This window comes from Nocardia sp. CA-128927 (assembly GCF_050955855.1).
In the GTDB taxonomy this organism is placed as follows: Bacteria; Actinomycetota; Actinomycetes; order Mycobacteriales; family Mycobacteriaceae; genus Nocardia.
In genome coordinates this window covers 6,871,532-6,928,874 of sequence record NZ_CP192087.1, presented here as the reverse complement: position 1 = coordinate 6,928,874, position 57,343 = coordinate 6,871,532, and the positions used below count along the sequence as shown (strand labels likewise).

The window sequence follows — 57,343 nt, the reverse complement described above, 5'->3', positions numbered from 1 at the left end:
CGGCGAGTTGCTGTGCGGGAAATCAGAGGGTGTGCGGCTGTTGCTGCGAGTCAGCCCTCCGCGAGGTAGCGCTCGACCGTTTCGACCTTCGAGGTCATGCCGTCGGTGACTCCGGGGCGGATGTCAGCCTTGAGGACCAGGCTGCAGCGCGGGGCGGCGGCGAGGACGGCGTCGGTGGCCTGTTTGACGACGGGCATCACCTCGTCCCATTCGCCCTCGATGGTGGTGAACATGGCATCGGTGCGGTTCGGCAGTCCGCTGGCGCGCACGATGCGGACGGCTTCGGCGACGGCGCGGCCGACGTCGACGCCGGTGCCGAGGGGAGTCACGGAGAAGGCGATGATCATGTGTTCAATACTGCCGCCTGCCCACATGTGATCGAGTGAATCGCGCGCCGACGCGCACGCGCGGAGCCGGGCCGATTACCCTCTATCGGGTGGCGATATCCAAGGTCGAGCGGCTGATGAATCTGGTCATCGCGCTGCTGTCGACCCGGCAGTTCCTGACCGCGGAGCGGATCCGGGACAGCGTCGCGGGATACGAGGATTCGGCCAGCGACGAAGCGTTCAGCCGAATGTTCGAGCGGGACAAGAACGAGCTGCGTGACCTGGGCATACCCCTGGAGATCGGGCCGGTCGGCCGGTACTCGTCGGTGGAGGGATACCGGATCAACCGGGACGCCTACGAGCTGCCCGAGATCGACCTGACCGACGAGGAAGCCGCCGCGGTCGCGGTCGCCGTGCAGATGTGGGAATCGCCGGAACTGGCCGCCGCCGCGGATGGCGCACTGCTCAAACTGCGCGCCGCGGGCATCCACGTGGAGACCGACGCCGCCGTGGCCTCGGTGCCCGCCGTGCCCGCGCGGACCCGCGGTTCGGAGCCGGTGCTCGGCAAGCTGCTCGCCGCGATCGACGCGGGTCAGGCGGTGCGGTTCGAGCATCGTGGCGCGATCAATGCCCCGTATCTGATGCGTGATGTGGAGCCGTGGGGTGTGGTGACCCGGCACGGGCGCTGGTATCTCGTCGGGCACGATCGGGCTCGGGACGCGGTACGCAGCTTCCGGTTGTCCAGGATCGGCGACGACGTGACCGCCTACGGGCCGGAGAACGCCGTCAGCAAACCGGACGGTATCGATCTGCGCAAGATCGTTGACACGGTCACCAGTTCGGCACCTGTCAGCGGCACGGCAACAGTGTGGGTCGCCGACGGACGCGGGCGAGAGCTGCGCCGGATCGGCCAGGTGACCGGCGAACGCACCATCGGCGGCCGGGTCGGCGCCGTGGTCGAGCTCCCGGTTCGCTCCCGCGACTGGATCGCCCGCCTGATCACCGGCCTCGGCCCGGACGCGGTCGTGCTCGCGCCGGAAGAGCTGCGCACGGATGTGGTCGCCCGGCTGCGCTCGGTCTTCGATCGCACGGAGGTCACGGCGTGAGCTCTAGGCTTTCCGTTCGACTTTCACGGCTGCTGAACATGATCCCGTACTTCATCGCCCACCCCGGCATCAGCGCCGCGGAAGCCGCCGCCGATCTCGGCGTGACCACCAAGCAGCTGATGAGCGACCTGAACCAGCTGTGGATGTGCGGTCTGCCCGGTTACGGCCCCGGCGACCTGATCGACCTGTCGTTCTCCGAGGAGAGCGTCGAGGTCACCTTCTCCGCCGGCATCGACCGCCCGCTGCGCCTCACCTCCACCGAGGCGACCGCGCTGCTGGTGGCGCTGCGCTCGATCGTGGACATGCCGGGCATGGTCGACCCGACCGCGGCGCACGCGGCCATCGCGAAGATCGAATCGGCCATCGTCGGCGGTTCCGGCGCCGAACTCGACGGCGCCCGTACTCCGCCGACCGAGGCCCCCGCCGTCGCCACGGTGCGTTCGGCACTGGCCAGGCACCGTGCGTTGCGCTTGGTCTACTACTCGGCGAGCCGCGACGTCGTCACCGAACGGGTGGTCGATCCGATCCGAATTGTCTTGGTGGACAACAACAGTTACCTGCAAGCCTGGTGCCGCCAGGCCGAAGGTGTCCGCCTCTTCCGGTTCGACCGGATCGAGGCCGCCACCGAACTCGACGAACCGGCCAGGCCGCCGAGCCACGCCACTGAGGAGTCCGCGGCACTCGACCTGTTCCAGGACGATCCCGCGGTTCCGTTGGCGCGCTTGCGAATTCACGGCGACTATGCCTGGGTGCTCGATCAGTACCCGATGCATCGAGTCGCGGTGAACGCCGATGGCAGCCTGGAGGCGACCATGCGGTTCGCCACCCTGGACTGGATGGCACGCCTGCTGCTCGGCTTCGGCGCGGGCGTCACGGTCCTCGGCCCGCCGGAATTGGTCGCCGCGGTGCGCGAGCGCTCCAACGCCGCACTGGCCGCCTACGCCGAAGCCGGATTCGAGGCCGCGGGATGATCACTTACCCTTCGTCGGAAGCCGGGCCCGCGTGACGAGCCGGGTGATGGTGGTCGGTGCGGGCAGCATCGGCCTGTTCGTCGGCGGCAAACTGGCCGTGGCGGGGGCCGACGTCACGTTCGTCGGCAGGCGGCGGATGCTCGACGAGATCACCGCGTCCGGCATCCGGCTCACCGACCTCGACGGCGGCGACGACTCGCTGCCCGCCGACCGCTTCCACGTGGCCACCGAGCCGGACGACGTCGGCTCGGCCGATCTGGTGCTGATCGCGATGAAATCGGCGGCGACCGCGGAGGCGGTGCGTGACCTCACCGGCAAGATCCGACCGGGCACGGTGGTGCTGAGCCTGCAGAACGGCATCGGCAACGACACCGTGATCCGGGAGATCCTGCCCAACTGTGTGGTGCTGGCCGGAATGGTGATGTTCAACGTGGTGCACCACGAGGGCGGCCGGTTTCATCGCGGCACCCAGGGCGTTGTCGCCGTGCAGGACGATCCCGGGCTGGCGCCGTTCCTCGGCGTCTTCGAGCAGGCCGGTCTCGCGCTGCGCCGCTACCCTGACCTGCGCCCCGTGCAGTGGGCCAAACTGCTGCTGAACCTGAACAACCCGATCAACGCCCTCTCCGGGCGACCGCTGCGCGAGCAACTCGCCGACCGCAACTATCGCCGCTGCCTGTCGCTGGCTCAGCGGGAGGCGCTCACGGTGATGAACCGAGCGCGGATCGCCCCCGCCCGTCTGACGCCGCTGCCGCCCGCGGTGATGGCGACGCTGTTGACCGTCCCCGACGGCGTTTTCCGGCGCGTTTTCGGCCGGGTACTCGCCGTCGACCCGATGGCCCGCTCGTCCATGGCGGACGACCTCGAACTCGGCCGCAAAACCGAAATCTCTTGGCTCTGTGGCGAAATCGTCGGTCTCGGCGCGATGGTCGGCCTGCCGACGCCGGTGAACCAGCGGCTGATCGAACTGATCGTCGCCGCCGAGCAGGGCGACCGGCGCACCTGGACCGGTGCGGAACTGCTCGAACAACTGCGAGCCGCGCACGCGAGCGGCCGTTGAACGAACAACTCGGACGGCTCGGCTGAACGCCAGGCCAACACGGCCTCGTGCCTTCGCACACACGAGCGCCCCAGTGGCCGGACGGTGCGTTCGCGCACGTCACCCTCCGGTAGCATCAGAACCATCACCAGTCTTGGGAGGTAACAATCATGGGCAGTCTGAGCATCTGGCACTGGCTGATCATTGCGGTCGTTTTCGTGATGTTCTTCGGTGCCAAGCGGATGCCCGACGCGGCCCGCAGCCTGGGTCGGTCGCTGCGCATCTTCAAGAGCGAGGTCAGTCAGATGCAGAACGAGGGCAAGGAGTCCGACAGCGCGTCGGCCGCTCCGGTACAGCAGCCCGCGCAGCAACTGCCTGCCGCACAGCCGGTGACCCCGTCGGTCACCCAGCAGCCCCAGCCGCAGGCCGCGCCGAAGACGCTCTGAGCGCAATGCTCGTCCCGGAGTGAGCAGCGACTCACTCCGGCAATAGTGCGGTCGCCTCGCGGCGCCGCACTAGCAAGCGCTTCCAGTTGCCGAGCTTCCGACCCAGGGGCAATCACCAGCCATGCGAATCCCGTTCGATCCCCGGCAGAGCAAGCGCCGGACCAACCCCGACGGCACCATGTCGTTGGTCGAGCATCTACAGGAACTGCGCTATCGGTTGCTGGTCTCGATCGCCGCGGTCATCGTCACCACCGTGCTGGGGTTCATCTGGTACGAGTACGGGTTCCTCGGCGTCGAGAGCCTCGGTGACATCCTGCGCGGGCCCTACTGTTCGCTGCCGGACTCCGCGCGCGCCGCGATCAGCCCGGACGGTTCGTGCAAGCTGCTGGCCACCGCGCCGTTCGAGCAGTTCACCCTGCGCCTGAAGGTCGGTATGACCGCGGGCATCGTGCTCGCCGCGCCGGTGTGGCTCTACCAGTTGTGGGCGTTCATTACACCCGGCCTGTACGCGAAGGAACGCAAGTACGCGGTCGGGTTCGTGTCGACCGGGACCGTGCTGTTCGCGACCGGCGCCGCACTGGCGTATGTGGTTGTCGCCCATGCGTTGAGCTTCCTGCTCTCGATCGGCAACAACGTCCAGATCACCGCGCTGAGCGGTTCGCAGTACTTCGGCTTCATCATCCAGCTGCTGGTCATCTTCGGCGTCAGCTTCGAAACCCCGCTGCTGATCATCGGATTGAACCTCATCGGGGTGCTGACCTACGCGCGGCTCAAGGCCTGGCGGCGCGGAATCACCTTCGGGCTCTTCGTCTTCGCGGCCATTGTGACCCCGCAGGATCCGTTCTCCATGCTCGCGTTGGCGATTGCCCTGACGGTGCTGTTCGAGGTCGCGATCCAGTTCTCCCGGTTGAACGACATCCGCAGGGCCCGCAGGGAAGAGGCGAGCCTGGCCGCGCTGTCCGACGAAGAGGCGTCCGCGGTGACCGGCCCCGAGCCGATCGACCCGGCCGACTCGCTGGTGACACCCCCGGATAAAACTGGGCGCTCGATGTCGGACTACTCCGATACCCTCTGACGGTGACACATCACCGGTCGCATACGGGCGAGCTAGCGAAGTTCTCCACCGAGCTGAAGTTCAGCCTGGATCCTTTCCAGCGCACCGCCTGTGCGGCACTCGAAGAGGGGCACAGCGTCCTGGTTTGCGCGCCGACCGGTGCCGGTAAGACGGTTGTCGGCGAATTCGCTGTGCATCTGGCGCTTGCCGCGGGCGGTAAGTGCTTCTACACCACGCCGATCAAGGCGCTGTCGAACCAGAAGTTCGCCGATCTGACCGAGCGTTATGGGCGTGACAGCGTCGGGCTGCTCACCGGCGACCAGTCGATCAACCCCGGTGCCTCCGTTGTTGTGATGACCACCGAGGTGTTGCGCAACATGCTGTACGCGTCGTCGGACGCGTTGCGCGGACTGTCGTTCGTGGTGATGGACGAGGTGCACTACCTCGCCGACCGGTTCCGCGGCGCGGTGTGGGAGGAAGTGATCCTGCATCTGCCGCAGGACGTGAAGCTGGTCAGCCTGTCGGCGACGGTCAGCAATGCCGAGGAGTTCGGCGCCTGGATGGAGACCGTGCGCGGCGATACCGCGGTGGTGGTGGACGAGACGCGACCGGTGCCGCTGTGGCAGCACGTCATGGTGGGTCGGCGGATGTTCGACCTGTTCGACACCGATTCCACGGACCAGAAGGTGCTGGTCGACGAGGATCTGGTGCGCTTCATCCGGCAGCGCGAGGCGGCCGATCGGGCGAACAGCTGGGACCGTCCGCGCAATGGGCGCGGGGGTCCGCGTCGCGACTTCCGGCCGTTGCCGCGTCCGGAGGTGCTGGCCAAGCTGGACGAAGAGGGTCTGCTGCCCGCGATCACCTTCATCTTCAGTCGCGCGGGTTGTGACGGTGCGCTGGCCCAGTGCCTGCGTGCGCGGCTCGATCTGAGTCGCGAGGACGATCGCGAACAGGTCGACGCCATCATCGAGAAGCACACCGGTGATCTGCCGAAGGCGGATCTGGAGGTGCTCGGCTACTGGGAGTGGCGCGAGGCGGTGCATCGCGGGCTGGCCGCGCACCACGCGGGCATGCTGCCCGCCTTCCGGCATACCGTCGAGGAACTGTTCGTCAAGGGTCTGGTGCGGGCCGTATTCGCCACGGAGACACTGGCTCTCGGCATCAACATGCCCGCCCGCACGGTGGTGCTGGAGCGGCTGGTCAAGTACAACGGTGAGTCGCACGCCGAACTCACCCCTGGCGAATACACCCAGTTGACCGGTCGCGCCGGACGACGCGGCATCGACGTCGAGGGTCACGCGGTGGTGCTGTGGCAGCCCGAGGTCGACACCAGCGCGGTTGCCGGTCTGGCCTCCACCAGGACCTATCCGCTGCGCAGTTCGTTCAAGCCTGGCTACAACATGTCGATCAACCTGATCGACCGGATGGGTTCCGACGAATCGCGTGCGCTGCTGGAGCGTTCGTTCGCGCAGTTCCAGGCGGACCGCTCGGTGGTCGGGCTGGTGCGCGGCATCGAACGCAACGAGTCCCAGCTGCGCAAGCTGCGCGATCAGCTCGGCGGCCGGGATGGCGACTTCCTGGAATACATCTCGCTGCGCGAACGGATCAAGCAGCGGGAACGGCAGATCGAACAGCAGGGGCGTTCCGACCGGCGCGGGGTGGCGGTTGCCGCGTTGACCGCGTTGCGGCGCGGTGACGTGGTGGCGATCCCGTCCGGACGACGTGCCGGTCTCGCGGTCATCCTGGAACCCGATGCGACGCCGGGAGATCCGCGTCCGCTGGTGCTCACCGAGGACAAGTGGGCTGGACGGGTGTCGGTGGCCGACTTCCCCGTGCCCGCAGAGACATTGGGGCACATGCGGTTGCCGCGGCGGGTCGATCACCGCACCGCGCAGACCCGGCGCGATCTGGCCTCGGCGCTGCGCAGCACCGGAATCTCGGCGCCGGGCCGGCCGCGGCGCGGCAAGCGTGCCTCGGCGGCCGACGATCGGGAACTGTCCACTTTGCGCCGCACCCTGCGTTCGCATCCGGCGCACACCCGCGCCGATCGGGAACAGATGGCGCGCATCGGCGAGCGCTACAACCGGCTGGCCCGGGAAACCGAGACCATGCGCCAGAAGGTTGCCGCCACCACGAACTCGCTGGCCCGCACCTTCGATCGGATCGTCGGGCTGCTGGAAGAGCGCGGGTTCGTGCACGAGTCCGAGGTGACCGCCGACGGGCGCAGGCTCGCGCGGATCTACTCCGAGAGCGACCTGCTGGTCGCCGAATGCCTGCGGCAGGGGCTGTGGCGCGGGCTCGGACCGGCCGAATTGGCCGGTGTCGTCTCGATTCTCGTGTTCGAATCCCGCCAGGACGGTGGATATCTCGGCGTGACGGGTCCGACCGCGCCGATCCGGCGGGCGATCGGCGAGACCATCCGCGTGTGGAGCGAACTGCGCACCGACGAGGCACGGCACAAGCTGCCGCCCACCCGGGAACCGGATCTGGGTTTCGTCACCGGCGTGCACAAGTGGGCGCGCGGCGACGGGTTGGCCGAGTCGTTGCTCGCCAGCGGTGACCAGGCCGCGCCGCTGTCCGCGGGCGATTTCGTGCGCTGGTGCAGGCAGGTGATCGACCTGCTCGATCAGATCCACGGCAGCGCCGACGATCCGGAGGTCGCGTCGACCGCCGCGAAGGCGGTGCGGGCGATCCGGCGGGGTGTCGTCGCGGTGGACGCCGCGTAGCGGATTCGATTGTGATTTGATTTCTTTCGCGTACCGACCGTGGCGGAGGACTCGAGTTATCCGACCGTTCCCACGCGGGGGGCTACCGTGTGTACAACGATGCGAGTGGAGGCAACCAGATGAGCGGCCCGTTTGGACCCAGCGAACCCGGGGAGGGACGCAACGATCCCACCCAGCAGTGGGGTGGACAGCAGGCACCCGGCGGGACCCCTCAGTGGGGTGGTCAACCGCAGACGCCTGCCTCGGCACAGCCGACCCAGCAGTGGGGTGGTGAGCAGCAGCCGCCGCAGCAGCCGTGGGGTCAGCCGCCGCAGCAGCCCGCCCAGCAGCCGTGGGGCCAGCAGCCCAGTCCGCAGTGGGGTCAGCCCGGTCAGCAGAGCCAGCCGCAGTGGGGCCAGGCCCAGCCGCAGGATTGGCAGCAGGGCCAGCCCCCGCAGCAGCAGTGGGGCCAGCAGCAACCGCAGTGGGGCGGCCAGCAGCCAGCCCCGCAGTCCGGCGGCAAGGGGAAAGGCCTGGTCATCGGCCTGGTTGTGCTCGGTGTCGTCGTCATCGGCGCCATCATCGCCCTCGTGCTCCTGCTGACCTCCAAGGACAAGCTGGACCAGTCCGCCGTCCAGGACGGCGTGAAGAAGGTCCTCACCGACTCCTACGGCATCCAAGACGTCAGCGACGTCTCCTGCCCCTCCGGCCAGGAAGTCAAGGTCGACGCCACCTTCGACTGCAGCCTCAAGGTCAGCGGCGAAGGCAAGAAGGTGACCATCAAGATCACCAAAGACGACGGAACCTACGAGGTAGGTCGCCCGAACTAGCCCTCACTCGCCCTCAACCTCCCCGGTCGGCCCGCTTCGGTGGGCCGACCGTTGGTTTCTCCGCGTACGCCCGCGGACGGTGCCGCTCGTGGACGAGTTTCTCGAGATCCGCACTCGGAATAGGGCCCTAAAGGCAGTGCGGATCCCGAGAAAGACATCCCAGGAGCTTGAATGTCAAGCAGCGGACTGCTGAGCTGGGTCGGGCCAGGCTGTGGTCTCGTTGTAGAGGGTTCCGGTTTTGAGGCAGCCGTGCAGGATCCCGACGAGTCGGTTGGCGAGCTGGCGTAGCGCGGCGTAGTGACCGACACCGCGGGCTCGCTGACGGTCGTAGTAGTCGCGGGCGCCCCGGGACCACATCAGCGCGGATTGCGCCTGGGTGGTGAGGGCGTCGATGAGCCGGTCGTTGTGTACGAACCGGGCCAGGGCGACCTTCTTCTTGCCCGACGCGCGGGTGATCGGGGAGGTGCCCGCGTAGTTCTTGCGGGCTTTGGCGCTGCGGTAGCGGTCGGGGTCGTCACCGAACTCTGCGAGCACCCGGGCACCGAGGACCTGTCCCAAACCGGGCTGGGACGCGATGATCTCAGCGGCCGGGTGCTGCCCAAAATGCGCCTCGACCTGCCCCTGCAACGTCTTGATCTGGGTGTTGAGGACAGTCAGGACCGCCAGCAGCGCCTGGACCGAGGCTGCGTAGGCCTGCGCCACGACCTCGGGCTGGCCGAGCTGCTCGCTGCGCAGTGCGGCCGCAATAGCGGTGGCTTTGTCGGCGACGTTGCGGCGGCGCGCCCGCTTCAACGCGGCACTGATCTGGGGGATCGTGAGCCGGGCCGCCGCAGCTGGGGTGGGTGCTTTGGCGAGCAGTTCCAGGGTGTCGGCGGCGTCGAGGTCGTCGAACGCGGCCAGCGCGGCGGGGAAGTAGTCACGCAGAGCGTGACGCAACCGCTGGGTGTGGCGAGTTCGGTCCCAGATCATCGTCTTGTGAGCACGGGCCACCACCTTCACGGCCTCGGCTCGCGCGGAATCCCCAGCGACAGGTCGCAATTCGTGGGAATGGGTGCGGACCATATCCGCCAGCACGTGAGCGTCACCAGCGTCGCTTTTGGCACCCGAGACTCCCAGCCGGTCCCGAAACCTGGCCGCCTGCAATGGATTCACCGCCAGTACCGTGTATCCGGCGGCGACCAGCGCCCCGACCCAGGGACCGCGGTCGGTCTCGATCCCGACCAGGACCTCGACCTCGTCGGCGTCGTCGACCAGGCCGCCGAGGATCGCGTGCAGTCTCGCCATTCCGGCGACGCCCTCGGGCACGCGCGTTTTGGCCAGGCGGCGCCCGGCGGTGTCCATCACCTCCACGTCGTGGTGGTCTTCAGCCCAGTCATCTCCTACGAACAGTCGCAACAATCCTCCAATTGCTAATGCCGATCACCGTCGAGCAGCCAGCAGGAGAACCATCAGCGACCTAATCAAGCAGTGCTCACGCCCATTCGGGCGGGCACGACATCCCAGCAGCGATCAACTCTCCCGGCCTACCGGCAGGGGCACGGTCTTTCTCCAGGACTCGAAGTCCAGGGTGCGAAAGTGCTCACCTACCGGCCGGCTACTACCAGGAGTGTGCCGGATAGCTCACTCCCAGAACTGATTAGGGTGCGGCTGTTGGCGACAGCGGTGTTGTTCCGGGCTGACGGCACGTGGTGCGGCGGCGGGGCTTCTGCTGTCTAGCCGGTTCGGGTGGCGAGGGCCTTGATCAGGCGGGTGATCGGGCTTTCGGCGTTGTAGGCGGTGGCCAGTTCGCGGAGGCGGTCGGGGTCGGCGGGGGTGGTGGAGAGGGTGTCGGGGCGGGAGAGGTCGACGTCGGCGTCGCAGACGACGCGGACCACCGGGGCTGCTGCCTTCAAATACTCTTCTGCCGCACGGAGTTTGGCGCGGATGCCCTGGGCGAGGTCGGCGTCGGGGTCGTCGACGGCGGCGACAAGTGCTTCCAGCGAACCGAATCGGGTGATCAGCAGCGATGCGGACTTCTCGCCGATGCCCGCGACGCCGGGCAGGCCGTCGGAGGCGTCGCCGCGCAGGGTAGCGAGGTCGGCGTAGGCGCGGCCCGCATTCTCCAGCGGCACACCGTATTTGGTGGAAACCTCGGCCGGGCCGAACAGCTCGGCCTTGGCCAGTCCGCGTCCCGCGTAGAGCACTCGCACCGGAGGCTTGGGGGTGTCGCGGACGAGTTGCAGCAGGTCGCGGTCGCCGCTGACGACCACCACGTCGTCGGTGGTCTCGCGAGTGGCCAGCGTGCCGAGCACGTCGTCGGCTTCCAGCCCCTCCGCGCCGCCGGTCGCGATTCCGGCCGCCGCGAGTACCTCGAGGATCATGTCGACCTGCGGGGTCAGCGTGTCCGGCACCGTCTCGGCGCCCGGCCCCGCGTCCGCGGAGGTATCGAGCCGGTGCGCCTTGTACGACGGCACCAGGTCGACGCGGAACGTCGGCCGCCAGTTCAGGTCGAGGCACACCACCAACCGGCTCGGCGCGTGCTTGGTGATCAGCGACGCGACCATATCGGTGAACCCGCGCAACGCATTGACCGATCGCCCGTCCGGCGCCGTGATCTTCTCGGGAATCGCGTGAAAAGCACGGAACCACAGGCTCGCCCCATCCAGGAGCAACAGCGGTCCACCGGAATGCGCAGCAGAAGTCACGCGCTGAGGCTACCTCCCACCCCCGACAATCCCTCGATGATCCAGCACCGACGTGGCAGCTGACCTGAGCTCGGCATCGCGAGCCCCTCCTCGCACAGCCTGTTGTGCCTCCACACAGCTTTCAACCGGTCGAGGGCTGTGTGGGGTCGTGACGGCGTGTGCGAAGACGGTGCGGGTGGGGGAAGCGGAGGCGGGAGCTCGGGTTCGTTTGGGCGGGTCGGACAGGTAACGTCGGATGAATGAGCTCGCATACGGATTCCAGGTTCGCGGCGGACATTTACGGGGAGCGGTTGGAACGGGCGGTGCAGCTGATGCGGGCCGCCCATCTGGACGCCCTGTTGATCACTCCGGGCCCGGATCTGCGCTATCTGATCGGGTCAGCCGCCGAGTCCTTCGAACGGTTGACCTGCCTGGTTATCCCCGCCGACGGCGCGACGCCGTCGGTCGTCATCCCGAAGCTGGAGCTGGCTTCGTTGGAGGGTTCCGCGGCCGGTGAACTCGGCTTGCAGGTCCTGGACTGGGTCGACGGCGTCGATCCGTACGGCGTGGTGAAGTCCGCGCTGCACGTCGGCTCGCGCGTGGCCGTCGCCGACGCGATGCCCGCCCTGCACCTGATCCCGCTGGCCGAGTCGTTCACCGGCCTGCCCGCCTCCGCCACCCCCGTGCTGCGCGAGCTGCGCATGATCAAGGACGCCGCCGAGATCGACGCGCTGCGCCGGGCCGGCGCGGCGATCGACCGGGTGCACGCGCGGATGGGCGAGTTCCTCCAGGTCGGTCGCACCGAGGCCGAGGTCGGTGCGGACATCGCGGCCGCCATCGTCGAGGAGGGCCACACCGAGGCCGCGTTCGTCATCGTCGGCAGCGGCCCGCACGGCGCCGACCCGCACCACCACGACTCCGAGCGACGGATCGAATCCGGCGATATCGTCGTCATCGACATCGGCGGCCCGGTCAACCCCGGCTACTACTCGGACTCGACCCGCACCTACGCGCTCGGCGAGCCCGACCCGAAGCGGGCGGCCCGCTTCGCGGTGCTGGAGCAGGCCCAGGCCGCGGCGGTGGCCGCCGTCCGCCCCGGCGTCACCGCCGAGTCCGTCGACGCCGCCGCTCGAAATGTGTTGAAGGAGGCCGGTTTAGGCGAGGCCTTCGTGCACCGCACCGGCCACGGCATCGGCCTGTCCGTCCACGAAGAGCCCTACATCGTCGAAGGCAACGACCTGGTCCTGCAACAGGGCATGGCGTTCAGCATCGAGCCCGGCATCTACTTCCGCGGCGACTGGGGCGCCCGCATCGAAGACATCGTCGTAGTCACCGAAGACGGCTGCGAATCCATGAACCAGCGCCCCCACGGGCTGACGGTCCTGTAACCGACCAAACCCTGACAGCTGCACCGCTTGCCGGGATCTGCACTCGTTCTGGAGCCCAGAATGGATGTGGATCCCAAAGCGGTGCGGCTGCACCCGTATTCGGGCCGAACAGTCGCCGGGTGCGCCGCCATTGCGACTCCAGGGCGCTGTCTATTTCACCAGTCGCACGGGCTGATGGCGCTGTAGAGTCCGGCGGCGTAGCACGGCAGGGTTCGGCAGCGGTGCTACTGCGGGTCAGGGGTGCTGGCGTCGACCGGCGGGGTGACCAGGGTGGAGCTGGACAGGACGCGGTTGACCTGGATCGCGATGACCACGCGGGTCGGGTTTTCGCGGGGGACTCGGTAGCGGCCTGCGTAGCGATGTTCCGCCTCGGCGACGGAATCCGGGTCGTCGAGCACGGTTGCGGGGCCCTCGAGGGTGAGCCATCGGCGGCCCTCGACCTGGCTCACGGCCGCGTATCCGCCGCGGCGCACGTTGCGCACCTTCGCCGATCCGCCGTCGGTGATCACCCTGGCAATCCCGGCCTCCGGGTCCCAGGTGAATCCCACCGCGACGACGTGCGGTGTTCCGTTGGCCCGCAACGTGGTCAACGTGGCGAGGTGCCGTTCGGTCACGAATTCGAGCGCTGCGGGGGAAAGCTCCACGGTCTTGGTCGGCATCCCCCGACGGTAGCGGTTGCCCGGTTCGCTGCTCGTGGGGGCTCGGAGACAGCGTGATCGACGGCGGATCATCGAGGTCGCTGACGCGAAAGGGCTCACCGATGTCCCGTTGGTCGTGGGGTGGAGGGGGTGGGCGGGGGTGGAATGTCAGACTTAGCGCATGGGATTGCGAGGGATTGCGGAGGGGACGGTGCTGCTGCTCGGCGGGCGCAGCGAGATCGGGCTCGAGGTGGCGCGGCGGCTGGCGCCGGGGCAGGTGGTGATTCTCGCGGCGCGGCGCAGCGGTGACCTGGCCGAGCAGGTCACGGCACTGACGGAGGGTGGGGCCTCGGCCGTGCACTGCGTGGAGTTCGATGCCGACGACACGGCGAATCATCCGGCCTTCTTCGAGAAGATCGCGGCCGAGTACGGGCAGATCGGGGTGGCGATCCTCGCGTTCGGCGTGCTCGGCGATCAGGCGCGGGCCGAACAGGATCCGGCGCACGCGCTCGCCGTGGTGCACACCGACTACGTTGCTCAGGTCAGTGTGCTCACCACGCTCGCGAATCTGCTTCGCGCGCAAGGCGAAGGACAGCTCGTCGTGTTCAGTTCGATCGCAGGCGTGCGGGTCCGCCGGGCCAACTATGTGTACGGATCGGCTAAGGCAGGCCTCGACGGCTTCGCCAGTGGACTCGCGGATGCGTTGCACGGCACCGGCGTTCACCTCCTGCTGGTGCGTTCCGGCTTCGTTATCGGCCGAATGACCGAGGGCATGGACCCGGCGCCGTTCTCCAGCACTCCCGACCAGGTTGCCGCCGCAGTGGTCAAAGGACTGCACAAACGTGCGGGAACCGTCGCGACGCCCGTCATCCTTCGGCCCATCTTCTTCGCGATGCATCTACTGCCCCAAGCGATCTGGCGCCGGATGCCGCTGTGAGCGGTTGGCAGGGCGACACGATCCGGGTGGCGACGCTATGTCACGGTGTACTCGGTCTCGCGCAACGCGCTACTGCAGGCCGCGTGCGCGCTGATGGGCAGCGTGCTGCCGCAGGCGGCGCCCGCCCTGACGTTCAGAGCGTTGCAGGCCGCGGACGCCCTGCCGATTGCCGCATGGTGCACGTGCTGTCAGGTGAACGCGGATGACGGTTGTGTGGTCTGGCCCGCCGGTTGTCGTGGCCGGGATCGGAGCAGACGGGTGGGATGGGCTCGGGCGTTCGGCGCGGGAGACTATTGCGAAAGCCGAGGTGCTGTTCGGGTCTGCGCGGCAGCTTGCCCTTGTGCCGGAACGGGATTCGGTGGGGGAGCGGGTGGTGTGGCCGTCGCCGTTGGTGCCTGCGCTGGCTGGATTGTTCGAACGGTATGCCGGGGCGCGGGTGTGTGTGCTGGCCAGCGGGGATCCGATGTTCTATGGGATCGGGGTGACGTTGGCGCGGTTGTTGGGAGCGCAGGCGCTTCGGGTTCTGCCGCAGCCGTCGTCGGCGTCGTTGGCGTGTGCGCGGTTGGGGTGGGGGTTGGCGGAGACGCCGGTGGTCAGTGTGGTTGGGCGTCCATTGGAGACAGTGCTCCCGGAGTTGGTCGACGGCCGACGCGTGCTGGTGCTCAGTGCAGATGAGCAAACGCCGAGATGTCTTGCGGAGTTGTTGGGACGCAATGGGTTCGGAGATTCTGCGCTGACCGTGCTGGAGCAGTTGGGTGGTTCGGCGGAGCATATCGAGACCGGAATCGCGAAGCAGTGGCAGCGACCCGCCGGGGACCCACTGAACATCGTGGCGATCGAATGCACCGCGGACCCTGAGCGCATCCGAGCAACACGATCACCCGGCCTACCGGACGAACTCTTCAGCGGCGATGGACAACTCACCAAGAACGAGGTGCGCGCCCTGACGCTGTCCGCCCTGGCCCCCGCCCCCGGCGAACTGCTGTGGGACATCGGCGGCGGATCGGGCAGCATCGCGATCGAATGGTGCCGCACCCATCCCAGCTGCCGCGCAATCACTTTCGAGCGAGTCGAGCATCGACGGCAACAGATCACCGACAACGCCGTAGCTTTGGGCGTCCCACAGGTCGTCGTGCACGGCGAGGCCCGCACGGAACTAGCGCGGGACGACGCCGAATTCGCCGCTCCGGACGCCATTTTCATCGGCGGCGGACTCACCGAGGATGGCCTGTTCGAGACATGCTGGGCGCAGCTGCGACAAGGTGGCAGGCTGGTCGCGAACGCGGTGACCGCGGAATCGGAATCGCTGCTGCTCGGCTGGGCGGCCGAGCGCGGCGGCACATTGCGGAAGTTTCAGATCTACCGTGCGGAGCCGCTGGGATCATTCACGACGTGGCGCCCACAACTGCCCGTCACGCAATTGTCAGTTGTGAAACTGCACAATGCATGACGGCAAAATGAGGTCCACGAATGAAATGACTCCATCCCAGCAGGTAGGGTCGGGGCCGAGATCCGGTCATGATCGGAAATCCGGTTCCTGATGGGGAGATAGATGAAATACAAGAAGTTCGCCGCCACCGCACTTTTGGCCATCGCCGCCACCGGCATCACCGCGGGCACCGCGTATGCCGCGCCCGCGCCCACACCGCCCGCGGTGCAGGATCAGACCGCCGCCGCCCCGAGCGTCAAGGGTCAGGACCAGGGCATCAGCTACGCGCTGCAGCTGGCCGACGCGGGCAAGTCGGTCGTCACCAACGTCACCGGCGGTGCGTTCAGCCTGGCCACCGACAAGCAGTCGGTCACCTTGAAGAATGCCGCGGGCGACACCGTCACCACCATTCCGCTCACGCAGACGGCCAAGGGTGAGCAGGTGGAGATCGCCGCCGCCATCGCCGACGACGCCACGCAGCTGACGCTGACCCCGAAGGTCGCGCCGACCGCGAACGCGCCGGTCGCCGCCGAGTTCATCGGCGCGCAGGACTGGTTCTTCGCCGAGCTGCAGCGCAGTTCGCTGGGCGCACTCGTCGGCGGATTGATCGGCGCCGCTATCGGCATCCTGTTCTTCGGTGTCGGGATCCTGCCCGGTGCCGTGCTCGGCGCGATCATCGGTCTTGCCGTCGCGGGCGGGCCGTCGCTGCTGAACGCGGGCATCGCCTACTTCAGCGGCCAACCCTGAAGACCCTGATTCTGGGCGGTACCCGGGAAGCCCGGGTACTCGCCGACATCGCTTCCGGCGAGCAAGGATTCGACATCGTCTCCTCGCTCGCCGGTCGCGTTCGTGACCCTCTGATGCCGGTCGGCGCGGTACGCGTCGGCGGCTTCGGTGGAGTCGACGGCCTGCGGGAATGGTTGGTGGCCAACGAAATCGACACTGTCGTGGATGCCACCCACCCGTTCGCGGGCATCATCAGCGCGAATGCCGCTGCCGCCGCGGCGGCGTTGCGCCTGCCGCTCGTCCATCTGCGGCGGCCGGGCTGGTCGGCACAGACCGGCGACCAGTGGATTCGGGTACCCGATCTTGCCGCCGCCGCGAAGACCGTTGCTGACCTCGGTGATCGCGTCTTCCTGACCATCGGCCGTCAGGGTGTCGGCGCGTTCGCGGGACTGACCCGCCCCTGGTTTCTGATCCGCGCCATCGATCCACCCGAGGGCGCGCTCCCGCCGCATCACGAATTACTGCTTGCCCGTGGGCCTTTCGCGGTCGATGACGAATCCCGGCTGTTGGCGGATCGGCGTATCGATGTGCTGGTGACCAAGGACAGCGGCGGCGACCAGACCGAGGCCAAGCTGACCGCCGCCCGTTCGGCGGGCCTGCCGGTGGTCATGGTCGGCCGGCCGCCTCTGCCCGAGGCTGCCGTCGTGATGGAAAACGTTGCGCAGGTGTGGGATTGGCTCCAGGAGTCAGCTGCCCAGTAGTTCGGGCAGGCGGTCGAACCAATCGAGCACCGCCCGTTCGTATCTGATGCCGAAATCCAGCGTCGCGCGGGCGTAGGACGGCAGGTCGGTGGGATCGTCGTCGAGGTACTTGCTGAGTCTCGCCTGGTGAATCTCCTTGTTGGCGGCGATGATTCGGTTGAGATGCGGGCGATCGAGGTGGTCGCCGAAGGAGAGCGTCAAGAGCAGTGGGAAGCGGATGTTTTCGCCGCCGGGGTCGCGGGCGATCCACTCCAGGAAGGCTTCCCGTCCTGCGTCGGTGATCAGATAAGGCGTGCGCTCACGGGCCCCCGGGGCGCCCTTTTCGACCAGGCCTGCCCCGTCCATCGTGGCGAGTTCCCGGTAGACCTGGCTTTGCGTGATCGTCCAGAAGTCGCCGATGCGGTCCTGGGCCTTGGCCACCAGATCCCAGCCCGACATGGGTCCTTCGTGTAGAAATCCGAGCAGCGACGCGGCCGTGGAGTTCAACGGCTTGCGGCTGGTCGCGGTGTTCGTCAACCGACTGCTCCCTTCGCTATCAACCTTCCATAGTGGAATGTTATACGAACGTGCGCCGGATCGGCGGTGTGCCCTACTTGCCGGCCAGCTGATCGAGCCGGGCCAGCACCAGCGCCATGCCCTCTTCCAACCGCGCCTGACCGAGGCGCAGTTCGACGAGGTCTTCTTCGATCTTCTCGGTGCGCTCCTCGATCCGGTCGATGCCGTCGAGCGCCTTTCTGGTGAGCGCCGCGAGTTCGCCGAGGACGTCGCCCTGCTCGTCGAGTGCTTGTTCGCCGGCGGTGGCTCGGGCCTCCAGGGCTCGGGCGCGCAGCGTCAGCTCCGACAGTGTCGCGGCCAAGATCCCTCCAATCGTCAGTGCGTCAGGAGATCTTACGCGTCCGCCGAGGTCGCGTCGCCTATGCCCGCGTACCGACGCGAGGTGTAAACGCGGACGCCCTGGTCGGTTTCCGTCGTCGCGGTGGTCGACGCGCCGATGATCAGCAGGGTGCGCATGTCGACCTCGGCCGGGTCGAGTTCGCCCAGCGGCACCACGCGGACGGACTCCGTCGGGCCGCCCACATCGCGGCCGAGCACCACGGGTGTGTCGGGCTTGCGATGCTCGAGCAGCAGGTCCCGCATGGCGCCGACCTGCCAGGTGCGCTGCGATGAAGCCGGGTTGTAGATGGCGATCGCCATGTCGGCGGCGGCCACCGCGGAAAGCCGTTGGGCGACAACCTCCCACGGTTTGAGGCGATCCGAGAGGGAGATCATCGCGTAGTCGTGTCCCAGCGGCGCGCCGACCCGGCTGGCCACCGCATTGGCCGCGGTGAGGCCGGGGAGCACCCGCACCGGTACGCCACGCCACTGTGGATCGGCAGCCTCCTCGAGCACCGCCGCCGCCATCGCGAACACTCCCGGATCGCCCGACGAGACCACCGCGACCCGAGCACCCCGCCTGGCCAAATCCAACGCCATGGCCGCGCGCTCCGACTCGACGCGGTTGTCGCTGGCATGCCTGCGCTGGCCGGGGCGCGACGGCACGCGATTGAGGTAGGTGGTGTAGCCGACCAGATCTGTTGCGTCAGCGAGCGCTTCGTGCACCTCGGTGGTCGTCCACTCGGCCGCACCGGGCCCCAGACCGACGACGACAACCTGACCTGCCCGGTCGGCAGTGCCGTTCTGTGAGGCGAAATGGTCCGCAGCTGAGCCGGATTCGTCGGCAGGTACCGCATCCGCGTGCGGTGCGGAGTCGCGATCGGCTCCCCGCTGGAGCACGGCGGCAATGGCATGCGCGACATCCGCGGTTCCGGAATCGCTCGCCCCGCCACGCTGTACGGGCGTCGCGGCGTCGTCTCGTGTGGGGTCGTAATTGAACTCTGCTGCAGGGAGATTCGTGCCCTGGACGGTCAGGGGTGCATTGGAACTCGCGCGCGGTGCGTGATCGTGGTCGGCACCGCGGGGTTCGCCTGTCTGCGTGGCGGGATCGGCGGATGTAGGGGAGCCCGCGGCGAGTCCCGGGCGGGTGTTGGTCGCGACATGCTGAGTCGCCGCATCCACTCGGGGGAGCGGGGTGGTCGGCGTCGGTCCCGGGACGAGGGTGATGGAGAAGTAGGGGACGTCCGCGTCGTCGACGTCGGCGGCGCGCAGCACGCGTTGACGGGTGCTGCTGGCGCGTTCGACGTAGTACGCGTCGGCAAGGCGGCCGGAGTCCGAAAGAGCTTGGCGTACACCAGGGTAGGTGCGGCCGAGCTTCATGATGGCGGCGGCTTCGGTATCGCGGAGTCGGCGGGTGAGTTCGTCGACGGGCATGGTTCCGGGCAGGATGGTCAGCACCTGCTCACCCTCGACCAGCGGGGTGCCGAGCGCCGCCGACGCCGCGCTCACCGAGGTGATGCCCGGAATGATCTCGGCCTCGAACCGGTCGGCCAACCGCCGGTGCATGTGCATGTAGGAGCTGTAGAACAGCGGGTCGCCCGCGGCGAGCAGTGCGACCGACCGCCCCGCCGCCAAGTGCCCGGCCAGCCGCAGCGCCGCCTGCTCGTAGAACTCATCGATCGCACCCTGGTAGCCGCCGGGATGATCGGTGGTCTCGGTGGTCACCGGATAGACGAGGTGCTCCTCCAGCTGCCCCGCCCGCATATACGGCGCGGCAATGCTTCTGGAGATGCTCCGCCCATGCCGCGCACTATGAAACGCGATCACATCGGCCTCGGCGATCACCCGTGCCGCCTTCACCGTGACCAGCTCGGGATCGCCCGGACCGAGCCCGACACCCCACAACTTGCCTGGCGCCGTTGGTGATTCGGCCTTCACCGATGCCACAGGATCTGCGCTCACCTGTCGTGTATCCGTGCCGTCCGTCATTCCTGTTCGCTCGCAATCGCATTCAGCGCGGACGCGGTGATGGCGCTGCCGCCGCGTCGGCCGCGGACGGTCAGGAACTCGATATCGCCGAAATCGACCAGGGCGTCCTTGGATTCGGCGGCGCCGATGAAGCCGACGGGGATACCGATGATGGCCGCGGGCCGAGGCGCGCCCGCATCGAGCATGTCGAGCAGATGGAACAGGGCGGTCGGCGCGTTTCCGATGGCGACAACGGCACCGTCGAGCCGATCGTGCCAGAGCTCGAGCGCCGCGGCGGAGCGCGTATTGCCCATGGCCGCTGCGAGTTCCGGCACGCTCGGATCGGTCAGAGTGCAGATCACCGCGTTGTCGGCGGGCAGCCGCTTGCGCGTGACACCGGACGCGACCATGTTCGCGTCACACAGAATCGGCGCCCCCGCCCGCAACGCGGCCCGCGCCGAAGCCACCACACCGGGCGAAAACGCCACGTCCCCGGCTAGATCCACCTGACCGCACCCGTGGATCATCCGCACCACCACCTGCGCCACGTCCGGCGGGAACCCACCGAGGTCCGCCTCGGCCCGGATCATCGCGAACGAGCGCCGATAGATCTCGGCCCCGTCGGTGAGGTAGCTGGCACGCACGTCGGACATGCGGTCCACCCTAAGAGGTGGGCTCTTGGCCAGGTCGGCGCGGGTAGCTGAGGCAACCGGCGTGGCGCGGCAACGGCTGGCCAGCCGTCGTACTCGGCGCGGCAGCCAAACGGTGTCAGGTGCGTGGGCGTTCGAGGATGCGGGACATCACGATGGAACTGCGGGTACGCCCGACCCGCGCGTTCTCACGAATCCGCTCGACGGTCACCTCGATCTCCGCCATGTCGGTCGCCATCACATGCACCAGGGCATCGGCCTCGCCCGCGATCGTCCACACGCCGACGACCTGCGGAATCGGTTCCAGACTGCGGCGCAATTCGGCGGGCGAGATGTTGTCGCGGTAGTACACCTCGACGTACGCCTCGGTCTTCCACCCCATCGCCGCCGGGTTCACCATCGCGGTGAAACCGGTGATCTGTTTACTCGCGACCATCCGATCGACGCGCCGTTTCACCGCGGGCGCGGTCAGTCCGACCGCACTGCCGATTTCCTGGAACGAGGCACGTGCGTGTCTGAGTAGGTGCTCCAGAATGTGCCGATCGATGTCGTCCACGTCACACCTGCTTCCTCGCTACACAATTATTCGATGTTCTAGGGCGGAAATGCGCAACGATTCGTTGTTCCTGGCGCAATAGTAGGCGAATTACGGTCGTGTGAGCCGCAAGATCGCGCCGACCTACCGGGAGACACGTTGACGTCTGTAGCCACCCTCCGCACCGAGTCCACCGCTCGTAAGCCGTTGCCGCGACGGTTCGTCATGTGCCGTCCGGACTACTTCGAGGTCACCTACTGCATCAACCCGTGGATGGATCCGGCCGCGCCGGTCGACCGCGCCCTCGCCGTGCTGCAGTGGGAAACGCTGCGCGCCACCTATGAGGAGTACGGGCACAAGGTCGACGTGGTACCCGGCGTGCCCGGCCTGCCCGACATGGTGTTCGCGGCCAACGGCGGCCTGATCGTCGGCGACCGCGCGATGTCGGCCAGGTTCACCCACCTGGAGCGGGCGGCCGAGGGCCCGGCCTATCACAACTGGTTCGCCCAGCACGGTCTCGCCGGACTGGTCGACGCCAAGGAGCTCAACGAGGGCGAGGGCGACTTCCTCCTGGTCGGCGACCGCTTGCTGGCGGGCATGGGCTTCCGTAGCTCGCTCGCCGCGCATCAGGAAGTGGCGCAGCACTTTTCGCGCGAGGTAGTGTCGCTGGAACTGGTCGACCCGCGCTTCTACCACCTCGACACCGTCCTGCTGCCCCTCGACGACACCACCGTCGCGTACTTCCCGCCCGCCTTCAGCGCGGCGAGCCAGGCGGTGCTCGCCGAGATGTTCCCCGACGCCATCGTCGCCACCGACGCCGACGCCGAGGTCCTCGGCTTGAACGGCGTCTGCGACGGTTTGAACGTCTTCCTGAGCAGCAAGGCCACCGCCCTGATCGAAGAGCTGCGCGCCCGCGGCTACAACCCCATCGGCATCGACATGTCCGAGCTGCTCAAGGCCGGCGGCAGCGTCAAGTGCTGCACGCTGGAAATCCACGAGTAGAGCTGCTCTCCCCAACGGGACTTGACGGCGGCGCTTCTCAGTCGATGCCGCCACCAAGTCCCGTTTGGCATTTAACGCTACTGCCGCACGGCTTCTGATTTCCCGCACACAGACTTGCCGCGCAAACACCCGTGCGTTTGTCAAAAGGCGTGCGGCTGTGGCGTCAGACCGTGAATCGGATCGTGCGTGGCGCAGCCGGATTCGGCGCGGCCATTACGTCGTCGAGGATCGGCGGTAGCCGGACTCGGTGGCGATGACGTCGGTGACCGCGCCGCGGGGGCGGCCGCAGCGGCGATCGCAGCCGGACCAGTGTTGACGACCGGCAACGGCAACCTCGTCTGCGTTGACCGGCGGGATATCTTGGCGCATAGGCGGATTCAGTTCTGCCGGAAGAACGCGACCCGATTCGACGGCGGCCGCCACATCGGCACGGACATCGGTGAGTGACTTCGCGCAACCGGGGCGGCCCGCGCAGGCGCTGACCTGGAGCCAGGGGGAGTTGGCGTCGAAGACCAGGTCCATCGGGGCGAGCACCCGGACCACCTGCTCGGCGACCCATTCATCCATGTCGGCGATAACGAGGCTCCGCCAAGGGGTGATGAAGACGGGACGCTCAACGGCGGCAATGAATTCGGCCGTACGGGCGGGCAGCGAGCCGAGGCGGACGCCTGCACCGAGGCTGACCAATCCGTTGTCCTGATCCAGCCAGCCGATCGGAATTTCCTGGGCTGCACTGAGTTCCAGGCCCTCGGCACCACGGTTGAGGCCGAGCAATTCGGCGACCCGATCGGCCCCGTCCTCGATTTCGTGCAGCCGCCACCGCCCTGCCTCGTCACCGCGTAGGTCGAGGAATCCGTGCGCGGCGGCGAGCATGACATCCACCGCGTCGGCCGCCGAGATCCGAATCCCGGAATCGCGCCCGGCCAGGATCAGCGCGAATTCGTCTGCCCCCGTGGCATGTACGCCGATATCGCCGCCGAGACCGCTGACATCCCCGCGTCCGTCATCCAGCGTGAACAGCACCCGCCCGGGCAGCTCGGCCAAGCGAGGCGCGGCAAGCAACCCGGCATCGAGCACCGGAACGAGCCCGTGCACATCCGCCGAACCACCGATCCGCCCGGACAACGGCGAAGCGACGATATTGCGCACCCGCTCATGGCTGTGACTCGGCAACAACCCGGCCGCCTCGAGCCGTCCGGTCAACTCACCCGCGTCCCGTACCTGCCGCAACTGAATGTTCCCGCGCGACGTCAGCTCGATATTCCCGTCCCCGAGCTCCCGCGCCGCCTCCGCCAGCACCTGCAACTGCCCCGGCTCCACCCGCCCGCCGGGCACCCTTATCCGCGCCAACGGCCCATCGGCCGCCTCGTGCAACCGCAGCACGCCGGGACAGGAATCCGGAACACGTCGAGTCATAGTCCGTCCAGGTTACGTACCCCGCACGTTGCGGCATCTCACCGCCCGCAGGCGCACGCCTTTTGACATACGCACGCGTGTCAGTGCGGCGATTCGGTGTGCGGGGAATCAGAAGGCGTGCGTCTGTCAGCGCGACCCATACGCCCGCTCCGGCTTCGGAGCGGCGTCTTCGCTCGCCCGCCGCGGCCGCCCCGGCGCCCAAATCCCCACGATGACCGCGGCCGCGAACGCCAGGTATCCGAGGGCAAGGCAGGACTGCTGGGCGCCGTGGATGAACGCGGCCTTGGCGAATTCGACCAGGGGTTGAGCCTGCGGACCTGCGCGGTCGGCGACTTGAAGGGCAGCGGCGAGCGAATCACCGACCGGCCCGCGGGCGGCTTCGGGAAGGCGGGGGAGCGCGGGCGCGATGCGATCGGTGTAGCCCGCCGCGAGAATGCTGCCCGCCACCGCGATGCCGATCGCAGCCCCGACCTCGCGCGCGGCATCGTTGACTGCCGCTGCGACACCGTGCTTTTCGACAGGCGTCCCTGCGATGATCGCGGCAGTCGCAGGGGCAGTACACAATCCGAGTCCGGTACTCATGACCAGCAGCGGCCACAGCAGGTCGAGGTAGCTGCTGTCTACGGTCAACCGGGACACCGCGACCAACCCGACACCGAGGACAACGAGTCCGGTGAAGGTCGGCAACCGCAACCCGATCCGGTCGGCGACCCACGGCGCGACCGCCGAAATCGCCACCATGGGAACAACCATCGGCGCCATCGCCAGCGCCGACGTCAACGGCCGATACCCGAGAATCAGCTGCAAGAACTGCACCAGCAGCATGAAAACCCCGAAGGTGACCAGGAATTGGACCGTCACCGACATCGTGCCCGCCGCGAATCCGCGCCTGGCGAAGAGTCGCACATCCAAAAGTGGGTGCCTGACCCGCAATTCGACAACCGTGAAGATCACCGCGGCCAGCACGCCACCGACGAACGCGACGAGCACCAGCGGATCCAGCCACCCGCGCGCGGGCGCCTCGATCGCCGCCACCACGATCAACCCGACCGCCGCGGCCGACGTAACCGCGCCCCACGGATCCATCGCGGGCCGCTCCTGATCGACCGATTCGGGAATCGTGCACCCGGCGACCATGAGCACCGCCCCGGCCACCGCCATGGCGAGGAACACCGACAGCCACGACCAATGTTCCAGCAGCAGCCCGGAACCGAGGATCCCGAGCACCGCCCCCGCTCCCGCGACGCCCGCCCACAATCCCACCGCATTACCGCGCCGAGCCTCCGGAAACCCAGCGGTCAGCAACGACAGCGTCGACGGCATCACCAGCGCCGCACCCACCCCGGCCACGGCACGCGCGCCGATCAACCAGGTCGGACTGTCGAACAACAGCGGCGTCGCGGAGGCGAGAGCGAATACGAACAACCCGACAACCAGCACGACCCGCCGCCCGTACCGGTCCCCGAGCGCACCCGCAGGCAACACCAAACACGCCAGCGCCAACGTATACCCGTCGACGATCCACGTCAGCTGCTGCTGCGTCGCCCCGGTCGCCGTCGCCAACTCGGGCAACGCCGTATACAGCGCCGCCATCGACGCGACGACCAATGCCACCGCCGAACAGGAGAGCGCCAACATCCACCGCTGAGCTGCGGACAACCGCGTGGATTCCATCGAGCCTCCTGACGTAACAGAACTATCAGTATCGCTACGCTACTATCAGTAGCATAAGTCTGGTGAGTGGCGATAGCCCCGACGGAAAAGGAATGCTCGACCCATGACCCCGACAGACGACGTCGACCCGCGCAAGGTGCGCTCCCGCGCACGACTGCTCGACGCCGCGGCCGCGTTGCTGAAATCCGGTGGCGTCGAGGCGGTCACCATCGAGGCGGTGACCCGCGCGTCCAAGGTCGCCAAGACCACGCTGTACCGGCACTTCGACAACGCCATGCACCTGCGCGCCGCCACCCTCGAGCGCCTGCTGCCACCGGTCATCGACGCGCCACCGGCCGGGCCGCTGCGGGACCGGCTGATCGAATTGCTCAGCAGGCAAGCCGAAGTCGTCAACGAGGCGCCGCTGCAACTGTCCACGCTCGCCTGGCTGGCCACCGGCACCGAGCACGGCGAGGGCGGGCCCGCGTTGTCGTCGCTGCGGCATCGGCTGCTCCAGCAGTACCGCGAGCCGTTCGACGAGCTGCTCGACACCCCCGAAGTCCGCGCGCAACTCGGCGAATTCGACCTCGAGCTCGCGCTGACCCAACTCGTCGGACCGATCGTCTTCGCCAAACTGATCGGCATCGAGCACGCCACCCCCGCCGACTGCGCCCGCATCGTGGACGACTTCCTCGCGGCCCGCGCGGCGACCGCCTGAGCCGAACCCATCAGGGCGGCAGGTAGCATCTGCATGCTCGGCGGGCGACGAGGAAACCGGTGGAAATCCGGTGCGGTCGCGCCACTGTTGAAAAGCCAGACCCTCTCCGGCGAGCAGCAACCCCCCGATGGGCGCGTAACCCGAGGAAGGCCGTCACCTGTGATTCTGCTGCTGTCCACGTCCGACACCGATCTGCTGAGCGCCCGCGCGAGCGGCGCCGAGTACCGGTGGGGCAACCCCGCGCGGCTGCTGGTGGACGACCTGCCCGCGCTGCTCGATGGCGCCGATCTGGTGATCGTGCGCATCCTCGGCGGCAAGCGCGCCTGGGAGGACGGCCTCGACGCGATCCGCGCCAGCGGCGTGCCGATGGTGGCGCTGGGCGGCGAGATCGCGCCGGACGCGGAGCTGATGGAGTGCTCTACCGTGCCCGGCGGTGTCGCCGCCGACGCACACAACTACCTGGCCGCGGGCGGGTCGGAAAACCTGCTGCAGCTGCACAACTTCCTCTCCGACACGGTCCTGCTGACCGGCCACGGCTTCGAGCCGCCGGTGCAGCTGCCGAGCTGGGGTGTGCTGGAACGAGTTTCGGCCGAACCGGTCGCGGACCAGCCCACCGTGGCGGTGATCTACTACCGCGCACAGCATCTCGCCGGAAACACCGGCTACATCGATGCCCTCTGCCACGCGATCGAAGACGCGGGCGCCCGCGCACTCCCGCTGTACTGCGCCTCGCTGCGCACCGCCGAGCCGGAACTGCTTGCCACACTGCGGCAAGCCGACACCCTCGTCGTGACGGTCCTCGCCGCGGGCGGCACCAAGCCCGCGACCGCTTCGGCAGGCGGTGAAGACGAGTCCTGGGACGTCGGCGCACTCGCCGACCTGGATGTGCCGATCCTGCAAGGCTTGTGCCTGACCAGCGGTCGCGAGCAGTGGGCGGCCAACGACGACGGCCTGTCCCCGCTGGACGTCGCCACCCAGGTCGCCGTCCCCGAGTTCGACGGCCGGATCATCACGGTTCCGTTCTCCTTCAAGGAGTTCGACGCCGACGGCCTATCCACCTACGTCCCGGACGCCGAGCGCGCGGCCCGGGTCGCGGGCATCGCGGTGCGCTACGCGCGGCTGCGGCACATCCCGGCCGAACGCAAGCGCGTTGCCCTGATGCTGTCGGCCTACCCGACCAAGCACGCCCGGATCGGCAATGCCGTCGGCCTCGACACCCCGGCGAGCGCGATCCGGCTGCTCACCGAAATGCGCACCGCCGGTTACGACCTCGGCGCACCGGGTGAGATCCCCGGCCTCGACGAGCACGACGGCGACGCCCTCATTCACGCGCTCATCGCGGCGGGCGGCCAGGATCCGGACTGGCTGACTGCGGAACAGCTGGAGGGCAACCCGATTCGGATCAGCGCGGCCGCCTACACCGCCTGGTTCGACACGCTGCCCGAGGACCTGCGCGAGGCCATCGTCGAGGCGTGGGGCCCGCCGCCCGGCGAACTCTATGTCGACCGTTCCGCCGACCCGAATGGTGAAATCGTCATCGCCGCATTGCGTTTCGGCAATGTCGTGCTGATGGTGCAGCCGCCCCGCGGTTTCGGCGAGAACCCGGTCGCCATCTATCACGACCCCGATCTGCCGCCCAGCCACCACTACCTGGCCGCATACCAGTGGGTCAGGTCTGCCGAGGGTTTCGGCGCCGACGCGATGGTGCACCTCGGCAAGCACGGCAACCTGGAGTGGCTGCCCGGCAAGACCCTCGGCATGTCCGCCTCCTGCGGCACCGACGCCGCCCTCGGCGACCTGCCGCTGATCTACCCGTTCCTGGTCAACGACCCCGGCGAAGGCACCCAGGCCAAGCGCCGCGCCCACGCGACCCTGGTCGACCACCTGATCCCGCCGATGGCCCGCGCCGAAAGCTACGGCGACATCTCGCGTTTGGAGCAGCTGCTCGACGAGCACGCCAACATCTCTACCCTCGACCCGGCCAAACTGCCCGCCATCCGCCAGCAGATCTGGACGCTGATGCGCGCGGCCAAGATGGACCACGACCTCGGCCTCGCCGAACGCCCGGACGAGGAAGTCTTCGACGACATGCTGCTGCACGTCGACGGCTGGCTGTGCGAGATCAAGGACGTGCAGATCCGCGACGGCCTGCACATCCTCGGCCAGGCGCCGGCGGGGGAGAGCGAGGTCGACCTCGTACTCGCCATGCTGCGCGCCCGTCAACTGTGGGGCGGCGAACGCAACGTGCCCGGCCTTCGGGAAGCGTTGGGGCTGGACGAATCCGGCACCGAGGTCCGCGGCCGGGTCGACGTGGTGGAGAGCCAGGCTCGCGGACTTGTCGCCGCATTGCAGGCAGCCGACTGGTCGGCGGACGCGGTAGACCGACTCGTCGACGAGTTCGCCGCCTCGCTCCTCGCAACGGCGGATGGCGCCCTCGCCACCGATCCCCGGCTCACCGCCGTCCGTGACGTACTCCGTTTCGCCGCAACCGAAGTCGTCCCCCGCCTCCGCCAAACCGGCATCGAAATCGACCGCGTCCTGCACGCCCTCAACGGCGGCTTCATCCCGGCGGGGCCCAGCGGCTCACCGCTGCGCGGCCTGATCAACGTCCTGCCGACCGGCCGCAACTTCTACTCCGTCGACCCGAAGGCCGTCCCCTCTCGGCTGGCCTGGGAAACCGGTCAGGCCATGGCGGATTCGCTGCTCGTCCGTTACCTCGCCGATCATGGCGAGTACCCGCGCTCGGTGGGTCTTTCGGTGTGGGGCACCTCGGCGATGCGTACCTCCGGCGACGACATCGCCGAAGTCCTTGCGCTGCTGGGTGTCCGGCCGGTGTGGGACGAGGCGAGCCGCCGCGTCACCACCCTCGAGGTGATCTCGCTCGACGAATTGTCCCGTCCCCGTGTCGATGTGACGGTGCGCATCAGCGGCTTCTTCCGCGACGCGTTCCCGCACGTGCTCGCCCTGCTCGACGACGCGGTGCGGATGGTCGCCGAACTCGACGAGCCCGCCGAGTCGAATTACGTTCGCGCACATGCCGACGCCGACCTGGCCGAGCACGGCGACGCCCGCCGCGCCACCACCCGCATCTTCGGTTCCAAGCCGGGCACCTACGGCGCGGGCCTGCTGCAGCTCATCGATTCGAAGAGCTGGCGCACCGATGACGACCTCGCGCAGGTCTACACCACCTGGGGCGGCTACGCCTACGGCCGCGACCTCGACGGCGCACCCGCCGCCGACGACATGCGCACCGCGTACCGCCGAATCGCGGTGGCGGCCAAGAACACCGACACCCGCGAACACGACATCGCCGACTCCGACGACTACTTCCAGTTCCACGGCGGCATGGTCGCCACCGTGCGCGCGCTCACCGGCAAGAACCCCGAGGCCTACATCGGCGACAGCACCCGCCCTGACGCGGTGCGCACCCGCACACTCTCCGAGGAGACCTCCCGGGTGTTCCGGGCCCGCGTGGTGAACCCACGCTGGCTGGAGGCCATGCGCAGGCACGGCTACAAGGGCGCGTTCGAGATGGCGGCGACGGTCGACTACCTGTTCGGCTACGACGCCACCACCAATGTGGTCGCCGACTGGATGTACGAGAAGCTCGCGGAGAGCTATGTTTTCGACGACGTGAACCGCAAGTTCATGGAGCAGTCCAACCCGTGGGCGCTGCACGGCATTGCCGAGCGGCTGCTGGAGGCCGCCGAGCGCGATCTGTGGGAGCATCCGGAGCAGGAAACACTGGATCGGTTGCGTCAGGTCTACCTGGAGACCGAAGGGGAATTGGAATAGCGTGAAAGTCAATCGGTGTCCGGCCAGCAGGTGCGGGTGGCGCCGGAAGTCAACGCCAGCGCAACCACTTTGACGCTGACGCCGGTCGGGGCAGCCGCTCCGGAAGCGGGTGCGCCGCAGTTCATCGGTGACGCGGGTACCACCGTGGCCGGAGTGTTGATCGGGTTCTTGATCGGCCTGATCTTCGTCATTGTCGGCGCCATACCGGGCTGCAGCATCGGTGGCATCGCGGGCGCCAACCAGCCCTAGTAGGGAATTGCGGAGAGTGACGGCCCGGCCGCGATCGGCGTATTCCGCTCGGTCCGGTCGGGTTTCACTTTATCGCCGAATTCCGATGCGCTGATGTTTCATTCGTGACCGGCCGCTCTGCGGAATCGCTCGGCGGTCGCCAGCAGTTGTTCGGCGAGCTCCGGGGCGTCCAGTACCTCGAAATCGACGTCGGCCAGACCGAGGTAGAACGTCAGCATCTGCGGCGTATCCGAACCCACCTGAACCACACAGTGCCCCGGACCGTCCGGCTCGACGGTCACCGCCGCCGGAATCCTCGCTCGAATCTCGCTGGCGGACGCGGCCATTCGCACCGTCGCACGATAACGCCAGGTCGCTGTGCCGACACCCCGCTGCACGCGTTCGGCGATTTCGGCCTCCGGCACCTCCCGCGGCGTGAACCGCGGGCCGTTCGGTGTCTTCGGCGTGATCCGGTCCACGCGGAAGGTGCGCCAGTCGCCCCGCCCAGGATCCCACGCGGCCAGATACCAGTGGCCGCGCCAGTGCACCAGCCGATGCGGCTCGACATCGCGACGTGACGGTGTGCCGGAATGCGTTTCGTAGTCGAAGCGCAACCGCTCGCTCGCGCGGATCGCACCGGCGACGGCAGTGAGCACCGCGGCGTCGACCGTCGGCTTGCCCACGCCGGGCACGTGCACGGTCGCCGAGGTCAGCGCCTCCACCCGATTACGCAGCCGAGAAGGCAACACCTGCTGCAACTTCACCAGCGCCCGCACCGAGGTCTCCTCGATCCCGGTGACCGCACCGTTGGCCGCGGTGGCCAGGCCGACCGCGACCGCGACGGCCTCGTCGTCATCGAGCAGCAGCGGCGGCAGCGCGGAGCCAGCCCCGAGCCGGTAGCCGCCCGCGACACCGGGTGTGGCGTGCACGGGGTAGCCGAGGATCCGCAGTCGCTCGATGTCGGTGCGGACCGTGCGGGTGGAAACCCCGAGGCGCTCGGCGAGGACGGGGCCGGTCCAATCACGATGCAGTTGCAGCAGCGACAGCAGCCGAAGCAGTCGCGCGGAGGTCTCCAACATCGCTCGATCATCGCAGCAATCGCGGAAAGCTTCCTTCCGCGATCAAACCGCTCAGGTGCGACTCGATGCCGGGCGTTGCGATCGCTCTGCGACGAGCGGGCGACAGCTCAGCCGACGACCGCGTTCATGATCGTGCCCGCGCTCGTGGCGACCACTCCGCCGATCATCGCCCCGGCGATCATCTTCGGCGAGTCGATCGGACCGCCCTGCCACTTCTCCCACGCGAATCGACCACCGGCGTAGGTGATTCCGCAGACCCCGGACAGCAGCACCAGCCAGGTCAGGTAGCGGACCATCTGCAAGATCTTGTCCGAGACCGGCGGCGCTTCCGGGGTCGGATTGCCGATCTGTGCGAGGAGGGCGTCGTGCACAGCGAAGATGACCATGAATACGCTCGCTTCGGGGGTCGATGTGGCACCTGCTCGAGGTGCCACTGGCGCGTTGTCTGGGTGATAGCCATGCTTGTACCGGACAGTATGTGCGGCGCCGACGATTTCGTGGAGCGTACGGAAGAACCTGTCGGGAATGTCCGATCAGCGGTGTGGGCGCAGGGATTCGTGCCGCGGCGAGATCGGGTTCGCGGTGCCGGTGAGGTGCGCGAGCACGAAGGGAACGGTCACCGTTTCGAATCCTTGCGGAACGTCGAGCACGGGGTGCACATTCACCTCGAACACCACGCCTCCGCGCTCGGGAACCAGATCGACGCCGCCGAGCGGTAGCCCGACTGATGCTGTGGCCCGGATGGCGAGCTCCAGGAGGTGCTGGGGGAGGGCATCGGGTGCGAGCACGGTGGCGACCGCGCCCTGCGCCTCGTTGCATGGGGCATCCGGGTTGTGCTGAACGTGCTCACACACGCGCAGCACGCGCTCGCCGAGCACGTTGACTCGGTACTGGTGGCGCCGCCCATGCTCGTCGAAGTTCTGCGCGTCGCGGGTGAGCAGCCACCCTACCGAACCGCAAGGGTGCGTGTTGGCGAAAGCCGAACGGCCGCAACAGAAGACCGCAGCGGCACGCCCCGAATCAGGAACTCAGCGAACGCGCGACGCGGAACCCCACATCGTCCAGGCGCAGCGTCGGATGGCTGCGGCGGCGCACCGAGGCGCGGCAGCTCCAGTGTTCGTCGAACCAGCCGCCACCGCGCAATACCCGGTAGGAGCCATAGATTTCGGCGTCGTAGATGTCCCAGCACCAGTCCCAGGTGTTGCCGAGCATGTCGTGCAGACCCCAGGCATTGGGCCGCTTGCCGCCCACCTCGTGCATGTGCTCGTTCGAATTGCCCCTATACCAGGCGATTTCGTCGAGCTCACCGTAGCGCGGACCGGTGCTTCCGGCGCGGCACGCGTGCTCCCATTCGGCCTCGGTCGGCAGTCGATAGCCGTCGGCGGTGTTGTCCCACAAGGCGTTCTCGTCGTCGAGCCGATACGCGGGCGTCAGCCCCTCCTGGGTGGAGAGTGCATTGCAGAAACGCAGCGTGTCCCACCACGAGACGCTGTCGACCGGCAGTCGGTCGCCGCGACTGCTGCTCGGGTGCTGTCCGGTGACCTGTTCGTACTGCTCCTGCGTGACCGGGACCGCCGCCAGCTGAAATGGTGCGACCTCGACCGACCAACTGCGCTGGGTCCGCCGATCCGACAGCGTCACCTTTCCCGCCGGGATGGCAACCAGCACGTTCAGGCTCGCGTCTCGGAAACCGGCTCGTCGTGTTCCAAGGTGGGTCGCACCGGATCGGGGAACACGAACTTACGCATGGCCCACCAGCGGAAAACCGTGGCCAGCAGGGTGCCGATCACGGTCGCGCTGATGAAGTCGGCGATGTTCTCCACCAGCACCGACACATGCGGGGTACGGAGCTCGAAGAGGTAGCTCGACACGGCGAGGGGCAGCTGGTTGATCACCATGCCGATGCTCGCCACCAGGAAGAACAGGGCCGCTTCGTGACGGCGCTCACGTCCGCCGCGCGCGGTGAACGCCCACTCGCGGTTCAGCACGTAGGACACGACGGTGGCGATCAGCACGGCGACCACGTTCGCGGTCACCGGCTTACCTTCCAGCACAGTCCATTTCAACCCGAAGAAGAGCACCATGGTGGTGACGAAGGCGATGGCTCCGACGGTCAGGAATTTCAGCAGCTCCGCGTGCCGCACGAACACGGACAGCATCCGGCTCGGCACGCGAGCGGCGACGATCTGGGCCAAGAACATCCGGACAGGCTATCCGAGGGGCAAATCCGCAGTAGCGGGCGGACCGTTGCCGGGCGGCGGCTCACGGGCGAATTCTTGGTGCGCGGCAGGTGACGGCGAGCGGAACAGTTTGAGCACGTTTCGGACCCGGCGTTGCTAATTCGTTATCTACGAACGGCTTTCGGGCGGCGATTCGGGTGCAAGCACGGCGTCGCACTGCTCATACAGCTGCACGAGCACGCGAGCTCACCGATTGCGGCGTCGCTCGGTGCGCCGATTACCCGGAAGTATGAAAGCCTCATGTATCGAGGCAGGGGCCCAGAGGAAATCACTCGGACACCGGTCGGCACGACGGCGGGGGCCTCAGCTACTGGCTGAGGCCCCCGCAGTGCATCAGGGTATTCGTCGCTCGAGAACTCCTCAGTGGGTGACGTCGAGAAACAGGCGTAGCAGCGAACCGGTCCGATCAGACGCCGGGTGGCGCTTGGGACGGAGCGCACGGGATCTGGCGCGGCGTGCCCGGGTCGAGGGCTTGCAGGGCGAGGGCGGTGACGGTCGGGTCGACCGAGACGGAGAGGTGGCCGGACAGGTTCACCGGGCAGATGTCTTGCAGCACAATGTTCGTCGCGTTCGGGGCGGGGCGCACACCGCTGGTGTAGGGCTGGACCTGGATGTCGGTGGTGGTGACGATGTTGGTGTAGTGCACGTTCGGCGCGTAGACGCCGCTGGCCTGTAGCCGATTGATGAAGTCGGATCCGGTGCGGAGCTCCGCACAGGCGGCGCAGGTGGGGTCCAGCGACTGGTAGAGGTCGCCGTGCAGGCCGAGGATGGACAACGGTGAATCCAGCGGGTCGGTGATGGCGGTGCCGTCCCAGATCGGTGCCAGGTTGATCGATTGATCGACGGCCGTCGCTCCCGCCAGGAACTGTAGATATGCGGCGCTGACCAGCGTGCCCTCGGACCAGCTGAGCAGATCCACCCGATCGGTTCTCGTCGCGGCGCGCACCCGATCGACGAATTGCCGCATTTCCGAACTGGATTCGTCGATCGGGGCTCGACCGCCCACACCCGCCACGATGCCACGATCCGTCGGATAGACGCCGTAGGTCAGCGCGTAGACGCAGTACCCTTCGTTCGCGAGCAGCGGAGCGAAAGTCTGCCAACTGTTTTCGCCGTTGCCACTCAGTCCGTGCACCAGCACAACCGGCTGCGGATGGGCCGCCGAAGGGACGCATCCCCAGTCGTTGGCGCCGGGCGGTGCACCCGGCGGCGCGGTGGTCACGCTCGCGGAAACCATGGCGGCCAAGGAATATGGCACCGATAGTGGGGCGGCGGACGCATTGCCGAGGACCAGCGGGACGGCAGCGGCCACCGCCGCCGTGATGACCATGATTCGACGCATTACTGCTTACTCCCTTCGATAGAGATCCTCGGCCCGGCGATCACCGGGTGCTCAGCCGTAGTCGCCAGGAGCTCCGATCTCGACGATGACGCCATTGGGATCGCGCACAACGGCCACCCGCTGCCCCCACGGCCGCGTCGTCGGCTCCAACGCGCTGCCCGCTCCCGCCGCAAGTGCATCCCGGTACGCATCGTCCACATCCGCGGTCTCGAGAAACACTCGAAAAGCGTTGGCAGGACCGGGTTCCGCGAAGTCCTCGATCTTCTTCCAGTGTTCGATGGTGAGACTCGGCGCCGACGGCCCCGGCGTCCAGACACCCCTCCCGAGCACCACGAACGTGCCATCCGGATCGGCGAACACCGTCCCCAGCCCGAACGCCGCTTCATAGAACGCCGCCGTCGCAGCCACATCGTCCACCATCAGGGTCACTCCACCGAAGTAGGAAAGCCGTCATGGAGGCCGAATTGGGCGCCATGGCTAACGGATGGCGAATGAGATCGATTATGCAGGCTATCGGGCCCGGTATCCGGGAGCGATCACGCGGGCTTCGGCGGCAGGGCTTCGAGGGTGGCGAGATAGGTTGTCGCGGCGTCGGTTTCGGATGCGTCGAGGCTGCGGTAGATGTCGATGGCGTGGCGCAAGTGGGTGGTGGCGGTGTTGGTGTCGCCGAGGGCGGCTCGGCAGCGTGCGATGCCTTCCAGGGCGCGGGCCTGCGCGATTCGGCTGTTGATGTCGTTGGCTAGGGTCGACGCGTCGGTGAACATGGTCAGCGCCTCATCTGGTTTGCCGGACGCCAACAGTGCCTTCGCGGTGTTGGTGAGTGCCTCGCATTCTCTGCTGCGGTAGCCGATCTTCCGACTCAGGTCCAGGGCCTGCCGGGAGAGGTCGGCGGCCCGATCGTGATCGCTGGTGGCCAGGAAGACCGCGCCGAGGTTCACGAGTGCTTCGGTTTCGCCGACGCGGAAGCCGATCTCCCGGAAGAAGGTCAGGGCTTGTTGGGAGAGGTCGGCGGCCTGCTCATGGTCGCCCGTTTCCCGGTACACCGTCGCGAGGTTGTTGAGGCTGGTCGCTTCGCCGAGGCGGCCGCCGATTTCCCGGAACAGGGCCACTGCCTGTTGGAGCAGATCGGCGGCTCGACCGTAATCGCCGAGGTCGCGGCTCACCAGGCCGAGGTTGCCGAGGGCGGTGGCCTCGTTGTTGCGATTGCCGAGCTCCCGGAGCATTGCCACCGCACGCAGCAGCACGTCGGTGGCCTGTGCATAGTCTCCGGCCTCGCGGTGCACGCTGCCGAGCATGCCGAGCGCGCCGGCTGTGCCGAGGCGATAACCGGTCTGTCGGAACAGGATCAAGGCTTGCTGGATCAGCTCCGCGGCCTGCCCATAGTCACCGCTGTCTCGAATTACGCCGCCGAGCCTGACCAAAGCGTCGGCTTCGCCGGTGGGATGGCCGGCCGCCCGGTACAAGGTCAAAGCCTCCCGGAGCAGATCGATGGCCTGCGCACTGTCACCGATGTATCGGTGCAGGCCGCCGAGGTTCGCCAGGGTGTCGGCCTCGCCGATGCGGTAGCCGGTTGCTCGGTACAAGGTCAAGGCCTGCCGGAGCAGGTCGGTGGGGCGTTTCCCGGTATGCCATTGCACGATGCCGAGGTTGGTGAGGGCGTTGGCGTGGTCTAGGCGGTTGCCGAGGCGGTCTGCGGCGTCGGCGGCGCGCCTGTGCAGCCGTATCGCCGATGACCACGGCCCTTCGCGCTCCAGTAATGCCGCCAGTACCTCGGTCAGCGAAACCATTCGCGCGGGATCGCGGTCGGCGGTGTACTCGACGCAGGCGAGCATGTTGGCTCGCTCGGCCCGCATCCACACCAGCGCGTGCATCTCGTTGTCGAATCCACGGACCAGGGCACCGGTGTGGTTGCCGTCGGTGGGGCGTGGTCTGCGGCTGAGCCATCGGTCCGCCGCCGCGGCGGTGTATTGGTAGTAGTCGAGCAACCGCCGCATGGCCTCGGCGGCGTCATCGGGTGCGGTTGCCGAAGCGAGAGCGCGCGCGTATTCGCGCACCAGGTCGTGCAGGCGGTATCGGCCGGGTGTCGTCTCCTGGACGAGGTTGTCGGTGTACAGCGCGTCGAGGTCGGATCGGGCCTCGGCCAGGGGTATGTCGTTCAACGCGGCAACGACATACGCGTCGAAGTCGGTGCCCGGATGTAGCCCCAGCGTGCGGAACAGTTGCTGCCTGTCGGGTGGCAGGTTGTCGTAGGAGGCGGTGAACGCGGCACGCACCGCGCGCTGACCGGCATCGAGTTCACCGAGGCGATCCTGGGCCGCGCGGAACTCCTCGGCCAGTCCGGTGAGAGTCCAGGCGGGGTGGTGAGCGAGTCGCCCGGCGAGTAGCACGATCGCCAGCGGCAAGTACCCGCACAATCGGACGATCTCGGCGACAGCGGTGATGTCCTCGTCGTGTGGGTTGCGTTGGGCCAACCGGCAGAACAGATCGATCGCGCTGTCGGGCTCGAGGGTGTCCAGTGGTAGCGGCAGCGCGCTGTCCAGCGCGATGAGCCTGCGGCGGCTGGTGATCAAGGTGAGGCATTGGGGTCCGGTGGGCAGCAACGGTTCGATCTGGTCGTGGTCGCGGGCGTCGTCGAGGACCAGCAGCACTCGTTTAGCGCAGACGCGGTCGCGCCACAGGTCACGACGTGCGTGCAGGGAATCGGGAATATGGCTCGGTGCGATACCGAGGCCGGTGAGCAGGGTGGCCAGCACCTCGGCCGGATCGGCGGGCACTTGTCCGGGGGTGTGGGAATTCAGTTCGACGAAGAACCGGCCGTCGGGAAACCCATCGGAGAGCAGATGCGCCGCCCTGGTGACCAGCGCGGTTTTCCCGACGCCTGGCATGCCGTCGACGGTGTGGATCGACACCACCCGCCCCGGCCCTGTCGCATCCAGGATTCGCTGCACCTCGACGTCGCGTCCGACGAAGGTGGGGACATCGCGTCGCAGTGAGGTCAGCACCGTCGGGCGGACAGGCTGAGTGCTCGCCGCTTTCCACAACCGCCGCCAGGCCGACCGGTTCGACAACACCGATGGCAACGGACCGGAGGTCTGCCGGGCCAGTGCGATCAAGGTGACCAGTACCGGATCCAACGATTCGAAACGAGACGGCACATTACGCCCGCTGCGCCAATCGCTGATGCGCTGCATCAACGACCGCGGACTCTGCGCCGGTGTCCGAGTGGCCTTCATCCGTGCCTCGGTGGCCACCGCGACCCGCTGCAACGTGGGATTACCCGCGGCTACCCAGAGCTCCTCCAACCGGGTCACGAACAGCGCTCGAGGCGAGGAATCCTCGCCACCACCGCCATTCCGACCGGTCTCGCTCATCTCGCCACGCACCAACACACAATAAAGGCCTGGTCTGTGAGTTGCGGGTGCCAGCCCGACCCCGTCGACGATTGAGGGCAACCCCGGCAGAGCCTAGGAATCGACTCTCGAAGAATCTGAAAGAAGTGTTGGATTGCGGAAGTAAGTCTTCCGCAATGCCCGCGAGAGTGGTTCTTATGACGAACACAGCGATCCACCCCTTCCGCATCGACATTCCGCAGGCCGAGCTCGATGAGCTGCATGACCGGCTGGGGCACGCTCGGCTGCCGCATGCGGTGCCGGGGACCGAAAACGATTGGGGCCATGGCATTGCGCCCGCCTACCTCGCGGAGCTGGCGGAGTACTGGCGGGACGAGTTCGACTGGCGGGCGCAGGAGGCGCGGCTGAATGCGTATGACCAGTTCACGACCGAGATCGATGGGCAGACAATACATTTCATCCACGTGCGATCGGCGGAGGCGGGGGCGATACCGCTGTTGATCACGCACGGGTATCCGGGGTCGGTGGTCGAGTTCCTCGATTTGATCGGGCCTTTGACGGATCCGGTTGCGCACGGGGGTGATTCGGCGGACGCGTTTCATGTGGTGATTCCGTCGCTGCCGGGGTTCGGGTTCTCCACGCCGTTGGCGTCGATCGGGTGGGAGTTGGCGCGGACGACGGATGCGTTCGCGGAGTTGATGACTCGGCTCGGTTACGAGAAGTTCGTGGCGCAGGGCGGGGACGTCGGCGCGGGGGTGACCGGGCGGCTGGCCGCGATCTATCCGGAGCGGGTGATCGCGACGCATGTCAACAGCGATCGGGGGTCGCTCGGGTTGGTGGGCGAGCAGTTGCCGATGCCGGAGGGGCTGACCAACGAGGAGCTGGCGGCGATCAAGGACGCGCAGGTGCGGTGGGCGGGACAGAAGGGTTACCTGGTGTTGCAGACGACGCAGCCCAACGCGATCGCCGCCGCGTTGACCGATTCACCGATCGCGCAGTTGGCGTGGATCGCCGAGAAGTTCCAGGTGTGGACCGACCCGGCACATCCGGCCGGTGAAGCGGTGGATCGTGATCTCCTGCTGACCAATATCAGCATCTACTGGTTCACCCGCAGCGGCGCCTCGGCCGCCCAGTTCCTCTGGGAGACAGCTCATTCCGGCATGGATTGGGTGATGCCCTCGGGTGTCCCGCAGGGCTGGGCGGTGTTCAATACGAACCCGCTGATGCGCCGAGTCATGAACCCGGGTGGGTACATCGAGCACTTCACCGAGTACGCCGAGGGTGGACACTTCGCCGCATTGGAGCAGCCGCAGCTGTTCCTCGAGGATGTGCGGACGTTCTTCCGCGATCATCGAGGTTGAGCCGTTACGCGCCGCGGATACGTCGCGGCGCGTAGTGCGGATTTGAGTCCGCGTACGGATGCCCGGTCGGGCGGGACGGCTTAACGTTCTCGCTATGACATGGAATGAGTTGGGCGCCAGTAAGTATGTGCTGCTGACGACCTACAAGAAGGATGGCACCCCGGCGGGCGCGCCGGTGTGGGTGGCGCCGGAGGGGGATCGGATCGTCGTGTGGACCAATCCGACGACGTGGAAGGTCAAGCGCATCCGGCGCAACTCGGATGTGACGCTGCAGGCGTCGGATGCGCGCGGCCGCCCGATCGGTGACGACGTCTTCACGGGTACCGCCGCGATTCTCGATGCGGCCGGCACTCAGCGGGTGCGCGATCTGGTGTCGCGCAAGTACGGCATCATCGGCACCATAGCGATCAAGTCGCACAAGCTGTTTCGTGGCGCGGACGGCTCGATCGGCCTCGCCATCGTCCAGCGCCAGACCGTCGGCGAGTAGCGCCCCTGCCCGCCGCGGGGCCGAGGATCCGCACTCCCTCTCGGGATCCGCACTGTCTTTAGGGCCCTAGAGCCAAAGTGGATCCCGAGAGCGGGTGCAGCTGTTATCGGCGGAGCCCGGTGGTCAGGCGGATGCGGCGAGGCCTGCGGCGCGCCAGGTATCGGCGAGGTCCTGCAGGGGGTAGTCGAGGGTGAGGCTCAGCGCCACGACGGTGCCGAAGGCGGGGGAGGGGAGGCGGCCGGTTTCGATCTTGCGCAGGGTTTCCGGCGAAATACCTGCCGCGCGTGCGACTTCGACGAGATCGCGGTCGCCGCGGGCAGCGCGCAGGGCGGTGCCGAGGCGGCGGCCCGCGTCGATCTGAGCCGGGGTCAACGGGAGACGAACCATTCGACCAGGGTATTGGTGGTATTTAAATACCGCAAGTGCATGTTCTTACGTAGATATGCGCATCAAAGTATGTCTCGTCCGATCTGTGCCCTGACCGGGTCGGACGGCAAAACTGCAGGCCAAGGACGGTCGGGGTTGGTATTAAAATACCGATTAAGCTACGGTGGTATTTTAATACCGAGATGGGAGATGTTCATGGTGGAGCTGAAGTCGCCGAGTGAGATCGAGCGGATGCGCGTGACGGGCCAGTTCGTGGCCGAGGTGCTGGGGGAGTTGCGGGAGCTCGCCGAGGTCGGGGTGAGTCTGCTGGAGCTGGAAGCCCATGTGCGCGAACGGATCAAGCAGCGTGGCGCGGAATCGTGCTACTGGGACTACTCGCCGTCCTTCGGCCGCGGCCCGTTCCGCAACACCGTCTGCCTCTCGGTCAACGACGCTGTGCTGCACGGGCTTCCGTTCGACTACGCACTGCGTGACGGCGACGTGCTGACCACGGACCTGGCCGTGAGCATCGACGGCTGGGTGGCCGATGCAGCGACCACCGTTGTGGTCGGTATCGCCGCCGAAGAGGATCTGCGCCTGGTGCGAGCAACCGAGGAGGCGCTGGCCGCCGCGATCGCAGTCGCGTTGCCCGGCAACCACATCGGCGACATCTCCGCCGCCATCTCGGCCGTCGCCCGGGACTACGGCTACCCGGTGAACACCGAATTCGGCGGTCACGGACTGGGTCGCACTATGCACGAGGACCCGCACGTCTCCAACGTCGGCCGACCGGGGCGCGGTTTCCGCCTGCTCCCCGGTCTGACCATCGCCATCGAGCCCTGGTTCGCCCGCACCACCGACCGCATCGTCACCGACCCCGACGGCTGGACCATCCGCTCCGCCGACGGCTCCCGCACCGCCCACTCCGAACACACCGTCGCCATCACCGATGACGGCCCCGATGTACTGACCTTGGCTCCGGTGAAAGCCGAAGGGATGCAACACCGTTCGTAGGAATCGACCTGCGGGTCCTCACCAGCTCTCGGGATCCACCCCTCTCTGGCAGTCCATATCGACTGCGGATCCCGAGAATGCGTCCGGCGGTTCGCGGTTGCGGCGGATCAGTCGCTGTCGGCCAACCACTGCTCCAGGTCGGCGGCGATCTGAAGGTGTTTCGCGATCTCGACGCGCTCGTCGGCGGTGAGGTCGAGTGCATCGATCTCGGTGCGCAATTCGGCAGCGCGGTCCGCGTTCTTCATCGCCACCGCGAGTTCGGTGAGCTCGGCCAGTGCGTGCGCCTTGTCGAGCGTCGATGCGGTGGCGGCGAAGCGGCGCAACCCACTCTCGATTGTCTTCCGTGCCGCCTCGTCGTCCTCCTTGGAAAAGCGCAGGATTCGCGCGTTGTCCAGAATCCGTTGTAACCCTTCGAGTTTGCGTGATCCTCCGTATTCGTACTCGGGCTCGTTGTGCTGGATGTAGGTGACGCTGTTCGCTCCGGGATCGACCACGCTGAACCTGCTCTGGCCCGTGCGGAACCGGCTGATTCGCGGCACGCCACGAATCGGGATGCGGCCGTAGCGCTCCCGCAGTGCGGCGCTGAATTCCTTGTGCAGGACCTCCACGTCGTCGACCATGACGAGGCAGCCGCCCTGGACGTCCTCGCCGCTCCGGGTGTCCTGTAGGCCGCGGTAGAAGTTCAGTCCGTAGCCGTTGCGTTCCACCGAGCCGTACATGTACGGACTGCGCTGTTGCTGAGTTACCTCGTAGCCGAGTGCCCGATAGAACTCGAGCGTGTCGTCCAAGTTGCCGGCCCACATCACCGGTATCGCCACGTCGCCCATGAACTCTCCCATTGCTGCGGTAATCAAACTTGACTACCGAAGGTTAGGGCGGTGACGACCCGGAAGTCAAGTTTGACTACTATAGAAATCTCCTATCTGAGGGAGGTTCGTCCATGTCGGCTGTGCGCCTGTTGGTGCTAGGGGTGATGCGCTTGCGTCAACCCACTTACGGCTACGCCGTGCGTCGCGAATTGCTGTCCTGGCGTGCCGAAACGTGGACGAACGTCAAGCCCGGCTCGATCTACCACGCGCTGAAACAGCTGACGCAGGAAGGCAAGCTGAGCGCGTTCGGTACCGAGGGCAGCAGCGAGGGCCCGGGTCGCACGTTGTTCAACCTCACCGACGAGGGCGAGGCCGAGTTCCGGAAGCTGATGGACGAGGCGCTGGTCAGCATCGACATGGAGGAACTCGGCGCGGGCATCGCGTTCATGGACGCACTGCCGCGCGCGCACGTCATCGAGAAACTGCGCGAGCAGCGCCGCCGCAGCGACGAGGTCCGCGCGGGCCTGCTGGAGATGATCCCGAGCTTCCCCGGCGGCCGCTCCGAGCCGCCGCACACGACGGACCTCCTGGAACTGTGGAGCAGCGTCTTCGGCAATCTCACGAGCTGGACCGATGGTGTGCTGGCACGGCTGGAGGCCGGCGAGTACCGAATGTCCGAATAGCCGACACCCCGATACGCTGCCCTCATGACGAACACGCTGGGGGCCGTCGGTAAGGCCGATTACGTTCTGCTGACCACGTTCCGGAAGGACGGTACGCCCGTCGGCACCGCGGTGTGGGCGGTCGCCGACGGCGACAAGCTCTACGTCTGGACCGTCACCGACAGCTGGAAGGTGAAGCGGCTGCGCCGCAACACCGACGTCACCGTGCAGCCGTGCAATGTGGCGGGCAAGACGCGCGGCGAGGTCGTCGCGGGTACGGGGCGCATCCTCGACCAGGACGGCACCGATCGGGTGCGCAAGCTGCTCATGCGCAAGTACTGGCTGATGGGCCCGATCACCATCTTCGGCAGCAACCTGCGCCGCGGCAAGAAGGGCACCATCGCGATCGAGATCACCCTGGCGCAGTGATGACGGGTCGAATCAGGTTGCCTGACTGACCGAAGACATGTGGAAGTCGGGAATCCGCAACGGCGGCATGGCCGTTCGGGTGAACCAGTCCTTCCATTCGCGCGGCAGCGTGATCTCGGTGGCACCCGCCTCGGTGACGCGCCGCAGCAGATCCAGCGGGCTCTCGTTGAAGCGGAAGTTGTTGACCGCGGCGGTGACCGCGCCGTTCTCGATCAGGTAGACACCGTCGCGGGTCAGTCCGGTGAGCAGCAGGCTGGCCGGATCGACCTCGCGGATGTACCAGAGCGTGGTGAGCAGCAGTCCGCGTTCGGTGCGGGCGATCATCTCGTCGAGCGAGGCGTCGGAGCCGCCGGTGAGCAACAGGTTGCCGCCGGGAACCGTAGCGGCGGTGTCGAATTCGGCGGCCGTGGCGCGCGGGTAGACCAGCGATTCGATGACGCCCTCGCGCACCCAGTCGACCCGCTCGGCGGACAGGCCGTTGTCGAAGACCGACATCGCCTGGGAGGACGAGGAAGTCGCGACGAACGGACGATACTCGAGCCCGGCCGCGGTCGGATCGGAGTAGAGCGTCAGCGGAATGTCGGTGAGCCGCTCACCGATTCGCGTGCCGCCCGCGCGGGAGAACGCGGTGTGACCCTCGTGCGCGCCACGGCCCTCCATCTCCCAGTTCATGTAGATCATGAGATCGGCAACCGTGGAGGGCGGCATCAGCGTTTCGTAGCGGCCTGCGGGCAGGTCGACCTTGCGCTTGGCCCAGTCCAGCCGCCGGGACAGCTCGGTGAGCATGCCGGGCACGTCGACATCGGTGAAATCGGCGGTGCCGACACCGACCCACGCGCTGGCGAGATCGGTTCCCGCGCCGCGCTTTCCGTTGATCTCCACCGAACCGGTGGGTTGCACGAAGCGGCGCCGGAGTCCGGTCGAGGTGCCCAACCAGGTGGTGTGCACCGTGTGGTGGGCGAAACCGTAGAGCCGGTCGCTGCCGTCGAAGCCGGTCGACAGACCGCTGGCGAGGTCGGTGAACACCTCGATGCCGGTGCTGCCCGGCGCGGCGGCCCAGTCGTCGGGGGACCCGTCCGGTGCCAGCAGCGGCATCGCGTCCCTGGCGGGTTCGGCGGTGCGGGCCGCCTCTTCGCTCTTGCGCACCACTGCTTCGATGTCGGCGGGGTCGACGCTGGTGGAGCCGATGGTGCCGACGCGCGCCGCATCGGTGCCGTCGCGGAAGATCGAAACGACGGACCAATCGCGCGACACCGACGACCCATTGGTGGTCATCGAGTTTCCGGCCCACCGCAGCGATGCGTCGTGCGCGTCGGTGACGATCACGATCGCCTCGTCGGCGCGGGACAGCGCGAGCGCCCGCTCGACGACCTCGCCCGCGGCAATGATGGTCTGCACGGTCACTGACCCGCCTCCGTCCGCGTGTTGAGAATGTTGATGCCGCGCACCAGCACCGACGGGCAGCCATGACTGACCGCCGCGACCTGACCGGGTTGCGCCTTGCCGCAGTTGAACGCGCCGCCGAGCTGCCAGGTGGACGGCCCGCCGACCGCCTCCATGGCACCCCAGAAGTCGGTGGTGGTGGCCTGGTAGGCGACATCGCGCAGCTGGCCGTCCAGCTTCCCGTCGCGGATCCGGAAGAACCGCTGACCGGTGAACTGGAAGTTGTAGCGCTGCATGTCGATCGACCACGACTTGTCGCCGACGATGTAGATGCCGTTGTCCACCCGGGAGATGAGCTCCTCGGTGCTGGTGTCGCGCTCGGGGTCGGGCTGCAGCGAGACGTTCGCCATCCGCTGGATCGGCACGTGATGTGCCGAGTCCGCGTAGGAGCAGCCGTTGGAACGGTCCAGGCCGAGGCGTGGCGCGAAGACGCGGTCGAGTTGGTAGCCGACCAGGATGCCGTCGCGCACCAGGTCCCAGCGCTGCCCGGCGACGCCCTCGTCGTCGTAGCCGACGCTGGCCAGGCCGTACTCCTGGGTGCGGTCACCGGTGACATGCATGACCGGCGTGCCGTACTGCAGGCTGCCGAGCTTGTCGGGGGTGGCGAAAGAGGTGCCCGCGTAGGCGGATTCGTAGCCGATGGCGCGGTCGTATTCGGTGGCGTGGCCGATGGATTCGTGGATGGTCAGCCACAGGTTGGTCGGGTCGATCACCAGGTCGGTGGGGCCGGGGGTGACGGTCGGCGCTTTGACCTTCTCGGCGAGCCACTCGGGGATCTGCGCGAGTTCGCCCTGCCAATCCCAGGTTCCGTCGGCGCCGGTGACGTACTCCCAGCCGCGACCGACCGGCGGCGCGAGTGTGCGCATGGTTTCGAACACGCCCGCCGAGGAATCGACCGTGGTCGCCTCGAACACCGGGTGCAGTCGGACCCGCTGCTGGGTGATGGACGAACCGGCGGTGTCGGCGTAGAAGGTCTGCTCCTTCACCTGCAGCACCGACGCCGTGACGTGGTCGACGCCGTCGGAGCCGGACAGGCGTCCCGAGTAATCCTGCAGCAGTGCGACCTTGTCGGTGGTCGACACGGTGAAGGGATCGAGGTCGTAGGCCGAGACCCAGTGCACGTTGTCGTAGATCGGCTCGTCGGCCAGTTCGACTCGCTCGCGGTTGAGGGCGCGCAAGGTCGTCGCCACCGTCACCGCGCTGCGGGCCACCTCCACCGCGGTCTCCGGTGTCAGCGCGGCGTGCGAGGCGAAGCCCCACGTGCCGTCGACGATCACCCGGACCGCGAAGCCGAGCTCCGCGTTGTCGGCGATCGACTCGACCCGCCCGTCGCGCAGCCGGATCGACTGGGTGACCAGCCGATGCACCCGCAGGTCGGCATGTTCGGCGCCCGCCGCCTTCGCCGCGGTCAACGCGGCCTCGGCGAGCGCGGCCAGGGGGAGGTCGAGGAACTCGGCGTCCACATCCTTCGAAGTCGCGATGCTCACCCGGTCCAACCTAGTCTGTTCCATCCGAGAGCACTTGCGCCTGCCCCGATTACACGCCGTGCGAGTTTGCAGCGCATGCAAACAAGCACGAAATGCGCAGTGGCACACCATGAAAGACAGGGCATGAGCGGGGAGAACGGCACGCGCGGAACCGCCGCTTACCGCGTCTGCCTCGCGAAATGCCGTACTGTGCCCGCCGTGCCGCCATCCGCCCTTCGTGACCGCAAACGCGAACGTACCCGCCGAGCCCTGCTCCAGGCAGCCGTAGAGCTTTTCGAGACGAGAGGCTATGAAGAAACGACGGTGGCCGACATCGCCGCGGTGGCCGATGTCGGGACCCGCACCTTCTTCAACTACTTCGCCAGCAAGGAAGAACTGCTCTTTCCGGAGACGGACGAGCGAGTGCGGGCCGCGGTGGCCGCGATCGGCAGCCGGCGACCGGGGGAGCGGCCGGTCGAGGTGTTGCTACGGGCCTTACGCGCGGCCGGGGACAATCCCGGCGAGCATCTCGTCGACGATCTGAACGCGCGGATCGCCGCATTGCGCGCGCAGGTGTCGCGCACCGTGCCGTCGGTGAGTGGCCGGGCCGCGCACGCGCAGCTGGTCGCGCAGCGGGAGATTGCCCGTCAGCTACACATCGCGTTTCCGAACGAGCTGGACGAGGTCGGCGCCGCGGCGCTGGTCGGCGCCGTCGTCGGTGCCGTGTCCGGCGCGCTCACCGTGCTGTTCCAGCAGCCGATCAGCGGCGCGGAGGACGGGGAGCGGCTGCACCGGCGCATCCACGAGACCACCTCGCGGGTGCTCAAGCCGTGGCTCGCCTCGCAGGTCGAAACCCGGGGCTGATCAGCCGAACTGCTGCCAGCCCAACCGGATCACCATCCCGATCACCACCACGAGCAGCACGACGCGAACGAACTTCGCGCCGTTGCGCAGCGCCATGTGCGAGCCGACGATCGCGCCCGCCACATTGCCGACCGCCATGGCCGCGCCGAGCGCCCAGATGATGTGGCCGGTCGCGCCGAAGAAGATCAGCGCGCCGACGTTGGAGCCGCAGTTGATCACCTTCGCCATCGCCGCCGCGCGGACGAACTCGGTGCCGAGCAGGGTGGCGAAGGTGATGATGAGGAACGTGCCGGTGCCGGGGCCGAGCAGGCCGTCGTAGAGGCCGATCAGACCTGCGGCCAGCGCGATCGTGAGGATGAACTTGCGGCGCGTCGGCGCGTGCGTGGCCAGGGTGACGCCGATCGATGGGCGCAGCGTGACGAACACCGCGACGGCGACCAGCACCACCATCACGATCGGGATGAACAGCTCGCGATCGATCAAAGACACGGCGGCAGCGCCGATTCCGGCCGCGACCGCGGCGATCGCCGCCGCGGGCAGCAGCACCCGCCAGCGCAGCGGCACCTTCTTGGCGAAGGTCACCACCGAAGCGCTGGTGCCCGCGACCGCGGCCAGTTTGTTGGTGCCGAGCGCGGTCTGCGGTGCGATGGTCGGCGCGACCAGGAACAGGGTCGGCAGGATGATCAATCCGCCGCCGCCGACTACCGCGTCCACCCAGCCCGCGGCCGTGGCCGCGGTCAACAACACCACCCAATCACCGATCTGCACGCTGCCAGCCAACCAGAGCACGCGCCCACGACCAGTGAGCGGTCCAGTGCTCGCCGCACACGTCCTGATTTCCCGCATACGAAATCGCATGCAATTCCATCGGGCTGTTGCGAAATGGTGGGTGGGTGTTGTCCGGCCGCGTAGCGGCCGGGCAACAGGATTTGTGGGTTGTTGGGTGTGTCGAGGGTTGGTGATCGATGATGTGTTGGTGGCCAAGGGTTATCGCTGGGTGGATCGTGATCAGCAGTTTTTGATGCCGCCGGATATGCGTGAGTGGTTGAGTGATTCCGATCCGGTGTGGCTGGTGATCGAGGCGGTGGCGGGGTTGGACACTTCGCGGTTGCATGCCAAACGCCGCACTGGTGGTGTGGGGCGTGCGGGGTATGACCCGGATATGTTGCTGACGTTGTTGATTTGGGCGTGGGCCCAAGGCCAGCGGTCCTCGCGCAAGATCGAGTGGTTGTGCTCGCGTGATGTCACCTTCCGGGTGATCTGTGCCGGGGATGTGCCTGATCATGTGACCATTGCCCGGTTCCGTGGCGAGCTGGCTGATGTGGTGGAGGAGTTGTTCACCCAGGTCCTGGTGTTGTGCGCGCGTCTGGGTATGGGCCGGTTGGGGGTGGTGGCGATGGATTCGGTGAAGATCGCCTCGAACGCGTCGTTGAGCGCGAACCGCACCGAGGAGGGGTTGCGGGCGGCTGCTGGCGAGCAAGCCGTCGCTGATGCGGCGCGGGCGGCCGCGCGGGCGGCGGCGGCCGAGCATGCGGCCACCGATGCCGCCGAGGACGAGCAGTTCGGGCCCGATGAGCGTGGTGGGGGCATGTCCACGGAGTTGGTCGAGCCCTCGGCTCGGGCGGCGCGGATCGCTGCGGCGTTGGCGGAGTTGGAGGCTGAAAACGCCGCTCGCGCCGAGGCGCGTGAGGGGGCCGGGGCCCGTCGGCGCGAGCGTGAGCAGGCCAGGCAGGTCGCTCGTGATGCGATGGTCGCTGACTATCAGCGCCGTCGTGACGAGCGGGGGCCCCGGGTCGGGTTGCCCCCGGCCGAGATCCGGGTGCAGGTGCTGACCCGCAACTGGGAACAGGCCCGCGCCGCGCAGCAAGCCAAGATCGAGCGCTGGCTGGCGGCGGGCGGGCGCGGGCGCCGGCCCGCCCCGGTGGATGAGGAGTACGCGGTCAAACGCGTGCGCCGGGCATTGGATCGTGCGGTCGCCGCGCAGGCGGTAACCGCGCAGGCCGAGGCGGTGACCCGGGCTGGGGCGGCCCGCAAGGCCGCCGAGCGGGCCGGCAACGATAAAGACGCCCAGCGCAATATCACCGACCCCGAGTCTCGCCCGATGCCGCTGCGCGGCGGGGGATGGTTGCAGGGATTCAACTGTCAGGCCGTCACCTGCGGCGACGGACTGATCATCGCTACCGGGGTCGCCAACAATCCCAGCGACTGTCCCGCCTTCGCCGAGATGATGGGCAAGGCCGCTACCGCCGCCGACCTCATCACCGCCCACCATCCCGTAGACACACACGAAAACCCTTCTATCGCAACACTTCTCAACGACTACACGGCCGCGGTAACAGCCCCGGCCGGTCCCGACACCACTGGTGAAACCTCACCCGCCCCGATCGGAATGCTGCTCGCCGACGCCGGCTACCTGAGCACCGATAACCTCACCGCCGCCGGGCCCGCCCGGCTCATCGCCATCGGCAAACGCCGTGACCTGGCCACCGCCGCCCGCACCCGGCCCACCACCGGCCCCCCGCCCACCGACGCGCCGGTGATCGAGCAAATGGATCACCGGCTGCGCACACCAGAAGGCGCCGCCCTCTACAAACAACGCAGCCACATCGCCGAAACCCCCTTCGGCCACGCCAAACACAACCTCGGCTTCCGACGCTTCACCAGCCGCGGAACCAGCCGGGCCGCAGCAGAATTCAGCTTCCACGCCCTCGTTCACAACCTGTTCAAAGCCATCGGAACCCGCCACCTCACCCTGGCGCCCTGCTGACAAGCAGGACCGGGAGGATCTACCAACCCCGTGTTGCCGGCCACTACGCGGCCCGCAACACCAGCACCCATTTCGCAACAGCCCGCCATATGCGGGAAATCAGGCGGTGTGCGGCGCTGTTGTCGGAGGGCGGGTGCCGGTCGCCTTAGGGTGAGGTGGTGCGTCGGTTCAGTCTGTGGCTTCGCGGGAAGCCCATCGTTGCGGATTCGATGCTGGCGCTTGTCCTGTTGGTGCTCGAGGTGCTCGGGGCCACCAATGCGGAGAACAAGATCGCGGCGGTCGCGATCGGGTTGTTCTTGCCGCTGCCCGTGGTGTTCCGGCGGGTGTATCCGCGGGCGATGGCGGCGGTCTCGTTGCTGCTGTCGTTCACGACGACCGCGGTGCAGTACGTGGTCGGCGACGAGAAGGTCGAGCACATCACGCTGTTCAGCCTCGGCATCATGCTGTACACGTTGGTCGCGTATGTCGGGCGGCGGGATGGACTGTGGTTCGGAGTCGGACTGGTCATCGACAGCGGTCTGTCGGCCTCGGCGGGCATCGTCGCGCCCAGTGATCTCATCTTCACCGCGATGTTCTTCGCATTGTGCTGGACGTTGGCCGAATTCATTGGCGCGCGACATGCCTACGACACTGAAGTCGCGGCCCGGCTTGCGGTCGCCGACTACGACAAAGAACGCCGCGCACACGACGCCGTCTCCTCCGAGCGCACCCGCATCGCACGGGAACTCCACGACGTGGTCGCGCACGCGGTCAGCGTGATCATCGTGCAGGCCGACGGCGCGCGATACGCCCTGCGCCGCGACCCCGACGCGGCCGAACAAGCCCTCGGCACGATCGCGGGCACCGGACGCGAGGCACTGCGCGAACTCCGCAGGACCGTCGCGCTGCTACGCACCGAACACGCCCCCGACCAGCTGCCGCAACACGGCACCGCGGGCCTCGCGAAGGTGGTCGAGATGATGCGCGGCACCGGCCTCGCCGTCGAACTCGAACTGACCGGCGAACTCGACGACGTCGCCCCCGAGGTCAGCCTCGGCGTACACCGCATCGTGCAGGAATCCCTCACCAACACCCTCCGCCACGCGGGCCCGCACCCGAAGGCGTGGGTCCAGGTCCGTCGCCGCGACACCGACGTCACCATCGACATCACCGACACCGGCGGCATCCCCCTCGACGAACCCGCCGTCCGCATCAAAGGCGGCGGCATGGGCCTGGTCGGCATGCGCGAACGCATCGCCGTCCTCGGCGGTACCTTGGAAACCGGCCGCTCCGCCGACGGCGCGTGGCGCGTCCAAGCCACCATCCCCCTCGAACCGGGTTTCCCGGAGTAATCCGCTGCGCACGGTCCGCCCGCTGCGCACGAGTCCGCCCGCCGCGCACGAAATTGCCCACTGCTTCGTGCGCGTCGTGCGAAAAGGTGCGCGGCGATCGCTCCGCTCGACGGTGCGCGCGAATTCGCCTGCTGCGCTCGGATTCGCCTGCTGCGCGCGGGGCTGGGTGTCGCGTGCGTGTTTGCTTGCCGCGCACGAAATCGCTAGCTGATTCGTGCGCGGCAGGCGACAGCGTGCGCGGCATCACCCCGCTCGCTGCCGCGCGCGTAGTTTGGGCGGGTTGCCCGCTGCGCGGGTAGTTGTCTGCCGCGCTCGAATTCGCTGGCCGCGCTCGAATTCGCCAGCTGATTTGCGCGCAGCAGGAGGAGCGGTGCGCGGCGGATGGACTGGGGTGTGTGGGTGGGCACGTTAGATTAGGGGCGTGCCGATCACCGTTCTCGTTGTCGATGACCAGGAACTCATGCGTATGGGGCTGAAGATGGTGCTCGGTGCGCACCCGGATATCGAGGTGATCGGGGAGGCAGCCAATGGGGCGGCCGCGGTCAGCCGGGCGGCGGAGTTGCGGCCCGATGTGGTGTTGATGGATGTGCGGATGCCCGTGGTGGACGGGGTGACCGCGACCGCGCGGATCGTCGAGGCCGGACACGGCTGCCGGGTGTTGGTGATGACCACCTTCGATCTCGATGAACACGCACTCGGCGCGTTGCGCGCCGGTGCCAGTGGCTTCCTGTTGAAGGACACCCCGCCGGAAGATCTGATCTCCGCCATTCGCAGCGTTGCCGGGGGCGATGCGGTGGTGTCGCCGAAGGTGACCAAGCGCCTGCTGGATCGGCTCATCGCCGAGGATCCGGCGCGCATGCGCGATCCGGGTGTGCTCGACGTGCTCACCGCCCGCGAACGCGAGGTACTCGAGCAAATCGCCGCGGGTCGCTCGAACGCCGAAATCGCCGAGCAGCTCTACCTTTCCGAGGCCACGGTCAAGACCCACGTCGGTCGCGTACTCACCAAACTCGGTCTGCGCGACCGAGTTCAGGCCGTCGTGCTGGCCTACGAGACCGGGCTGGTTCGCCCCGGCGGCTGATAGATCAGCCCCGCTGCGCCGATACCCGCAGGCCTGCAACGGAATTGACCCTCTGTGAGCCGCTGAGCAGTGGCGGGGGCTGGCGTAGGCACTGAACCAGTTCTGAGGTCGTATCCCGTCGGGTGCGGCCGCTTTCATAGTCGGTCGATTGAGCGCGACCGTAAGGCTCCCCGGCCTGGAGCTGCCTCGCCTTGTGATCTAACGAACATGTTCGTAACGAACATGTTCGTTATAGTGGAGTCATGCCTACAGATCCACGTGCACCGCGAAGCCGCCGCGAGCGTCCGGCGAAACCGGCGCTGACCAGGCCTGGAATCATCGCGACGGCTGTCCGGCTGATGCGTGCCGAAGGTCTGGAACGAGTCACCATGCGACGTCTCGCGGCGGAGTTAGATACCGGGCCCGCGTCGCTGTACGTGTACGTCCGCAACACCGCCGAACTGCACGCCGCAGTTCTCGATGAGATGCTGGGCGTGGTCGATCTCGCCCCGGTCGACGCCTCGGGCGACTGGCAGGATCGTCTCGTCCAGCTGCTCACGTCGTACACGATGGTGCTGTACGACAACCCCGGCCTCGGCCAATCCGCCCTGGTCGCCCGTCCGTCCGGCCCCGGCTACCTGAACCTCCTCGAAGCGATCCTCGCGTTGCTGAACGAGGGCAACGTCCCCGACGACCGCGCGGCCTGGCTCTGCGACGTCCTGCTGCAGTTCGCCACCGCGAACGCCGCCGAACACGCCACCCGAGACCGCGACACCGCGGCCGAACAGGACACCGACGCGCTGGTCGCCGCCATTCGCAACGCCTCGGCCGAAAATCACCCCAGGATCGCCACTTTGGGCGACGACCTACTGTCCGGCCCCGGCGCCGACCGCCTCGACTGGGGCTTCCATCTGCTGATCAACGGCGCGTTGCACACACCGCGCCCCACCGACAACAACCGTTAGGGAATGCCATGTCGCAACACCATCCCATCGCCGTAATCGGCGCAGGCCTCAGTGGCCTCGTGCTCGCCCGCATCTTGCACATGCACGGAATCGCAACGGCCATATACGAACTCGACGACTCACCGACCGCCCGCAATCAAGGCGGCATGCTCGACCTGCACGTGGAGTCGGGCCAAGCCGCCCTGCACGCGGCAGGGCTGTTCGGGGAGTTCCGTGCGCTCGTACACGCGGGCGGCGAGGAAATGCACATCATCGACAAGCACGGCAACGTCCGCATGCAAGAGTCCGGCGGGGATGGCGATCGACCCGAGATCGACCGCAACGACCTACGCCGCATACTGCTGAACTCTTTGCCCGACAATACGATTCGCTGGGGCGCCAAGGTAACCGATGCGCGCGCCCTCGGCGACGGCAGGCACGAGGTGACCCTCGCCGACGGCACCACCTTCGCCACCGACCTGCTCATCGGCGCGGACGGCGCCTGGTCCAAGATCAGGCCGCTGCTGTCCGCAGCCACCCCGGCCTACTCCGGTGTCTCGTTCATCGAATGCGACCTGCCCGACGTCGCCACCCGAAACCCCGACACCGCCGAATTGGCAGGCGGCGGAATGATGTTCGCCCTCGCCGACCACAAAGGTATGCTCGCCCACCGGGAAACCGACGGCTCCATGCACACCTACGTCGCCTTCGCTACCGCGGCGGACTGGCTGAGCAGTATCGACTTCACCGACACCGCCGCAGCGAAAGCCGCTGTACTGCAACACTTCCAGGATTGGGACGACCGACTCCGCGCGCTGGTCGCCGACGCGGCGGGCCCACTGGTGCCACGCCTGATCAATACCCTGCCGATCGGCCACCGCTGGGACCGCACGCCCGGTGTCACCCTGCTCGGCGACGCCGCCCACCTCATGTCCCCCTTCGCGGGCGAGGGCGCCAACCTCGCCATGCTCGACGGCGCCGAACTCGCCGCCGCTCTCATCGCCAACCCCGACACTGAGCAGGCACTGAACGCCTACGAACAAGCCCTCTTCCCCCGCAGCGCGGAACTCGCCACCGAATCCGCCGAAAACCAGGCCCTGATGTTCGGCCCGGATGCGTTGGAGAAGCTGCTCGTCCAGATGAGCACCTACGGCCAACCGGTAGCCTGACGCGGATCTCAGCGGCCTCTCAGGCGGATTCGGGAGAAAAACGGCGCCGCCGGACGTTGCAACGAGTAGATCGTCCGAAAGGATCGCCATGCCCGCCCTAGTATTCGTCCTCTACGTGATCACCGAGATCATCGCACTGGTCGCCGTCGGCCAGTGGCTCGGTGTGATTCCCGCCATCCTGCTGCTGATCGCCGGATCTGCCGCGGGCATGCTGCTGATCGGTTCGCAGGGCCGACGGGTGTTCGAGCAGTTCCGTCGCGCCGGGCGCGGCGAGATCGCGCCCGGCACCGCGGTCGCCGACGGTGCGCTCGTCGCCACGGGCGGGTTCCTGATGTTCGTGCCCGGCCTGGTCACCTCGCTGTTCGGCCTGCTCCTGCTGTTGCCGCCGACGAGGATGCTGGTGCGTCCGGTGGTCACCGCGTTCGCCGCCCGCCGGTTCGGCAAGCTGGCCGCTTCGGTCCCGTATCGCGGTGTGGTGATCGATGGCGACCAAGTGGTCGACGGCGTCGTGGTGCAGCAGTGGTACGACGATGGTCAGGGCAACGCCCACCGCGCGATTACCAAGTCATAGTTTCGCTATTACCAACGAGTAGTAAAGGCGCGCGGGCGCGCTAGGGATCCGCGCGAAACAGGGCTATGGTGACGCGATGGCCACCGAGCAACTCACCATCACGGTGAGCGAGGAGCTAGCCGCAGCGGTCAAGAAAGCCGCGGCAGCTGCCGGACAGTCGATTTCCGGGTTCACCGCGGCCGCGCTGCGGCTGGAACTGATCGCCGTCGAAGCAGGTTGTCGATCCGGCTCGCACCTAGGGCCGTCACAGTTCGCCGAGGTGATGACGGTGCTGGCGTGCCCCGAGGACACGGCGCCGCATCCCGTACTGAACGGCTGACCTGAAGGCCCGAATCGGGCATACGGCAGACTGGTGCCTCGTGGGTACCCAGTTGCTTATCGGTGGTCGTTTCTACAGTTCCAGTTCCCCCGACGCGACAGCGATGGCGGTGAACGACGGAACCGTGGTGTGGCTGGGCGCTGAGCAGCCGGGACGGGCGATGCACCCTGATACGGAGATCATCGACCTGGAAGGCGCGTTCGTGGCGCCCGCCTTTGTCGACCCGCACGTGCACGTCACCGCGCTGGGACTCAAGCTGACCGGGCTCGATCTATCCGCGGCCCGTTCGCTGGAACACTGCCTGACACTGCTGCGCGACTTCGCCGCGGCACGTCCCGAGGGCGCGATCCTCGGCGACGGCTGGGACGAGACCACCTGGCCCGAAGGCCGCCCGCCCACCATCGAGGAGATCGACAAGGCCGCGGGCGCCAGGTACGTGTATCTGTCCAGGGTGGACGCGCACTCGGCCGTGGTGTCCTCGGCCCTGCTCGACGCCCTGCCCCAGGTGACCTCCGCCGACGGATTCACCCGCGGCGAGCCGATCCGGGCAACCGCGCATCACCTCGTGCGGACCACCGTGCTCGCGGAACTCGAACGGGCACAACGGGATCGAGCCAGGACCGCCGCACTGGACCACGCCGCCGCACACGGCATCGCCGCGGTGCACGAATGCGCGGGCCCGGAAATCTCCGGCCGCACCGACATTCGTGAACTGCTCGACTTCCGGCACGGCGTCGAGGTGCGCGCGTACTGGGGCGAAGCGGTGAGCAGCACGGACGAGGCACGCGCACTGGTCGACGAACTCGGCGTACACGCCCTCGGCGGCGACCTGTTCGTCGACGGCTCCTTCGGCTCACACACCGCCTGGCTGCGCGACCCCTACACCGACGACCCGGGCACCGGCCGCGCCTACCTCGACGCCGATACCATCGCCGCGCACGTCCGCGCCTGCACCGAGGCCGGTATCCAAGCGGGCTTCCACGTGATCGGTGACGCCGCCATGGACGCGATCATCACCGGATTCGACCGCGTCGTCACCGAATTCGGCGGCCCGGCCGTCGCCGCCCGCGGCCACCGCATCGAACATGCCGAACTCCTCGACGCGGATCAGATCGCCAAGCTCGCCGCGTGGGGCGTGATCGCCAGCGTGCAACCAGGATTCGACGCGGCCTGGGGCGGTGCCGATGGCATGTACGCCGCCCGGCTCGGCGCCGAACGCGCCGCCGCGCTGAATCCCTTCGCACCCATGGCCGCAGCGGGCATCTCCCTCGCCATCGGCTCCGACGCGCCCGTCACCCCGCTCGATCCCTGGGCTGCCGTTCGCGCCGCGGCCAACCATCGCACCCCCGGCCATTCCCTTTCGCCGCGTGCCGCTTTCGCCGCCGCCACCCGCGGCGCCTGGCGCGCGGGCGGCGTTCGCGACGGCATCGCGGGCACCCTGGTCCCCGGCGCTCCCGCCTCCTACGCGGTATGGGACGCCGACCAACTCGTCGTCGCGGCAGCCGCCGACACCGTCCAACGTTGGTCCACCGACCCCAGGTCGCGCGTTCCCGGATTGCCTCCGCTGGCACCGGATTCGCCCCTGCCGACCTGCCTGCGCACCGTGCACCGCGGGGCAACGATCTATGAAGCGTGAACGCGCCGCCCGGCTCGGGCCGGCGCAGCGTGGGTCGGTCGAGGTGAGCGCGTGGCCGGGAGCCGCATCTCGTCGCGGCGGCGTGGCCGAATCCCACAGCGCCACAACGGCCGTCGGCGGCGACGTTCCGGTGGGTAGCTCACGGGCCGTCGCGCACCCCGGTGTCAGCTCGACCGAGCACCGAGTCGGGTTGCGCGGCCATCGAATCCACCGGCATCGGCGTGCACGCTGTCGGTTCGGTCAGATCTCGCAGTATCGGGGAATCACGGCACTCGCCGTATCGCATGGGAAGGCGACCACACGTGGTGCGTGAACGACTGTCGGCGGCACTGACTCGGTACCCGGTGTTGTGGCGATCGGTGGCGGCGATTGTGGCCGGGCTGTTGTTGTTCGGCAGCTTTCCGCCGAGGCCGTGGTGGTTCCTTGCGCCGCTCGGCATTACGGTGCTCACGCTGACCGTGCGCGGGAGTGGCCGATTGCGCGCCGGGTTCGGATACGGATTCCTCGCCGGGCTCGCGTTTTTCGTGCCACTCTTGCCATGGACCGGAATCTACGTCGGCCCGCTGCCGTGGCTGGCGCTTTCGGCGGTGTGCGCGGTGTACATCGGACTGTTCGGGCTGATGGCGCGGCTCGTCGGCAAGCTGCCCGGCTGGCCGCTGTGGGTGGCGTTGGCGTGGGCGACCGCCGAGTGGGCGCGGTCCAGTTTTCCGTTCGGCGGATTTCCGTGGGGCCGTTTGGCATTCGGCCAGGCCGACGGCTGGTTCCTGTCGCTGGCCTCGC

At 67.7% G+C, this 57,343-nt stretch carries 55 protein-coding genes (1 of these 55 only partly in view); 31 read left to right on the top strand and 24 right to left on the bottom strand.

What is annotated here, in order from left to right:
• Positions 1-50 precede the first annotated feature (50 nt).
• Positions 51-347 (bottom strand): MTH1187 family thiamine-binding protein, encoded by a 297-nt coding sequence (locus ACQPW1_RS31750; RefSeq protein WP_433655441.1) that lies wholly within the window; start codon positions 345-347, stop codon positions 51-53.
• Positions 348-436: 89 nt separating this feature from the next.
• Between ACQPW1_RS31750 and ACQPW1_RS31745 the strand changes: the two genes are divergently transcribed.
• From ACQPW1_RS31745 to ACQPW1_RS31715, 7 genes are all read left to right on the top strand, one after another.
• Complete coding sequence (locus ACQPW1_RS31745; protein ID WP_433655440.1) at positions 437-1,432, top strand: helix-turn-helix transcriptional regulator; 996 nt, start codon at positions 437-439, stop codon at positions 1,430-1,432.
• Positions 1,429-2,403, top strand: a complete 975-nt coding sequence (locus ACQPW1_RS31740; RefSeq protein ID WP_433655439.1) for a helix-turn-helix transcriptional regulator — start codon at positions 1,429-1,431, stop codon at positions 2,401-2,403. Before ACQPW1_RS31745 ends, ACQPW1_RS31740 begins: the two co-directional genes overlap by 4 nt.
• A gap of 31 nt (positions 2,404-2,434) precedes the next feature.
• Positions 2,435-3,460: a 2-dehydropantoate 2-reductase gene (locus ACQPW1_RS31735; RefSeq protein WP_433655438.1), complete on the top strand. Its 1,026-nt coding sequence runs from the start codon at positions 2,435-2,437 to the stop codon at positions 3,458-3,460.
• Between the two features lie 149 nt (positions 3,461-3,609).
• Positions 3,610-3,885 carry a Sec-independent protein translocase subunit TatA gene (gene tatA, locus ACQPW1_RS31730; RefSeq protein WP_433655437.1) on the top strand — a complete coding sequence of 92 codons (276 nt, stop codon included), beginning with the start codon at positions 3,610-3,612 and terminating at the stop codon, positions 3,883-3,885.
• A gap of 121 nt (positions 3,886-4,006) precedes the next feature.
• Positions 4,007-4,960, top strand: a complete 954-nt coding sequence (gene tatC / locus ACQPW1_RS31725; RefSeq protein ID WP_433655436.1) for a twin-arginine translocase subunit TatC — start codon at positions 4,007-4,009, stop codon at positions 4,958-4,960.
• 2 nt (positions 4,961-4,962) lie between these two features.
• Complete coding sequence (locus tag ACQPW1_RS31720) at positions 4,963-7,665, top strand: DEAD/DEAH box helicase (RefSeq protein WP_433655435.1); 2,703 nt, start codon at positions 4,963-4,965, stop codon at positions 7,663-7,665.
• Between the two features lie 119 nt (positions 7,666-7,784).
• Positions 7,785-8,474: a DUF4333 domain-containing protein gene (locus ACQPW1_RS31715; RefSeq protein ID WP_433655434.1), complete on the top strand. Its 690-nt coding sequence runs from the start codon at positions 7,785-7,787 to the stop codon at positions 8,472-8,474.
• Between the two features lie 174 nt (positions 8,475-8,648).
• On the opposite strand, the gene ACQPW1_RS31710 is transcribed toward ACQPW1_RS31715, so the two are convergent.
• Positions 8,649-9,872 carry an IS110 family transposase gene (locus ACQPW1_RS31710; RefSeq protein WP_433654210.1) on the bottom strand — a complete coding sequence of 408 codons (1,224 nt, stop codon included), beginning with the start codon at positions 9,870-9,872 and terminating at the stop codon, positions 8,649-8,651.
• Between the two features lie 314 nt (positions 9,873-10,186).
• Positions 10,187-11,158 (bottom strand): 5'-3' exonuclease, encoded by a 972-nt coding sequence (locus ACQPW1_RS31705; RefSeq protein WP_433655433.1) that lies wholly within the window; start codon positions 11,156-11,158, stop codon positions 10,187-10,189.
• Between the two features lie 239 nt (positions 11,159-11,397).
• Here ACQPW1_RS31705 and ACQPW1_RS31700 point away from each other — a divergent pair, with 239 nt between their 5' ends.
• Positions 11,398-12,525, top strand: coding sequence for a M24 family metallopeptidase (locus ACQPW1_RS31700; RefSeq protein WP_433655432.1), 1,128 nt, complete (start codon positions 11,398-11,400; stop codon positions 12,523-12,525).
• 224 nt (positions 12,526-12,749) lie between these two features.
• On the opposite strand, the gene ACQPW1_RS31695 is transcribed toward ACQPW1_RS31700, so the two are convergent.
• Positions 12,750-13,184, bottom strand: coding sequence for a PPOX class F420-dependent oxidoreductase (locus ACQPW1_RS31695; RefSeq protein ID WP_433655431.1), 435 nt, complete (start codon positions 13,182-13,184; stop codon positions 12,750-12,752).
• Between the two features lie 160 nt (positions 13,185-13,344).
• Here ACQPW1_RS31695 and ACQPW1_RS31690 point away from each other — a divergent pair, with 160 nt between their 5' ends.
• The 4 genes from ACQPW1_RS31690 (at position 13,345) to ACQPW1_RS31675 (ending at position 17,016) form a co-directional block, all read left to right on the top strand.
• Positions 13,345-14,100 (top strand): SDR family NAD(P)-dependent oxidoreductase, encoded by a 756-nt coding sequence (locus ACQPW1_RS31690; protein ID WP_433655430.1) that lies wholly within the window; start codon positions 13,345-13,347, stop codon positions 14,098-14,100.
• Positions 14,101-14,302: 202 nt separating this feature from the next.
• Positions 14,303-15,550: a precorrin-6y C5,15-methyltransferase (decarboxylating) subunit CbiE gene (gene cbiE / locus ACQPW1_RS31685; protein ID WP_433655429.1), complete on the top strand. Its 1,248-nt coding sequence runs from the start codon at positions 14,303-14,305 to the stop codon at positions 15,548-15,550.
• Positions 15,551-15,652: 102 nt separating this feature from the next.
• Positions 15,653-16,276 carry a DUF6861 domain-containing protein gene (locus ACQPW1_RS31680; protein ID WP_433655428.1) on the top strand — a complete coding sequence of 208 codons (624 nt, stop codon included), beginning with the start codon at positions 15,653-15,655 and terminating at the stop codon, positions 16,274-16,276.
• On the top strand, positions 16,273-17,016 hold the full coding sequence (locus tag ACQPW1_RS31675) for a cobalt-precorrin-6A reductase (protein WP_433665378.1): 744 nt from the start codon (positions 16,273-16,275) through the stop codon (positions 17,014-17,016). The genes ACQPW1_RS31680 and ACQPW1_RS31675 overlap by 4 nt, the downstream gene beginning before the upstream one ends.
• On the opposite strand, the gene ACQPW1_RS31670 is transcribed toward ACQPW1_RS31675, so the two are convergent.
• From ACQPW1_RS31670 to ACQPW1_RS31650, 5 genes are all read right to left on the bottom strand, one after another.
• On the bottom strand, positions 17,002-17,532 hold the full coding sequence (locus ACQPW1_RS31670; protein ID WP_433655427.1) for a PadR family transcriptional regulator: 531 nt from the start codon (positions 17,530-17,532) through the stop codon (positions 17,002-17,004). The two genes, ACQPW1_RS31675 and ACQPW1_RS31670, sit on opposite strands and share 15 nt — an antisense overlap.
• 73 nt (positions 17,533-17,605) lie before the next feature.
• On the bottom strand, positions 17,606-17,872 hold the full coding sequence (locus tag ACQPW1_RS31665; RefSeq protein ID WP_433655426.1) for a hypothetical protein: 267 nt from the start codon (positions 17,870-17,872) through the stop codon (positions 17,606-17,608).
• Positions 17,873-17,904: 32 nt separating this feature from the next.
• Positions 17,905-19,851, bottom strand: coding sequence for a precorrin-3B C(17)-methyltransferase (gene cobJ, locus ACQPW1_RS31660; protein WP_433655425.1), 1,947 nt, complete (start codon positions 19,849-19,851; stop codon positions 17,905-17,907).
• Positions 19,852-19,874: 23 nt separating this feature from the next.
• A complete protein-coding gene (locus ACQPW1_RS31655; protein WP_433655424.1) occupies positions 19,875-20,510 on the bottom strand; it encodes a precorrin-8X methylmutase in 636 nt (211 codons plus the stop codon).
• Positions 20,511-20,625: 115 nt separating this feature from the next.
• The gene (locus ACQPW1_RS31650) at positions 20,626-21,063 is read right to left on the bottom strand and encodes an Lrp/AsnC family transcriptional regulator (RefSeq protein ID WP_433655423.1); all 438 of its coding nucleotides are present in this window, start codon (positions 21,061-21,063) and stop codon (positions 20,626-20,628) included.
• A 138-nt stretch (positions 21,064-21,201) separates the two neighbouring features.
• Between ACQPW1_RS31650 and ddaH the strand changes: the two genes are divergently transcribed.
• Positions 21,202-22,044, top strand: a complete 843-nt coding sequence (ddaH, locus tag ACQPW1_RS31645) for a dimethylargininase (protein ID WP_433655422.1) — start codon at positions 21,202-21,204, stop codon at positions 22,042-22,044.
• Positions 22,045-22,257: 213 nt separating this feature from the next.
• On the opposite strand, the gene ACQPW1_RS31640 is transcribed toward ddaH, so the two are convergent.
• Positions 22,258-23,460: a precorrin-3B synthase gene (locus tag ACQPW1_RS31640; RefSeq protein ID WP_433655421.1), complete on the bottom strand. Its 1,203-nt coding sequence runs from the start codon at positions 23,458-23,460 to the stop codon at positions 22,258-22,260.
• A gap of 126 nt (positions 23,461-23,586) precedes the next feature.
• Positions 23,587-25,134: an MFS transporter gene (locus ACQPW1_RS31635; RefSeq protein WP_433655420.1), complete on the bottom strand. Its 1,548-nt coding sequence runs from the start codon at positions 25,132-25,134 to the stop codon at positions 23,587-23,589.
• A 103-nt stretch (positions 25,135-25,237) separates the two neighbouring features.
• Between ACQPW1_RS31635 and ACQPW1_RS31630 the strand changes: the two genes are divergently transcribed.
• The 3 genes from ACQPW1_RS31630 to ACQPW1_RS31620 all read left to right on the top strand — a co-directional run bounded on the left by ACQPW1_RS31630 (position 25,238) and on the right by ACQPW1_RS31620 (position 29,875).
• Positions 25,238-25,831 carry a TetR/AcrR family transcriptional regulator gene (locus ACQPW1_RS31630; protein WP_433655419.1) on the top strand — a complete coding sequence of 198 codons (594 nt, stop codon included), beginning with the start codon at positions 25,238-25,240 and terminating at the stop codon, positions 25,829-25,831.
• Positions 25,832-25,990: 159 nt separating this feature from the next.
• Positions 25,991-29,626 (top strand): cobaltochelatase subunit CobN, encoded by a 3,636-nt coding sequence (gene cobN / locus ACQPW1_RS31625; protein WP_433655418.1) that lies wholly within the window; start codon positions 25,991-25,993, stop codon positions 29,624-29,626.
• Positions 29,627-29,641: 15 nt separating this feature from the next.
• A complete protein-coding gene (locus ACQPW1_RS31620; protein WP_433655417.1) occupies positions 29,642-29,875 on the top strand; it encodes a hypothetical protein in 234 nt (77 codons plus the stop codon).
• A 98-nt stretch (positions 29,876-29,973) separates the two neighbouring features.
• On the opposite strand, the gene ACQPW1_RS31615 is transcribed toward ACQPW1_RS31620, so the two are convergent.
• From ACQPW1_RS31615 to ACQPW1_RS31580, 8 genes are all read right to left on the bottom strand, one after another.
• Positions 29,974-30,933: a helix-turn-helix transcriptional regulator gene (locus ACQPW1_RS31615; protein ID WP_433655416.1), complete on the bottom strand. Its 960-nt coding sequence runs from the start codon at positions 30,931-30,933 to the stop codon at positions 29,974-29,976.
• A gap of 107 nt (positions 30,934-31,040) precedes the next feature.
• Positions 31,041-31,319 carry a hypothetical protein gene (locus ACQPW1_RS31610; RefSeq protein ID WP_379292008.1) on the bottom strand — a complete coding sequence of 93 codons (279 nt, stop codon included), beginning with the start codon at positions 31,317-31,319 and terminating at the stop codon, positions 31,041-31,043.
• Positions 31,320-31,466: 147 nt separating this feature from the next.
• Entirely contained in the window at positions 31,467-31,874 is a 408-nt protein-coding gene (locus tag ACQPW1_RS31605) for a hypothetical protein (protein WP_433665377.1), read from the bottom strand.
• 79 nt (positions 31,875-31,953) lie between these two features.
• Positions 31,954-32,598 carry a formylglycine-generating enzyme family protein gene (locus tag ACQPW1_RS31600; protein ID WP_433665376.1) on the bottom strand — a complete coding sequence of 215 codons (645 nt, stop codon included), beginning with the start codon at positions 32,596-32,598 and terminating at the stop codon, positions 31,954-31,956.
• A gap of 5 nt (positions 32,599-32,603) precedes the next feature.
• Positions 32,604-33,134, bottom strand: a complete 531-nt coding sequence (locus ACQPW1_RS31595; protein WP_433655415.1) for a GtrA family protein — start codon at positions 33,132-33,134, stop codon at positions 32,604-32,606.
• Between the two features lie 445 nt (positions 33,135-33,579).
• Positions 33,580-34,515, bottom strand: coding sequence for an esterase/lipase family protein (locus tag ACQPW1_RS31590; protein ID WP_433655414.1), 936 nt, complete (start codon positions 34,513-34,515; stop codon positions 33,580-33,582).
• 51 nt (positions 34,516-34,566) lie between these two features.
• Positions 34,567-34,935: a VOC family protein gene (locus ACQPW1_RS31585; protein WP_433655413.1), complete on the bottom strand. Its 369-nt coding sequence runs from the start codon at positions 34,933-34,935 to the stop codon at positions 34,567-34,569.
• Positions 34,936-35,051: 116 nt separating this feature from the next.
• Complete coding sequence (locus ACQPW1_RS31580; RefSeq protein ID WP_433655412.1) at positions 35,052-37,886, bottom strand: ATP-binding protein; 2,835 nt, start codon at positions 37,884-37,886, stop codon at positions 35,052-35,054.
• A gap of 176 nt (positions 37,887-38,062) precedes the next feature.
• Between ACQPW1_RS31580 and ACQPW1_RS31575 the strand changes: the two genes are divergently transcribed.
• Together ACQPW1_RS31575 and ACQPW1_RS31570 are read left to right on the top strand one after the other, a co-directional pair.
• Positions 38,063-39,226 carry an epoxide hydrolase family protein gene (locus ACQPW1_RS31575; RefSeq protein WP_433655411.1) on the top strand — a complete coding sequence of 388 codons (1,164 nt, stop codon included), beginning with the start codon at positions 38,063-38,065 and terminating at the stop codon, positions 39,224-39,226.
• A gap of 94 nt (positions 39,227-39,320) precedes the next feature.
• On the top strand, positions 39,321-39,713 hold the full coding sequence (locus tag ACQPW1_RS31570) for a PPOX class F420-dependent oxidoreductase (RefSeq protein WP_433655410.1): 393 nt from the start codon (positions 39,321-39,323) through the stop codon (positions 39,711-39,713).
• A gap of 123 nt (positions 39,714-39,836) precedes the next feature.
• Here ACQPW1_RS31570 and ACQPW1_RS31565 read toward each other — a convergent pair whose 3' ends face one another.
• Positions 39,837-40,100: a helix-turn-helix transcriptional regulator gene (locus ACQPW1_RS31565; RefSeq protein ID WP_433655409.1), complete on the bottom strand. Its 264-nt coding sequence runs from the start codon at positions 40,098-40,100 to the stop codon at positions 39,837-39,839.
• 195 nt (positions 40,101-40,295) lie between these two features.
• Here ACQPW1_RS31565 and map point away from each other — a divergent pair, with 195 nt between their 5' ends.
• Positions 40,296-41,093 carry a type I methionyl aminopeptidase gene (gene map / locus ACQPW1_RS31560; protein ID WP_433655408.1) on the top strand — a complete coding sequence of 266 codons (798 nt, stop codon included), beginning with the start codon at positions 40,296-40,298 and terminating at the stop codon, positions 41,091-41,093.
• Positions 41,094-41,200: 107 nt separating this feature from the next.
• Here map and ACQPW1_RS31555 read toward each other — a convergent pair whose 3' ends face one another.
• Positions 41,201-41,920 (bottom strand): glyoxalase, encoded by a 720-nt coding sequence (locus ACQPW1_RS31555; protein ID WP_433655407.1) that lies wholly within the window; start codon positions 41,918-41,920, stop codon positions 41,201-41,203.
• Positions 41,921-42,033: 113 nt separating this feature from the next.
• On the opposite strand from ACQPW1_RS31555, the gene ACQPW1_RS31550 reads away from it, so the two are divergent.
• Together ACQPW1_RS31550 and ACQPW1_RS31545 are read left to right on the top strand one after the other, a co-directional pair.
• Positions 42,034-42,585 carry a PadR family transcriptional regulator gene (locus tag ACQPW1_RS31550; protein WP_433655406.1) on the top strand — a complete coding sequence of 184 codons (552 nt, stop codon included), beginning with the start codon at positions 42,034-42,036 and terminating at the stop codon, positions 42,583-42,585.
• 24 nt (positions 42,586-42,609) lie between these two features.
• Entirely contained in the window at positions 42,610-42,993 is a 384-nt protein-coding gene (locus tag ACQPW1_RS31545) for a PPOX class F420-dependent oxidoreductase (protein ID WP_433655405.1), read from the top strand.
• A 12-nt stretch (positions 42,994-43,005) separates the two neighbouring features.
• Here the strand turns inward: ACQPW1_RS31545 and ACQPW1_RS31540 are convergent, their stop codons facing one another.
• Complete coding sequence (locus tag ACQPW1_RS31540) at positions 43,006-44,382, bottom strand: metallopeptidase TldD-related protein (RefSeq protein ID WP_433665375.1); 1,377 nt, start codon at positions 44,380-44,382, stop codon at positions 43,006-43,008.
• 11 nt (positions 44,383-44,393) lie between these two features.
• Positions 44,394-45,947 (bottom strand): TldD/PmbA family protein, encoded by a 1,554-nt coding sequence (locus ACQPW1_RS31535; protein ID WP_433655404.1) that lies wholly within the window; start codon positions 45,945-45,947, stop codon positions 44,394-44,396.
• Between the two features lie 99 nt (positions 45,948-46,046).
• Between ACQPW1_RS31535 and ACQPW1_RS31530 the strand changes: the two genes are divergently transcribed.
• Complete coding sequence (locus ACQPW1_RS31530) at positions 46,047-46,766, top strand: TetR/AcrR family transcriptional regulator (RefSeq protein ID WP_433655403.1); 720 nt, start codon at positions 46,047-46,049, stop codon at positions 46,764-46,766.
• Here the strand turns inward: ACQPW1_RS31530 and ACQPW1_RS31525 are convergent, their stop codons facing one another.
• Positions 46,767-47,534: a TSUP family transporter gene (locus tag ACQPW1_RS31525; RefSeq protein ID WP_433655402.1), complete on the bottom strand. Its 768-nt coding sequence runs from the start codon at positions 47,532-47,534 to the stop codon at positions 46,767-46,769.
• A gap of 202 nt (positions 47,535-47,736) precedes the next feature.
• Between ACQPW1_RS31525 and ACQPW1_RS31520 the strand changes: the two genes are divergently transcribed.
• The 9 genes from ACQPW1_RS31520 to lnt all read left to right on the top strand — a co-directional run.
• Positions 47,737-49,533 carry a transposase gene (locus ACQPW1_RS31520; RefSeq protein WP_433665256.1) on the top strand — a complete coding sequence of 599 codons (1,797 nt, stop codon included), beginning with the start codon at positions 47,737-47,739 and terminating at the stop codon, positions 49,531-49,533.
• Between the two features lie 158 nt (positions 49,534-49,691).
• The gene (locus ACQPW1_RS31515) at positions 49,692-50,864 is read left to right on the top strand and encodes a sensor histidine kinase (RefSeq protein ID WP_433655401.1); all 1,173 of its coding nucleotides are present in this window, start codon (positions 49,692-49,694) and stop codon (positions 50,862-50,864) included.
• A 421-nt stretch (positions 50,865-51,285) separates the two neighbouring features.
• Positions 51,286-51,945, top strand: a complete 660-nt coding sequence (locus ACQPW1_RS31510) for a response regulator (protein WP_433655400.1) — start codon at positions 51,286-51,288, stop codon at positions 51,943-51,945.
• 242 nt (positions 51,946-52,187) lie between these two features.
• Entirely contained in the window at positions 52,188-52,889 is a 702-nt protein-coding gene (locus ACQPW1_RS31505) for a TetR family transcriptional regulator (protein ID WP_433655399.1), read from the top strand.
• Positions 52,890-52,897: 8 nt separating this feature from the next.
• A complete protein-coding gene (locus ACQPW1_RS31500) occupies positions 52,898-54,037 on the top strand; it encodes an FAD-dependent oxidoreductase (RefSeq protein WP_433655398.1) in 1,140 nt (379 codons plus the stop codon).
• 88 nt (positions 54,038-54,125) lie between these two features.
• The gene (locus tag ACQPW1_RS31495) at positions 54,126-54,608 is read left to right on the top strand and encodes an FxsA family protein (protein WP_433655397.1); all 483 of its coding nucleotides are present in this window, start codon (positions 54,126-54,128) and stop codon (positions 54,606-54,608) included.
• Between the two features lie 76 nt (positions 54,609-54,684).
• Positions 54,685-54,927: a hypothetical protein gene (locus ACQPW1_RS31490; protein ID WP_433655396.1), complete on the top strand. Its 243-nt coding sequence runs from the start codon at positions 54,685-54,687 to the stop codon at positions 54,925-54,927.
• A 40-nt stretch (positions 54,928-54,967) separates the two neighbouring features.
• On the top strand, positions 54,968-56,563 hold the full coding sequence (locus tag ACQPW1_RS31485) for an amidohydrolase (RefSeq protein WP_433655395.1): 1,596 nt from the start codon (positions 54,968-54,970) through the stop codon (positions 56,561-56,563).
• Positions 56,564-56,847: 284 nt separating this feature from the next.
• Positions 56,848-57,343, top strand: the beginning of a protein-coding gene (lnt, locus tag ACQPW1_RS31480; RefSeq protein ID WP_433655394.1) for an apolipoprotein N-acyltransferase. It continues 1,142 nt past the right edge of the window; 496 of the gene's 1,638 nt are visible here — the first part of the coding sequence; it begins with the start codon at positions 56,848-56,850; its stop codon lies off the right edge, out of view.

Bases quoted from the DNA above. Each gene is read 5' to 3' on its own strand.
- ACQPW1_RS31575 (WP_433655411.1), top strand. From the start codon at position 38,063: ATGACGAACACAGCGATCCACCCCTTCCGCATCGACATTCCGCAGGCC.
- ACQPW1_RS31590 (WP_433655414.1), bottom strand. From the start codon at position 34,515: ATGCGTCGAATCATGGTCATCACGGCGGCGGTGGCCGCTGCCGTCCCG.
- ACQPW1_RS31690 (WP_433655430.1), top strand. From the start codon at position 13,345: ATGGGATTGCGAGGGATTGCGGAGGGGACGGTGCTGCTGCTCGGCGGG.
- ACQPW1_RS31530 (WP_433655403.1), top strand. From the start codon at position 46,047: ATGAGCGGGGAGAACGGCACGCGCGGAACCGCCGCTTACCGCGTCTGC.
- cbiE (WP_433655429.1), top strand. From the start codon at position 14,303: ATGACGGTTGTGTGGTCTGGCCCGCCGGTTGTCGTGGCCGGGATCGGA.
- ACQPW1_RS31640 (WP_433655421.1), bottom strand. From the start codon at position 23,460: ATGACTCGACGTGTTCCGGATTCCTGTCCCGGCGTGCTGCGGTTGCAC.
- ACQPW1_RS31610 (WP_379292008.1), bottom strand. From the start codon at position 31,319: ATGGTCATCTTCGCTGTGCACGACGCCCTCCTCGCACAGATCGGCAAT.
- ACQPW1_RS31490 (WP_433655396.1), top strand. From the start codon at position 54,685: ATGGCCACCGAGCAACTCACCATCACGGTGAGCGAGGAGCTAGCCGCA.
- ACQPW1_RS31585 (WP_433655413.1), bottom strand. From the start codon at position 34,935: ATGGTGGACGATGTGGCTGCGACGGCGGCGTTCTATGAAGCGGCGTTC.
- ACQPW1_RS31635 (WP_433655420.1), bottom strand. From the start codon at position 25,134: ATGGAATCCACGCGGTTGTCCGCAGCTCAGCGGTGGATGTTGGCGCTC.
- ACQPW1_RS31580 (WP_433655412.1), bottom strand. From the start codon at position 37,886: ATGAGCGAGACCGGTCGGAATGGCGGTGGTGGCGAGGATTCCTCGCCT.
- ACQPW1_RS31565 (WP_433655409.1), bottom strand. From the start codon at position 40,100: ATGGTTCGTCTCCCGTTGACCCCGGCTCAGATCGACGCGGGCCGCCGC.
- map (WP_433655408.1), top strand. From the start codon at position 40,296: ATGGTGGAGCTGAAGTCGCCGAGTGAGATCGAGCGGATGCGCGTGACG.
- ACQPW1_RS31570 (WP_433655410.1), top strand. From the start codon at position 39,321: ATGACATGGAATGAGTTGGGCGCCAGTAAGTATGTGCTGCTGACGACC.
- ACQPW1_RS31595 (WP_433655415.1), bottom strand. From the start codon at position 33,134: ATGTTCTTGGCCCAGATCGTCGCCGCTCGCGTGCCGAGCCGGATGCTG.
- ACQPW1_RS31750 (WP_433655441.1), bottom strand. From the start codon at position 347: ATGATCATCGCCTTCTCCGTGACTCCCCTCGGCACCGGCGTCGACGTC.
- ACQPW1_RS31545 (WP_433655405.1), top strand. From the start codon at position 42,610: ATGACGAACACGCTGGGGGCCGTCGGTAAGGCCGATTACGTTCTGCTG.
- ACQPW1_RS31505 (WP_433655399.1), top strand. From the start codon at position 52,188: ATGCCTACAGATCCACGTGCACCGCGAAGCCGCCGCGAGCGTCCGGCG.
- ACQPW1_RS31655 (WP_433655424.1), bottom strand. From the start codon at position 20,510: ATGTCCGACGTGCGTGCCAGCTACCTCACCGACGGGGCCGAGATCTAT.
- ACQPW1_RS31700 (WP_433655432.1), top strand. From the start codon at position 11,398: ATGAGCTCGCATACGGATTCCAGGTTCGCGGCGGACATTTACGGGGAG.
- ACQPW1_RS31715 (WP_433655434.1), top strand. From the start codon at position 7,785: ATGAGCGGCCCGTTTGGACCCAGCGAACCCGGGGAGGGACGCAACGAT.
- ACQPW1_RS31500 (WP_433655398.1), top strand. From the start codon at position 52,898: ATGTCGCAACACCATCCCATCGCCGTAATCGGCGCAGGCCTCAGTGGC.
- ACQPW1_RS31615 (WP_433655416.1), bottom strand. From the start codon at position 30,933: ATGTTGGAGACCTCCGCGCGACTGCTTCGGCTGCTGTCGCTGCTGCAA.
- ACQPW1_RS31535 (WP_433655404.1), bottom strand. From the start codon at position 45,947: ATGGAACAGACTAGGTTGGACCGGGTGAGCATCGCGACTTCGAAGGAT.
- ACQPW1_RS31680 (WP_433655428.1), top strand. From the start codon at position 15,653: ATGAAATACAAGAAGTTCGCCGCCACCGCACTTTTGGCCATCGCCGCC.
- tatC (WP_433655436.1), top strand. From the start codon at position 4,007: ATGCGAATCCCGTTCGATCCCCGGCAGAGCAAGCGCCGGACCAACCCC.
- ACQPW1_RS31550 (WP_433655406.1), top strand. From the start codon at position 42,034: ATGTCGGCTGTGCGCCTGTTGGTGCTAGGGGTGATGCGCTTGCGTCAA.
- tatA (WP_433655437.1), top strand. From the start codon at position 3,610: ATGGGCAGTCTGAGCATCTGGCACTGGCTGATCATTGCGGTCGTTTTC.
- ACQPW1_RS31695 (WP_433655431.1), bottom strand. From the start codon at position 13,184: ATGCCGACCAAGACCGTGGAGCTTTCCCCCGCAGCGCTCGAATTCGTG.
- ACQPW1_RS31495 (WP_433655397.1), top strand. From the start codon at position 54,126: ATGCCCGCCCTAGTATTCGTCCTCTACGTGATCACCGAGATCATCGCA.
- ACQPW1_RS31555 (WP_433655407.1), bottom strand. From the start codon at position 41,920: ATGGGCGACGTGGCGATACCGGTGATGTGGGCCGGCAACTTGGACGAC.
- ACQPW1_RS31630 (WP_433655419.1), top strand. From the start codon at position 25,238: ATGACCCCGACAGACGACGTCGACCCGCGCAAGGTGCGCTCCCGCGCA.